The following is a 41,945-nucleotide window of genomic DNA, read 5'->3' as shown; positions in this document are numbered from 1 at the left end:
GGGTGTTTAATCCTGGTCCCTAGATAGAACACGCGCGTAACAGGTATAAGCATAGTTCTTACACAATCTGTAGAGAAAAAGCTTGAGTTCTGTTACCTCAAAAATTGCCATCTGTAATCTTTGATTTAAGTAAAGAGTAATTCGCTGGAAACACTTATAGTTCTAACATTAAAGCTGTTGATAATGGCGCTATAATACGCTTCTCAAGCTTAATGTATTGTAGTAAAGATATAATTACCGAAGGTATGTTCTTTTTCATTCATACGCCTATCTGTTTCCTGCAATGTCAGTCGTTAATATTCAATGTTTGATTTCATACCGCATTTAGAAGAATTTATAGGCATTTAAATAATTAAGATATACTAGATGCAATCTTTGAGTTTACTCTCATAGCTTTGGACTTTTAAGTGTGATTATTAACCTTGTGTACGCAGTTGATTGTTAGGTGAGCTATTAACAAGGCTTTATTTAATTTCTAAAATCAATGTTCATGTATAGAAAATGAGCATTAATTGGCTATGTACATTATTCAATTATCTTTCTGAATTATGTCTGGGCTTTAACTGACTATTGTCATAGGCGGGTTTTAAAATGATATATATATGTAATATAAAGTTACTATTAGTAAGAAAAATAGAATCTGTAACTACATAATTGCGTCAAATTTCTTACAGATTATAACTTAAAATTGTTAATCTTGATTCGTGATATAGGAGACTATATATAAATATGCAAGTATCTAACAAGGTTGATTTAATACTATGTAACGTTATTCTATGGGCCATATATGTTGTAAAACAATCTTTTTTTAGGCTCAAAAATGTTGCTAAATTTTGATTAGTTTCTACTTTTGTTGCATTATTTTTTATTAAACAATAAATTTTTAGATATGAAGCCGACGCATATTGAGCACATTGGGATCGCAGTTAAAGACTTAAATGAAGCAATTCCATTCTTTGAAAAAGTATATGGATTAGAGTGTTACGCTGTTGAGGAAGTGGCAGATCAGAAAGTAAAGACAGCTTTTTTCAAAGTTGGGGATACAAAAATCGAGTTGTTAGAGTCAACAGATCCTGAAGGGCCAATTGGTAAGTTTATTGAGAAAAAGGGCGAGGGTATTCATCACATGGCTTTTGCGGTTGAAAACTTAGCTGAAAAGTTAACTTTTGCTGAAGAACATGGCGTTAGATTGATTGATAAAGCACCTCGTAAAGGAGCTGAAGGTCTAAACATTGGTTTTCTTCACCCAAAATCAACATTTGGTGTGCTAACTGAGCTTTGCGAAGATCCTAACAAATAATTCTTTCAGACTAATACTTACAATTTCATATGTCAACTCAGGATAAAATCAAAAAATTAATCGATCTCCGCTCTGAAGCTAAGCTGGGTGGTGGAGAAAAACGAATTGAAAAGCATCATTCGCAGGGGAAAATGACCGCACGCGAAAGAATCGAAGTTCTATTGGATGATGGTTCTTTTGAGGAGCTGGATATGTTCGTAACACATCGTTGTACTAACTTCGGTATGGAAAAGAACAAATTCTTAGGCGACGGTGTAGTTACAGGTCATGGTACTATTGATGGTCGTGTGGTGTATGTGTATGCTCAGGATTTTACAGTGTTTGGTGGTTCATTGTCAGAAACAATGGCTCAGAAAATCTGTAAGATTATGGATATGGCCATGAAAGTTGGGGCTCCGGTTATCGGCATTAACGATTCAGGGGGTGCACGTATTCAGGAAGGTGTTACTTCTTTAGCTGGTTATGCCGAGATATTTGAACGTAACATCCTGGCTTCAGGTGTTATTCCTCAGATTTCAGCCATTTTTGGCCCTTGTGCCGGTGGTGCAGTTTACTCACCTGCACTAACAGATTTCATTATGATGACAGAAGAATCGTCATATATGTTTGTGACTGGTCCTAAGGTTGTTAAAACAGTTACAGGTGAAGAAATTTCGGTAGCTGATTTAGGAGGTGCTGATGTACATGCTTCAAAATCAGGTGTAGCACACTTTAAGGTAGAAGATGAGCAAGAAGGATTACTGTTAATTCGTAAGCTGGTTTCTTATTTGCCACAAAACAATATGGAAGAAGCACCTGTACTGGAGTGCAATGATCCTATTGATCGTTTGGATGATGCTTTGAACAATATTGTGCCTGACAACCCGAACTTACCTTACGATATGAATGATATTATCTTTTCTATCGCTGATGAAGGTGAGTTCTTAGAAGTACACCGTAACTATGCCAAGAATATTATCACTGGTTTCTGTCGTTTAGATGGTCAGTCGGTAGGTGTTGTGGCTAACCAGCCAAATTACCTGGCAGGAGTGCTTGACTGTGATGCATCGCGTAAGGCTGCCCGTTTTGTGCAAATGTGTGATGCTTTTAATATTCCAATTTTAACCTTGGTTGATGTTCCTGGATTTTTACCAGGCTCAGGACAGGAATATGCAGGTATCATTATACATGGTGCCAAACTGATGTTTGCTTATGGTGAGGCAACAGTGCCTAAAGTAACAGTTACTATCCGTAAGTCATACGGAGGAGCTCACGATGTGATGTCATGTAAGCAGTTGCGTGGTGACTTTAACTATGCCTGGCCAATGGCTGAAATTGCTGTGATGGGAGCTAAAGGTGCTATCGAAGTATTGGAGGGTCGTAGTATTGCTGCCTTAGAATCTGACGAGGAAAAAGCGGCTTATGCACAGAAGAAAACAGATGAATACGAAGAGGCATTTGCTAATCCGTATCAAGCTGCTTCATATGGCTATATAGATGATGTTATCGAACCAAGAAATACACGCTTTAGAGTGATTAGAGCTTTCCAGAACTTGCAAACAAAGAAAGTGACTAATCCGCCGAAGAAGCATTCTAATATTCCATTATAAAACCGAAGGACCATGAATTTATTAATCGTTGATTCAATGACGTGGACCATTACGGTATTAGGATGGTTTATCGTTTTTGTGGCTTTGGTATTCTTGATCGGTGTGTTCTTAACTGTCCCAAAAATACTGACCTGGGGCACACGACGAGCGCTTCGTAAGAAAAACAGAATGGCAAAGAAAGAAGTAGTAATCGATGATGAATTGGTTATTACTGGTGAAACCAATGCAGCTATTGCCATGGCTTTGCACCTGTATTTTAACGAACAGCACGATGAAGAAAGTAATGTGATTACCATTAAAGAGGTGAAAAAGCGTTACTCTCCATGGAGCTCTAAAGTGTATAGTTTTAACAATGTTAATTTCCCCAGATAGCATAACATGAAAAAGTTTAGTTTTACCATTAGAGGTAATAAATACGACGTTCACCTTAAGGATCTAGATGAGAATATAGCTCAGTTGGATGTGAACGGAACTCAGTATGAAGTAGAGATTCATCAGGAGGTAGCTAAGAAGTCAGCTAAAACACCAAAACTGGTGCGTAAAGAAATTCAGCGCAAACCAGGCGAAGGATTTATCACTAAAAATGCAGGTGGTGGCGCTATTAAAGTCAATGCTCCGCTTCCGGGTAATATCTTTAAGGTATTGGTGAAAGAAGGTGATGCCGTTAAAAAAGGTGATGTTTTGTTAGTGATGGAAGCCATGAAAATGGAAAACAATGTACTGGCTGAAAAAGACGGTACAGTTACTTCTGTCAAAGTATCTGTTGGAGATGCTGTATTACAAAACGATGTATTAATTGAAATGGCTCAGTAAGCATCCGTGCACTGTGTCGTTAAAGAATAATTAATTATGAAAAGATTTATCACTCTTTTTGGTGTGTTATCGCTTTTGTTCAGCCTGCAATTTGTTGGTGGAGGGTTTGAAGCTTTCGCTGCAGGAACCGGAGCGGGGGATACCTTTATTGATCACGCATCAAAAGGGCTGGAAACATTCTGGAATTTTACAGGATTTCATAACGTGCACTTCACACACTTGATTATGATTGGTGTGGGTTTGTTCTTTATTTTTCTGGCTATTAAATACGATTACGAACCACTTTTATTAGTACCTATTGGAACCGGTGTTATCTTAGGAAATGTGCCATTCCTTGAAGGCTATAAAATTGGCTTATACGAAGAAGGTTCTGTGTTAAATTACTTGTACTTTGGTGTACAACAAGGGGTTTATCCACCTCTCATCTTCCTGGGTATTGGCGCCATGACGGATTTCTCTTCCTTGATTTCAAATCCAAAGCTGATGATTTTAGGAGCGGCTGCTCAGGTGGGTATATTTGCAACATTCTTAGGTGCTTCGGCTATGGGCTTTACACCTCAGGAAGCTGGTGCAATTGGTATTATCGGCGGTGCTGATGGTCCTACAGCGATCTTCCTGTCGTCGAAACTGGCACCAACATTAATGGGAGCAATTGCTATTGCGGCCTATTCCTACATGGCATTGGTACCTGTGATACAGCCTCCTATTATGCGATTGATCATTCCTAAGCGGGAGCGATTAATTAAGATGAAACCTCCACGAGCTGTTTCTAAAACTGAGAAAATCATGTTCCCGATAATCGGTCTGCTTTTAACAACATTTATTTCTCCATCGGCCCTGCCTCTGTTAGGTATGTTGTTCTTTGGTAACTTGTTAAAAGAGTCTGGTGTAACTGAGCGTTTAGCTGATACAGCCAGAAACGCAATGATTAATATCGTGACTATCCTGCTAGGTATTACCGTTGGAGCATCCACTCAGGCAGATTATTTCCTGACAACTGATTCATTGAAGATTTTTGGATTGGGAGCAGTATCGTTTATGGTGGCTACTGCAGGAGGTCTGATTTTCGCTCGTTTGATGAATTTATTCCTGAAAGGCGATAACAAGATTAATCCATTAATTGGAGCTGCTGGTGTGTCGGCAGTACCGGATTCAGCTCGCGTTGTTCAGCACGAAGGTTTGAAAAATGACCCTAATAACCACTTGCTGATGCATGCGATGGCTCCTAACGTATCAGGCGTTATTGGCTCAGCTGTGGCAGCTGGTATCTTATTATCATTCCTGATGTAAGCATTGACTTATAATATAAATGAAAGGCTCGTATTCCTTGAATACGGGCCTTTTTTTTCTGAAAGTATCAACGACTTGCTAAGTATCTGTGAGATGCTAAGCAAGTTTTCTTTCATACCTGTTGGTGTCTCCCTGTATCATGAAAGTTTTTAATCATGTTATACCATTTAAATATTAAAATGCGCTGGTATTATGCCGATACATATTCAGAGTGTCTTTAGTAGAGAAGCGAACTAAAGGCGCATCTTGAATAGTAATCGGTATCGGCATTGCTCAATTGAAATAGTGACTTAACTATCAATGTGATAATTGATTGGTCGATTAAAATTGATATATATTAATATTGTATTGAGCATTGATAACGTCTTAGGATTGAATTTGATAGAAATCAGAATTAACTTATGAGGAAAATCTTTCCCATGAAATTACCTCATTCATATTACAATCCCTTGTCGTTGGTAGGAACCATCATCAGTGGCCTGGCGCTGCTGCTGATCATCCTGTCCATTCTTCTGTCCTTTATGTTTGACGAAGGAAGTTCGTATTTAGGGCTTTTCTCTTTCATTCTATTACCTGCCATCATGGTAGTGGGACTTATATTGATACCTATTGGCATGATGCGGGCCGTTAGAAAGGCCAAGAAAACAAATGAACCTGTCTCAACCAAATGGATGGTGATTGATTTTAATAACCCGCGCTATCGCAATGCGGCTTCGGTGTTTGTTATTGGTACGGTTATTTTCCTGCTGCTGACGGCAGTGGGCAGTTACGAGGCCTATCATTACACTGAGTCGGTGGAGTTCTGTGGTCTGGTTTGTCACCGGGTAATGAAACCCGAATACATTACTTACATGAATTCCTCTCATGCGCGCGTAGCGTGTGTTGAATGCCATGTAGGGCAGGGAGCCAATTGGTATGTTAAATCCAAATTATCGGGCTTATACCAGGTGTATGCTGTGCTGGCCGATAATTATCCCCGGCCTATTCCAACACCAGTGAGAAACCTGAGACCGGCCAAAGAGACCTGTGAGGAGTGTCACTGGCCCGAAAAGTTTTACACGCCGCGTATGCAGTTTGAGAGGCATTACCTATCGGACTCACTAAACACACAATGGGATATTCAGTTGCTGATAAAAACCAATAGTCAACATAGTGCTACTAATCTGGCAGAGGGAATTCACTGGCACATTAACCCTGATGTACGCATCGAATATATTGCTGAGGACGAAAGCAGGGAAGTGTTGCCATGGGTGCGCTCCATTAATTTAGCAACGGGCGATACCATTGTTTATGAAGACAGCTGGGTGCCACTTGATTCGGCTGTTATTGCCAACTCTACACCAAGAGTGATGGACTGCATGGATTGTCATAACAGGCCATCGCATAACTATATGCTGCCTCAGCAGTTTGTTGATGCCGGTATGGCATCGGGCACTATACCCTTGCTGCCTGAAATTAAGCGAATAAGCATGGAGATATTAAAAGATCCTTACCCAACAAGTGATTCGGCCTTTGTGGTTATCAAAAGCCAGCTGCAAAGCTTTTATGCCGCCAATTACCCCGAAGTGTCGCCGGAAGAGCTGGATAAAGCGGTTGAAGGCATATCTGATGGATATCTGCGTAACATTTTTCCGGAGATGCAAGCCAGCTGGGATGTTTATTCCGATCATATCGGTCACATTGAATACAATGGGTGTTTTCGCTGCCATAACGATACTCACTTGAGCATCAATAGCGAAAAGATAACACGCGATTGTGATGCATGCCATTCCATTCTGATGCAAGGAACACCTGATAATGTGCAATATTCAACTGGTAAAGAGTCCTTGCCATTTAAGCACCCTGTTGATATCGACGAAGTGTGGAAAGAGTCTTTATGCACCGATTGTCATCGCTACTTATACCTGTAAAGACTATCATTACAGACCGATTAAAAATGTAAAAAAAACAATGAAGCGTCTATATGATATGCAATCCCGCTGGGATTGTTTTTAATAGGGTGGGCTTATTATTTCTATAATTATTCAACTTCTCCGAAGTTGTTTTATTATCTCCAGCGGAGATAAATATTTGTAGATAAGTGAAATGTAAATGACCAGACAACCTCAGCGAGGTTGAATATATATTTAATCGGTTAATAGTGAAAGAATACAAAACAGCCCTCTCTTTTCAGCTCGAAAAGGGAGGGCTTTGATTTGCTTTTACAACGCTTTTATCTAAAGCGTTATTACCTTTTGGGCATCACACTGAAGTGTTACAATGTCGGGCATGGTCCCTTTTATTCCTGCCACTATTTCATCAATTTGGTAGTGATTAAGGCAGGTGCTGCAGGCTATTAGTTTAACGCCTCGTTGTTCCAGCTTATTAAGTTGTCCCTGAAATGGGCTATCCTTGCCAAGCACTTTAACGCCTTCATTGTAAAAAGCTATAAAGCCAGGTAGTCTGTTGTCGCTAATAAGTACGTTAAGATAGTTGCCCAGTAGCTTTATTTGGAGTTCTGCGTCGCCACTTCCCATACCATTCTGAGTGATTAGCAGCAGGTCTGTTAGTTTCTTCATCGGTAATTTATTTGATAGGCCAAATGTAGCTATTATTTAGGCATGTTGGAGGGAACAAAGCTGGGAACCACGGCAATCGCATTTAAACTTACTATTAAGACCACAGATTGCGCAGATTGACCCAGATTAATTGTTTTCCATTGAAAAACTATCTGTGAAGATTTTCTGTTCCTTTAACTTTTAGTTGTTATTGATATAGTTACAGCTTCTGTTTGTAAAAAATAGTTGCACAGTTTTTTTGTCCGTTAGCGGGAAAGTTATTTGATTGAAAAAAACGTGAAAATATCGGGGGTATCGCCTTTAAGCGAATAACTTTTTTTGTTCTGTATGGATAAGAGTGGGTAAAGTCAGGAATTCCCCAACGGCCTTGGCTGGTAAGCCATAAAACACGGTTGTATATGACGATTTCAAAATCGTTTTTGTTTGAGTGCAGCGAGTTTAACGATTTCGTCATACAACAGTAGTTTTATGAGCGTAAGCAGGCATAGCCGAAGATTTTTTTGCTTGCGTTTTTTCATCTTTGAAAAAATGAAGTCGGGGGTTGGGGTTGAAAACCCCAATACGTTACTTGAAACTTTACCCACTACAAATCATATAGAGCCCTTTTTTTAATGATTATTATCCACAGATTAGCACCGATTTTCACTGACTTTTATTTTCCTGCGGAAAATAATCCGCGATAATCTGTGAAATCTGCAGTTTCATATTTGACATTACTTTTAAAAGCAATTTCCCCGGTGAAAATCCGTGAAAATCTGTGGATTAAACTATTTTGTTTTCTTTGTTGAGTTAAATGCAATCGCCCTGGGTGGGAACTATAAAGGTTAATAATCTACCAATGTGGGTGTATAGCAGTCCGACTCACCTTGGCCCCTGGGCTTTGGACCCAAAATTAACGGATGACACAGTTTATTGAACAGACCCCATGCCGACAACCGTCTGGCTTTTAAATCCGTCACCCTATTATACACAATCCCTTCCCACTACAACTCTATCTTTCCTCCTCGCCGTTTTATCCTACGGAGGCACTAACCGGTGCGCTAATCGGCTTCCCAAAGCCTTACGACCGCTACGCAATGGCTCGGGGGCACCGCTCAGAGCCTCCAGCGGCTGCTTAATGGCTCCAGCCGCCTTCCCGGTGCTTCCAGCCGGGCGCACAATGGCTCAAAGCGACAACATGGCAGGCAAAAGCGCCTCCCAATGGCTCAAAAGCAGTGCGCAATGCTTCCAGCAGCATTATTGATAAATAACTCTGTCATTATGGCGCATTGAAGAAGTGAGGTAATTACGCACTGTTTGAATAGCTATCAGCTTTTTTTATCAAAACCACAAATCCAGCTTTTCCACCCGCCTGATAACGGCACTTTGGCTGCGGCCCAACAGCAAGGCAATTTCCTTTACGGTTTTACCCTGAATAAAGAGCTGCTTCAGTTCTGCCTCTTCCGTTTTAGTCCATAACTGGTTGCTTCGCTGTGCTTTTGCGGGTTTTACTTTGGACTTGATTGATAGGTTTAGGTTGTTGCTAACCGTATTAAAATCATGAATCTGATAGGAGGTAGGCAGCAACTGAATCGGGATGTGCAGCTTTGATTTGGTGCGCGTGGCGGCCACATAAAGCAGGTTGATCTCTTCGGCCAGTGCATCCGGACTAATTTCCTGTGCTTTTAGGGCAGCTTTCAGGTCCATAATCTGCTGTTCGCTGATAAAATCATCCATTATAAACACCTGGTCATACTCCATGCCTTTGGCTTTGTGAACCGTTGAAAACACCATGTCGGCTTTGTCCTTATGAGCTTCTTCAACGGTGCACTCCTTAATTCTACTGATAAAGTAAGGAATGTCTTTATGGTATTTCTCCACCAAATCTACCAGTGCTTTAAGTGAGGTGTCTGATGTTTCCTCCAGGTAGTCTTTAAGGTGGTCAAAGCTGGGCATTGTTTTAAGCAAGTCATCCTTAATCAGGTGACGTTGGTGGTTGTACAGGTTTAGCACATCGTAAATGGAGCCGCCTTCTTCAGAGAAGGTATAGGAGCTCAGCTGACCTTCGAAATAGATACTTTTAAGTTCTTTTTGCTGGATGAGCAGCTCAATGGCCCGCGATACCAGTTTGCTGTTGGAGCGGGCCAGGGTAACACGACTTCTGATAGGCTGGTGATTGCCGAGGCCTTGGATATTTACTTGACTGCTTTGCCCAATTTCTGTTTTCAGCTGAAGGATGGATTTGGAAAGACGAGCAATCTCCTGGTTGAACCGAAAGCTCTTGCTTAAGTCCATGGTTTGAAAATCGACCTGCTGAAGGGCATTAGTAGCAAAGCGCCAGCCGTATATCTGCTGATGCTGATCGCCAATAATGATTTTATGGGCCGACTGGTTGACAAAAGCGGCCAGCATGGCCCCCGAGGCATCCTGTCCCTCATCAAACAGTATGTAATCATAAGGCAGGATGGGGCGACTCAGTTGAAACTGTTTCAGGTAAAAGTCGTGGATGATGTCTATCTCACCTTTGTGCATTTTGGCCAGAAACAGGCGGGTGTAATGCACAATCAGCTCATGGTTCTCGGTGGCAAACGCCAGACTCTCAAGGTTGGTCAGGGTCTCCAGGTAATTAATCTCAACCACCTTTTGGGCCTTTGAATTGCAGAAGTAACGGACGAAGCGATAGACGTGACTCGCCAGCTTCAGGTGCGACAAGTCGCCCGCTTTGGGTCGGATGTTTAAAATAGCTGCAATCTCGTGTGGCTTATAATCAAAGCGAAGGGTATAATGCCTGTAGGGTGCCGTGTATTTGTAGGCCAGCGAGTGGGTTGTTTCAACCCGCACGTTGTTAAGTCCCATTTGGCTCAGCTTGTGTTCGGCCTCCAGCTTCACCGACTTGTTAAACGCCAGGTAAAGAATAGGCGAGTGTGGCCTTTTTTGTGCGTATTGCAAGATGGTGGTTGTTTTGCCCGAACCGGCCACGGCATTTACTTTCAGGTTGCCTTCGTGGTTGATAATCTTTTCCTGCTCGTCGGTTAATTGCATGGTTTTTACAATAGTATGTTCGCGTTGTCAGTGCTTTTTCAATTTGCGATAAACAAAAAGTACCAAACTCTGAGCTTAAATGCCAGAGCTGGTACTTAGTTGATGATTGTAAGCTATTTCTTTAACTAAAAACTAGCGGCCCGGATTAATTAAATACTTCCAAAAACTCGCTCTAAAATAGCATTCACCCTGGCCATTGGGTCTTTTCTTATTTGCGCCTCCTCTTGTGCTATTTTAATAAACAAGCCATTCAGAGCCTGTTCTGTCAGGTAGGCATCCAAATCAACGTTAACCGTGTTGAGGCCCGCCATCTTGCCAAATGGATTGTCGGCAATCTGGTTCCATTTACTGGTTAGTGTTTCCCATGACATGTTGGGGGATATGCCAGCGGCTATTTCTTTATCCAATGAAGCCTGAATCTTTGGATTGTAGAGGTTAAACAGCTTTTCGTAAGTGTTATTTTTCAGGTACTGGGTAGCAGCATCATTTTCTCCGTTTAATATATTGAATGCATCTGCAATAGTCATTTCCCTAATGGCTCCCCAGAAAACAGGGCCAGCTTCTTTAGCAGCATCCTCGGCCGCCCGGTTGATGTGTACCACCACATCTTCAATTACCTTTTCGCCTCCGGGTATCTTCGATGCATTCTTCACAATGATATCAGCTTCTTCCGGTAACATTATTTTTACCAGTTCATCACCATAATAGCCATTGGTAACACCCAGGCGGGCTGCAGCTGAATCGGTACCAACACGCAATGCTTCTTTCAGTCCACTGGCCACTTCTGTTTCGGTAAGCGGGGCATTGGCATTGTAGGTATCAATGACAGCAGTTAACTCGGCACAGGCACTTAAAATAATTAATGGTAAAATGTAAATGATTTTCTTCATAGTACTTTTATATAGTAAGTTATGTAGTTCTTCTGTGTTTGCTTTTGTAGCTTGGTTTCTTCTTTTTGAAATTACTCTTTCGTCCTTTATGATTCTGTTTTTCAGTTTTATTATCCTTTTCAGGAAAGAGCTTTTTGATCATGTCAAAGCGTTTAAAGCTCTTCAGGCGATCTTTAATCTTTTCCTGGTATTCTTTTTTATACCAAAACAGATACATGCGCTGCTGTAGCTTTTCATTTTTACTGCGTGGCGTATAGGTTTCCTCCAAAGTATAGGGGTGAATGCCCGAATAGTAAATGACAGTGGCTACAGTCATTGGCGTTGGTGTAAAATCCTGAACCTGCTCCAGTTTAAAATCCATATCATGTGTTTCGCAGGCCAGGTTGGCCATGTCCATTTCTTCACTTCCCGGATGACTTGAAATAAAGTAAGGTATGATTTGTTGGTTCAGCTTCTTAGAGTTGTTAATGCGGTCAAAATCAGCCTTAAATTTATGAAAGAGTTTAAAGGATGGTTTGCGCATGATTTTAAGCACCTGATCAGAAGTGTGTTCTGGGGCCACTTTCAAGCGGCCCGAAACATGGTTCTCAATCAGTTCCTGCATATAGGCCTTGTGGCTTTCTTTTTCTTCATTCGAAGCCATGTTATTATACAACATATCGTAGCGCACACCACTGCCTATAAATGCCTTTTTAATATTGGGATGCTCATTAACGGCTTGATACAAGCGTGTCATAGCGCTGTGGTTGGTGTCCAGGTTGGTGCAGATATTGGGGTGAATGCATGAGGGGCGGGTACATCGCTGGCAGATTTTCAGGTTTTTACCTTCCATCTTATACATGTTGGCACTTGGTCCGCCCAAATCCGACAGGTAACCTTTAAAATCAGGCATCTGTGAGATGGCATCCACTTCCTTCAGGATGCTTTCTTCAGAGCGGGAGGCAATAAATTTACCCTGATGAGCTGATATGGTACAAAAACTACAACCACCAAAACAGCCCCGATGCATATTCACAGAGAATTTGATCATTTCAAAGGCTGGTATGGGGCCTTTAGCAATATATCGGGGGTGCGGCAGGCGTGTATAGGGCAAATCAAATGAAGCGTCCAATTCTCCTGTCGTCATTGGTGGATAGGGCGGATTGATGACGATGGTATGTTCGCCAACGTCTTGCGTTAAACGGGCCGCTTGCCATCGGTTCGATTCCTCTTCTACATGCCTGAAATTTTTGGCGTATTTGGTTTTATCAGAAAGACACTCTTCATGCGAGAAAAGAGGTAAGTCTTTCCAGTTTTTATTCTTTGGAAGCGATTTCTCCTTTGGGATAACAAAAGCCGTTTGTGGTATAGTCTTCAGACTTTCAATGGGTACGCCTCGTTCTATTAAACGAATAATTTCCAAAAGCGGCTGTTCGCCCATGCCATAAACCAACAGATCGGCTTTTGAATCTGCCAGAATACTTGGCCTGAGTTTATCAGACCAGTAATCGTAATGTGTAACCCGTCTTAACGAAGCTTCTATGCCACCCAGCAATACAGGCACATCCGGATATAATTCTTTCAGGATGTTGCAATAGACAACGGATGCATAATCAGGGCGTTGCCCGGCTCTGCCATCAGGCGTATAGGCATCATCAGAGCGCAGTCGACGATTGGCTGTATAGTGGTTCACCATAGAGTCCATGGCGCCGGCGGTAACACCAAAGAAATAATTTGGTCGCCCAAGCTTTTTAAAATCTCTTAAGTCATCGCGCCAGTTGGGTTGCGGCACAATAGCAACTTTTAGACCATGCGCTTCAAGCATTCTGCCAACCACAGCAGCGCCAAATGCAGGGTGATCGATATAAGCATCACCAGTGAATAATATCACATCAATACTATCCCAACCTCTTCTCTCTACCTCTTTGGCTGATGTAGGCAGCCAATCTTCCATCTTATGCTTATGCTCAGTTTTTATCATATCGTTGGCAAATGTAGCTGAATTTTAATTATCTTGCTTTCATAATTAGGGCAACGCTTACAGAAAAACGCTTTTCTGTTTAAAGTAAACCAGCAAAAGAGTTAAAGGTTTTTTTTTATATTTTAAAACCAATGTTAACTTTGTAATGAAAAATTTGGCCATGACAAATCCAAATAGCGAATTAATTGTTGAGTTAAAAGATAAAATAAACAGGCTGATTCAGCAGTACCAAAGCTTAAAGTCGGAGGTGCAACTGTTGGAAGGTGAGAAGGGTAGGTTAACTGAGCAGCTTGAAGATGCCTCCAGAGAATATCATAATCTGGAGCAACGATTCAACAATTTGAAAATAACGAAAGATTTGGTGGTTGGCAGTTCAGAAGCCGGTGAAACTAAAAAACGGATTGGTCAGATTGTGCGGGAAATAGATAAGTGTATTGCGCTTTTAAACCGTTAAGCAAGTTAAATGGACGATAAACTCTCGATACGTGTAAATATTGCCGACAGGTATTACCCACTGCGAATAGAACGCAGTGATGAAGAGCGTATTCGTTTGGCTGCTAAACTCATTAATGAGAAGGTTTTACAATATAAACAACGTTATTCAGATAAGGATGTACAGGACTTTTTGGCAATGGCCACACTACAGTACGTCATTAAATTGTTAGAATTGGAAAACCGTCATGATGTGGATCCATTTATAGAAATGGTTCGCGATTTAAACGAGCAATTGGATAATGTTCTTACAGAAAAAACTGATAAGGTTTTCTGATAAGAATTTATAATTTAGAAATTTACCCGCATTATTTACTATATCTCTTAAAGTAAGGAATATGGTAAGATGATGCGGTTTTGTTTTATATATAACACGATAAATATGGATCTACCAATAGTAATAGGACTTGCAATTGGTGCTTTATTGGTCGGAAGCTTGGTAACATGGCTGATTATTACCAAAGCGCTTAAGACCAGGAGCGAACGAATTGTAAAAGAGGCAGAAGCAGAGGCGGAAGTCATAAAAAAAGATAAAATTCTACAAGCTAAGGAGAAGTTTCTTCAGCTTAGAGCGGAACATGAGAAGGAGATCAACTCACGTAATGCTAAAATGGTGAATGCCGAAAATAAGCTGAAACAAAAAGAAACAAATTTATCTCAGCGTATTGAAGAGCAGAGCCGCAAGAAGAAAGAGGTGGAGGCGATTCGTGAGAACCTGACTGCACAGCTTGAGATTGTTGAGAAGAAGACAGAAGAAGTTAACAAGGCGCATAAACAGCAGGTTGAGCAACTGGAAGCCATCTCAGGTATGTCAGGTGATGAGGCCAAAGATATGCTTATTGAGAGCATGAAAGCTGAGGCCAAAACAGAAGCGATGTCATTTATCAATGACATAATGGATGATGCCAGAATTAATGCAAATAAAGAGGCTAAACGAATTGTATTACAGACAGTTCAGCGTGTTGCAACCGAAACTGCCATTGAAAATTCCGTGACCATCTTCCACATTGATTCTGATGAGATGAAGGGTCGCATTATCGGGCGTGAGGGTAGAAATATCAGGGCGCTTGAAGCAGCTACCGGTGTTGAGATTATTGTTGACGATACACCAGAAGCGATTGTGTTATCAGCTTTCGACCCAATGCGTCGTGAGATTGCCCGATTGGCATTGCATCAATTGGTGACTGATGGACGTATTCACCCTGCACGTATCGAAGAGGTCGTAAACAAAGTTCGGAAACAGGTTGAGGAAGAAATTCTGGAAACAGGTAAGCGTACTGCCATCGATTTAGGCATTCATGGTTTACACTCTGAGCTCATCAAATTGGTGGGTAAAATGAAATACCGTTCTTCATACGGACAGAATTTATTGCAGCATTCACGTGAAACGGCCAACCTTTGTGCAATTATGGCCAGTGAATTGGGGCTTAATGCTAAACGTGCCAAGAGAGCCGGTTTATTGCATGATATAGGTAAGGTATCTGATGAAGATCCGGAATTACCACACGCTATTTTAGGTATGAAGCTGGCCGAGAAGTACAAGGAGAAGCCAGATATATGCAATGCAATTGGAGCTCACCACGATGAAGTAGAGATGACCACAATGATTGCACCGATTGTTCAGGTATGTGATGCTATTTCAGGTGCTCGTCCGGGTGCACGCCGTGAGATTATCGAGGCCTATATCAAGCGTCTTAAGGATCTGGAAAACCTGGCGTTGTCATATCCGGGCGTACTTAAAACGTATGCTATACAAGCAGGTCGTGAATTGCGTGTGATTGTTGGAGCAGAGAAAACGTCAGATAAAGAGGCGGAAGAATTGTCATATGATATCGCACGTAAGATTCAAACTGAAATGACTTATCCGGGACAGGTTAAGATTACAGTTATCAGAGAAACACGTGCAATTAGCTATGCCAAGTAATTAATCGATTACTAAATATTTTAAAAGCGGCCTTAGGTCGCTTTTTTTTATGCCATCAATTGACAAATGCCTCAAAAATGGTGTCTAAAGGTTCTGCTATTTCTATTGGCTTTGTTACTTTTACCATTCAAATACTATACATATGTTGACAAAACTTGAGAATAAAAAAGTTCTTGTAACAGGCGGTGCAGGATTTATTGGGAGTAACTTATGTGAAAAACTGTTGAATCAAAATAACCAGGTTATTTGCCTCGATAACTTTGCCACAGGAAAACGTTCTAACCTTAATCAAATGATTAATAACAATCAGTTTAAGCTGATTGAAGGCGATATCCGGAACATTGATGATTGCAGGCGGGCAGTTGAAGGCGTGGAGATTGTTTTTCATCAGGCTGCATTGGGTTCTGTTCCCCGGTCCATAGCTGATCCAATAACCTCCAACGAGGTGAATGTGTCGGGTTTTATGAATATGCTGATAGCTGCCCGTGATAGTGGGGTTAAGCGATTTATATATGCCGCCAGTTCATCAACATATGGAGATAGTAAGAACCTGCCAAAGGTGGAAGATATTATAGGTAAGCCACTATCTCCCTATGCCATTACAAAGTATGTGAATGAGCTTTATGCAGATGTATTTGCCCGCTTGTACAATATGCAGATCATTGGTTTGCGCTATTTCAATGTATTTGGAAGGCGTCAGGACCCGGATGGCGCATATGCGGCTGTCATTCCTAAATTCGTTAAAACGCTAATAAGTAAAGAGTCGCCTGTAATCAATGGTGATGGCACTTATTCGCGCGATTTTACCTATATAGATAATGTGCTTCAGGCTAATGAATTGGCTGCGATAGTGCAGAATGAACAAGCTATTAATACGGTTTACAATGTAGCCTATGGTCAACGAACAACACTTAATGAACTGGTTCAATACCTTCAGGAGTTTTTAAGCGACTATGATGCTTCAATTGCCGATGTGAAAATAACATACGGTCCTGCTCGTGAAGGTGATATACCGCATAGTCTGGCTTCCATTGATAAAGCAGCTAGGTTTTTAGGATACTCGCCTAACTACAGCATAAAAGAGGGTCTGAGAGAGGCTATTGGTTGGTACTGGGAAAATTTACGCCAGGCAGAGTAGTTTTAAGACCATTAGAAAAGGATATGTATTGGAAAGAATTATATTTGTGATAAAATTTAAACCTATGTATAAAAATCTAACAAAAATCTTAGCCCTTGGTATGGTAGTGTTTAGCCTGGTGGCTTGCGGCGGAGGAAGTGATGGGCCAGACACAGAGGCTCCAACAATTTCAATATCTAAGCCTAACAGTACTGATCTTAATAAAAGAGGTAGTGATTTGCCATTAATTGCTACATTTAAAGACAATAGAGGACTTGATAAGTGTGTTATTACTATAGAGTTCCAAGGGGTTACTCCAAAACAAGCTATACTTAAGGGTATAGATACACCTTGGGCGCCTGCAGAGAATAACGAAAAGCATGAGATAATCTTTAATTCAGAAAAGACAGCAGACGTTAATGAAACACAACTATTCAACATGCCTATCGAGAATAGCTGCTCTAGTGGAACTTACACCTTAACCTTCACTATTACTGATACTGCAGAAGAACCCAATATAACAGTTGAAACGCTTGATATCCAAATTGGAGGATAAGCGTAATTAAGAATATAATTAAAGGGCCTCAGAGCCCTTTTTTTTGATGCAAACATTAATAAAAGACCACTATGTACGATTTTGACAAGCTGATTGAGCGCTCAGGCACCAATGCATATAAATTGGATTTACGCCAACGCTATTTTGGAACAGATGATGTTATTCCTCTCTGGGTGGCTGATATGGATTTTGCTGCACCAGAAGCGGTACAGCAAGCTATACAGGAGCGAGCTAAACACGAGATTTATGGCTACACTATCCGAAAGGAAGAGTTTACAGGAGCCATTGTTGACTGGTGTCAATACAAACACAATTGGGTCATCAAAAATGACTGGATAGAATACTCGCCCGGTGTGGTACCTGCTTTAGTATTCTCGGTGCTGGCTTTTTCAGAAATAGGTGATGGTGTCATTATTAATACGCCAGTCTATCCTCCATTTTATTCAGTTGTTGCTGATAATAAAAGGAAGATACTTGCCAATGGTTTGGTTAATGTTGACGGTAAATATGAGATTGATTTTGAATTACTTGAGAAACAGGCTTCCTTGAGTGATACAAAAATTTTCATCCTTTGCTCACCTCACAACCCGGTTGGTCGGGTCTGGACAAAAGAAGAGCTGTTGAGAGTTCATGAAATTTGCAGTAAGCATAATGTATTGGTGTTGGCCGATGAAATTCATGCTGATTTGACACTTTTTGGTCATGAGCATACGCCCTTTGCATCGCTCAATGAAGAAGCAGCTATGAATTGCATCTCTTTTATGGCCCCATCTAAGACTTTTAATATTGCAGGCTTCAGTACATCCTATGTAATTACAGCCAATCCTAAACTGCTCAAAGCCTATCGTGATACTCAAAACAGGTTACAATTGCATATGGGGCATTTATTTAGTGGAGTAGCATTATGCTCTGCCTATAATCATGGGAGAGACTGGCTGGAGGCTCTGAAAGCTTATTTGGAGCGAAACATTTTATTTGTCGAAGACTTCTTAAAAGAAAAGTTGCCAGAAATATCATTTTACAGGCCTGAGGCCACGTATTTAATTTGGATGAGTTTTAAAGCCTGGAATAAGAGCCAAAAGGAAATCAAAGATTTTCTGGTAAAAGAGGCAAAAGTTGGTTTGAACGATGGTGTTTCATTCGGAAAGGATGGAGAAGGTTTTATGCGTATGAACATTGCCAGCCCAAGGAGCGTTCTTGAGCAAGCCTTGAATCAAATATACGAAGCCAGAAAATAGCTTGTAGATGCATAGGTTCGGGCTATCCATACTCTGTTTGATGATGACCTTTGGTTGTGGTGTCTATCTCGATTTCCCTTCTGAAGGTAATAATTCGCAGTGGAGGCTATTAACATATACTGATACTGCCGTCTTTCATTTGCCTAAATATGCCCCAATAGATTCCGTGGTTAACCTTAAGGGAAAAACGGTGTACTACCCCCGAACTGCTAAGTATTTTCGATTGCCAGCCAGTGAGTTGCAACCGGGTATTAATGAGGTATCATACATTTTTTATTCGAATGGTAAAAAACGGCGTTCCTTTGAGCGTTTATACATGGTGTCCGACATTGAGCCAAGGCAATTAACTGTAGATGATTACTTGTTGTTGAAACACGATGAAGATGCGTTTACGCAAGGCTTACTATGGAAGGACGGTTACCTATACGAAACTACCGGACTAATTGGGGAGTCGTCATTGCGAATACTGAATCCTAAAAATGGTGATATTATTAGAAATTTGCCCCTCGACAAACAAATATTTGCCGAGGGATTTAGTTGGAGGAGTGGTGAATTTATCATGTTGACCTGGAAGGATGGTTTGATATACAAATTTGATGCAGAATTGGAGCAAATAGGTGTATTCCCATACAAACATGAAGGTTGGGGATTAACAACCACTGATGACAATGTTTTACTCACCTCAGATGGTACATATAGCCTTCACTATCTAGATGAGAATTTTAAAGTGGATTCAACGTTTCAGGTGTATAATAACCGGGGACCGGTTCATTACCTAAATGAGCTGGAATATATCGAAGGCAAGGTGTGGGCTAATGTACTGGGCAGTGATATAGTGCAGGTTATTGAGCTAACAAATGGGAAAGTGCTGATGGAAATTGATTTAAGTGCATGCATTGACAGGCATCGTTATAAACAGGCAGGTGTACTGAATGGTATTGCCTATAACCCTCATGATAAACTGGTATACTTTACTGGCAAAAATTGGCCTTATATAGTTGTTTGGAGACCATTGTTCTTTGATAAATAAAATAAAAAAGCTATGTTTGTTAACAATTGTTAACATTCAGAATCAGGGAAAAATCTAGCAATTAATGCGCAAATTAGTGTTTAAGATATCTCTTTTGCTGGGACTCTTGTGTTCTCACATAAGCTACTCGCAATCAGGGGTTAATGAGTTTGAACGGTTATTAGACGTTTTTCCGGAGGTAGATCTTGATAACGATGGTATTCCCGATGAGCAATTTGTCTATTACGACCGATATGGCAAAATCAGTCGTGTTATTGCTAAAGGGATAATTAAAAGAGATACACTGGTGGCTGACTTATCGTTTTTGTCCCACCTGCAACAGCTTGATATATCTAATAATCAAATTAAGTATTGCCAATTAAGTTTTGCACCAGGTAACCGGGTTAAAGCCCTTAATATTAGCGAGAATCGCCTGAAGGATTTGCAAGTTGACTTTGGGAATTTGGCTTCACTGCAAGAGCTTGAATTGTCGGGCAATCAACTCAAAGAGTTTAAGTATCAGTTTGCGCCAAATAATGCTTTGAGGCGGATTAACTTAATCAAGAATGAACTTGACAGTTTTGTAGTTGATTTTGAGCAGCTGAAAAGCCTTGAAGTACTGCTGTTGAGTTATAATAAAATTGAAAGTTTCGCTTATCGCTCGGGGAGCAGTAATAAACTTCATACCTTATTTATTGATCATAACCGGCTGCAGGCATTCGATAATGACTTAAGCTCTTTCAGGCGCCTGAGTGAACTCAACCTATCCAATAATCAAATTCAGCGGTTTGAACCCAACCTGAAGGGCTGCTATTCGTTGCAACGTTTAGCATTAAGTAATAACCAGCTAAAAGCGTTTGATTTTGATCTTTCAGGATGCAAAAAACTGACTGGTTTGTATCTGGCATCCAATAAAATTAGCTCATTTACGTCTTCTTTGGTGGCTTGCTCAGAGTTGCAGATTCTGGATTTGTCATTTAACGAATTGAGCCGGTTTGAGGGCCGGTTCAGGCCTAATCCTAAATTGGTAAAGCTGCTTCTGAATTCTAACTATATATCTAAACTTGAACTTGATTTACGCTCTAATAAAAGCTTAAGAGAGTTGGATTTGTGGGGGAATAATCTCAAAAAGTTTGATGTCAACATCAACAACTGTACTCAACTGGAGGTATTAAACCTTGGTAATAATAAGCTTGAGTTTTTTGCCCCTAGTTTGAGATATAATAATCAGTTGAATAAGTTGTTTTTGGGTAATAATGAGCTAAGCGTATTTAATCAACAATTGAATAACCACAGGAAATTAGAAATTCTGGTCCTTCGCAACAATAAGATATACGAATTTGATGCTCAATTGGATAAGTGTACAGCATTGGTTAATGTTGATTTATCCAATAACAGACTGACGGAGTTCAATTATAATTTGATGACCTGTCCGAAGCTTAAGCACTTAGATATTAGTAATAATAGGATAGTTGATTTTAAAGTTGAGTTTAAGCGAAACTGGCAATTGGAAACCTTAAAACTTAATGGCAATCAAATCAGTGAGTTTAATGCCAAGCTATTTCACTGTCCTAATCTTAAGCAAATTAATCTGTCAGCTAATCAACTTAAGCTATTCGATATTGATCTGCTTAATCAGCATCTTTTAGAGGAATTATCTTTAAATGATAACCAAATCAAAGATGTTAATCTCAAGCTGTTTAATTGCCGGGAGCTGAAGGTGTTAAATTTATCACATAATCAAATTGATACATTTGATCTGGATCTGCGCGCCAACCATAAGCTGGAGGTGCTTAACCTCAGTCATAATCAACTGAAGAAATTCAGCGACCTGAAAGTTAATGGTTTCAGAACTAAAGTGCTGGATTTAAGTTACAATAAGTTGAGTCATCCAAATATTAACTTCTACCTGTTTCCACAGCTGAGGGAGCTCAATTTGCGCGGAAATTATATTTCGAGATTCAACTATAATCTGAGAAACAATGAACAGCTGGTGTACCTTGATTTGGGTGAAAACCATATCAGTTATATAGAAAGTAAGTTGAACTATTGTCCGCGTCTGAGGTATCTGATACTGGACAATAACGAATTCAGGCAGTTTGCTCACAACCTGGATAGTTGTAGGTTTTTGCACACCCTTGATTTGAGCCATAACCGCCTTGAATATATTGGTACATCCATTGGGAAGATGCGCAAGTTAAGATACCTGGATTTTTCAAATAACAATATTAGCAATATTCCCTTCTCATTTAAGGATTTAACCGAATTACGTTACCTTAATTTGAGTCATAACCAGATTAGTTTTCTGGCTAATAATCTGGATTTATGTTACAACCTCGAATCGTTATTATTACAATCAAATAAACTGGTTCAATTTGATATTGAGTTTGATGATTTGTTTTACCTGACAGAGATCGACTTATCGGACAATGAGCTGTTCTTTTTTGTAGCCAATTTATCCAATAGTTTCAATTTAAGGCGTTTAAATTTTGCGAGGAACAATATTGCACTGTTAAAGCTTGATTTGAATGAATGCTGGTTCTTTGAATCGTTAGATGCATCTCATAATATTATCGAACAGGTTTATGTTGATTTTAAGGGATGTTCGCTTCTTAAGGATGTTAATTTAAGTAAGAATAAAATTAAGGCGCTATCGCTAAATATGGAGTGGAGTCCATATTTAAAGCAGGTGTACCTTGACAATAATTTGTTAAGTGAGCTTGAACTTGATTTTGCGTTGGGTGTTGATTTAGATTCGTTAACCCTGCACAATAATCACCTTTCACCAGACTATCTGATTAAAGCGGAACAAACATTCGCACAAAATACACAGTATTTTAGCTATCATAATCAGTGCTCGCCAGGCTTGCTTAGGTGGCAGAAAGTAAATGCTCAACAAAGTGTTTACTCATTGATAGCCAGAATTGATGATTTACAAATTGACTGGTACTTTAACGACCGATTAGTTAAAAGTGGTTCCAATCAATTGGTCGTAAGTAATCAGGATAAGGGATTGATAGAGTGTGTAATAAGTCATCCTGAGTTGCCGGGGTTGACATATGCTTACAAGGCCTATATAAACATTGCCGTACCCAAAGAAGAGGTGATGGCACTTTACGAGTTTTATAATGAAATGCAGGGAGAGAAGTGGTATAGCAATGAGGGCTGGTCGCAGATTAAAAGAGGAAAGCGATTGCCCCGGACTTTTACTGCCCTTCATGGGATTACTTTTAATAAGGGCGGGCATGTAATTGGCATTGACTTACCCAATAATCACCTGAGAGGATACATACCCGCCAGCTTTAAAGCTTTTAAAGAGCTGCGACAACTGGAACTTCAAAACAATGAGGTGGCGGGCGTTTTAGCTGATAATGTGTGGAGTAGCAGTCTTGAGTCAATTAATTTATCGGGCAATTTGTTGCGTCAATTTAATGCGGATTTGAGCTCCTTAAAGTTTCTGACTGCTATTGATGTCAGTCATAATCACTTAACGGATTTTTCGCCGATTTATGGTGATTCAACAGCTTTTGTAAAACTCAATTTAAGTGAAAACAGGCTGGATACCATACAGTTTGAGGTGTATTCACCTGATCTTAAGTATCTGTCTTTAAAAAACAATAACCTAACGAAGATTAATCTGGACTTGTCGGCCTGTGCCCAACTGGATACCATTGACTTATCACTAAACAACCTCAAATTTGAATCATTAACACCTATTTTGTATCGTTTACCTAAAAAAGTAGGTAAACTGATTACCGGCCGCCAGAAGATAATGTACAAGCTGGCATACGACAATGGGATAGGTGCTGTTTATGTCAATGATGTGTTGGATAAAACCAATTCCATCAAGTGGTACCGGGCTGGGGAAGCGCTCGAAACTGATAAACATTACATTAACCTGAAAACGGATTACTACAGAGATTATTCAGCCAGAGTGGAAAATCCGTTTTTTCCGGGCACGGTTATAAAGGCCATCTGGTAATGTGATCTGTTTAACAACAAATCGTCTCAAAATTATGAACTCGCAGCTTTTGAGGTTTATTCTGCTCGTTTAAGGCCACCATCGTAAAAACAGACTCTGCCGCTGTATAGCTATTATCAGCGTACATTTCTTCAGCTATTAGCGTCACCTTAATGGTTAGCCGCAGGGCATCAGCTTTAACAACTTTTGCAATTACTTCAGCTATGGTATTGGGTACAACAGCTTTTATAAACTTCATTTCGGATACATGATGCGTAAACATGCGTTGCTTTGTGAATCGAGTGGCAGCAATATAAGCAGCTTCATCCATCCATTGCATAATCAGGCCTCCAAATAGACTGTTATTGGCATTAAGCGTATTAGGAAATATAGCTTTGCATATCCGTGTTTCTGAGTTTATGATTTGTTCGTGCATATTCGGATTAATAATTTATAAAAACTAACTGCAAAAATAGGAATAGTAATGAACAAATGTTCATTATATTTCATATTTTTGTCGGGTAAAACTTTTTATAATGCCAAGACCAAAACGCAAACGATTCATTGAATCACCGCCACAAGTAGATGGGTTTAAACCTTTGGGTGTACCATTGAGTGATTTAGAGCCAATAATATTGCTTTACGAGGAATATGAAGCTATGCGGTTGACTGATTACGAAGGATTGCATCAGGAAGAAGCTGCACGCAAAATGAATGTGTCGCGTCCCACCTTTACACGCATTTACGAACAGGCCAGGCAAAGTGTGGCCAAGGCATTTGTTGAGGGCAAGGTAATCATGATTGAAGGGGGCGACTTTCATTCCAATGATTACTGGTATAAATGCATCGAATGCCAAAAGTTGAATATTAGCAAACATGCTCTGGACAACTGTATTTATTGCCAGGCAGGAAATTTACGCACATTAAACTAGCTATGAAAAAAGAAGAATACAATGGTCATTGCATTTGCGTTGAATGCAATCTAACCTTTCCGCATAAAAAAAGCCATCCGTGCCGCAATGAGCAATGTCCCAAGTGCGGGCAAGCCATGATGCGGGAAGGAAGTTATCATCATCAGTTATACATTAAAAAAATAGGAGAATCAAATTATGAAACTGGCAATTCCAACCAAAGGAAATGTGATTGATGACCATTTTGGTCATTGTGAAGCATACACAATCGTTACAGTGGATGCTAATCAACAGGTGGCAAAAACAGAACTATTGCCTTCGCCCCAGGGATGTGGGTGTAAAAGCAATATTGCAGCAATCTTACAGCAAAAAGGAGTGAGTGTAATGCTGGCTGGCAACATGGGTAATGGCGCGCTTAATGTGCTTAATAATCACGGCATCAGGGTTTATAGAGGATGTTCAGGTAATGTTATGCAAGTGGTTAATAATTATCTGGTTAATGGCTTAGAAGACTCAGGGGTAGGCTGTGAGCATCACGCCGATGGCCATGTGTGCTCGCATTAAGCTTTTCAAGGTTATAGACTAATGTAAAAGGTTGCTTTGTGCAACCTTTTATTGTAATGCTGATTTGTAGGCATCAAGCGCTCTCAGGCGGGCAGATTTGTGTTCAACCATGGGGGACGCATAATCGAAAGAATCAAACTCATTAATCCACCTTCGGATATACTTAAATTCCGGGTCAAATTTTCGCTGTTGCTCTGTTGGGTTAAATACGCGGAAATAGGGTGCAGCATCGCAGCCCGTGCCTGCAGCCCACTGCCAGTTGCCATTGTTGGAAGCCAATTCGTAATCAAGGAGCTTTTGGGCAAAATAGCTCTCGCCCCAGCGCCAATCGATCAACAGGTGTTTACACAAGAAGCTGGCACACACCATGCGTACACGGTTATGCATAAATCCCGTTTGGTTGAGCTGTCGCATGCCTGCATCAACGAGCGGATAGCCGGTTTGTCCATTACACCAACGCTGAAAATCAGCTTGGTTGTTTTGCCATTGAATGCCATCATACTTTCGCTTAAAGTTATGGACTATCACCTGGGGGAAATGAACCATTATCTGCATAAAAAATTCGCGCCAGATGAGTTCGCTTAAAAATACATCGCTGCCTGAGCTTTGGGCAATCGCCTGACGAATGCTGATGGTTCCAAAACGCAAGTGCGGTCCAAGGTGGGAGGTATGATCCAAATAGGGTATATCTCTATTGGCTGCATAATCTGGTATATTATCGAAATTCCAGGCAGGTATACTAATTGAAGAGCTTTGAAAACCAAATGAGCTTAGGGCGGGCAAAGAAGTCTTAGCTTCCAATAAATTACCATTATTAACAGGTGTTACCCGACAATTTTCATTGTTGAAGTAGCTTAGCCACTGTTTTTTATAAGGGGTATATACAGTGTAAGGTGAACCATCTTTCTTAAGGACCTCTTGTGCCTCAAAAATCACATGGTCCTTATGAGAACTGACTTTAATTCCCTTTTTAGAGAGCAGGTCTGTAATGGCTTGATCGCGTTGCAGAGCATAAGGTTCATAATCGCGATTAAAATGAACTTCACCGATATTGTATTCTGTCAGTAGTTTTTGCCATTGCTCCAGCGGATCGCCATACTTTATTAGGATGCAGCTTTTAAAACGTTTCTGCAGGTACTGGTTAATATTGTTTAGTTGCTGGTAAATAAACGATATGCGGGCATCGTCTGAAGGTAATTCCTCAATAATTTTGGTGTCGAATATAAACACTGGTAAAACAGGGTAAGGGCTATTTAAAGCCGCATTAAGTGCTGTGTTGTCATCAAGACGCAAATCGCGTCTGAACCAGTGAATTGTAATTTTATCTGTCATTTAGATAATTGCTTTAGCATGCCGTTGAATATGATGAAATGGAAGGGTAATACCGAATACCAGTAGAGCCTGCCGCTTAAACCCTTGGGCCTGAAAGTAGCAGTTTGATGTAGTTGGTTATTCTGTAGTTTAAACTCCAGCCAGGCTTCACCCGGCAGTTTCATTTCTGCGTATAGCAATAGCCTGCCTTCATCTTTATTGGCATAAATAACCCGCCAAAAATCAATGACGTTACCACTATGTATTTCGCTGATATGTGTACGGCCGCGTCGCAAGCCAACGCCACCGTTTAAGCGGTCCATAAAACCTCGTAGTTGCCAAAGCCAATTGGCATAATACCAGCCTGTTTCACCACCAATGCTCCAAATGCGGTCTAGCGTGTTTTCTTGATTTGCTACCTGCCTGCTTCGCTTGTCAGTAAAACAGCCAAAGGTAGGTACCTCAATAAAATCAGATAGTTTGAAATCAGATTGGCTATCTACTAATGCATCCTTCCAGCTCGACAGGATGTGTTCATCTTTAATTTCACTGAAGGCGGCTTTTAAAGCTGATTCATAGCTGATTGGGTGGATATTTAAAATATCATTAATAGAAGTGTTTCTACAGATAACTTCTATTTTCATACTGTCAACCAGCGCAATAGCAAGCTTGTAACTTGTTGATGTAATAAAGTAAAGCCAATAGGATGATAGGCGTGGTGTCATGATAGGAATAACAAATATCCTTCGTTTAAGTGAACGAATATGAGCATATCCTAAAAGCATTTCCTTATAGGTCAATACATCTGGTCCTCCAATGTCAAAGTTTTGATTATAAGTATTCTCGTTCAGCAGGCAGCCCGTTAAAAATTTTAGAACATCCTGGATGGCAATGGGCTGGCAACGGGTATTCAACCACTTTGGCGCAACCATTATGGAAAGCTTTTCAACCAGATCCCGGATAATTTCAAACGAGGCACTGCCTGAACCTATAATAATGCCGGCACGTAGTGTGGTTAAAGCATAATTACCTTTTGCCAGTTCCTGCTCCACATTTTTTCTTGACTGTAGGTGTGATGACAGATTTTCTTCATTTACGATACCACTAAGGTAAATCACCTGTTTAGCATTGGTTGACGTTAGAGCGCGCCGAAAATTTTTGGCTGAAGCAATCTCTTTTTGCATATAGTTCTTATCACTTGACATGGAATGCACAAGGTAATAAGCTGCCTCAATGTCCTGTGGCAAATGGTTTAGTGTTTCTTTGTCATCCAGGTTGGCTTCAATAACACTAATTGAGGCCTTTAAGGATGCAGGAGGATGAAACCGCTTGGCATCCCTCACCAGGCAAATAACCTGATGGCCTTGCTTAACCAGCGATGGCAGCAAGCGCTTTCCGATATATCCCGTGGCACCTGTCAGTAATACTTTCATATATTTATAAGCAACAAACAAGTGTATTGTTCACTTAAATCATCAAAAAGATAAACAGGAGTCAGGGTTGTTTTTTTTGAAACCTAAGCAGAATAGGATGTAAAAAGACAGCTGCTAAAATAACCAAAGTACCCAGGTAAAAACCGGCAGACATAAATTCGCTCTGTCCAAAAATAAAGAAGGCCAGTAATATGCCATAAACGGGTTCCATGTTAATGGCCAAAACAACGGTATAAGCCGATAGTACTTTCATCACGTCAACTGCCACAACAAAAGCATAGGCTGTACAAACAATCCCCAAAATCAGAATATAGATAATGTCTGAATTGGTAGGAATAAGCAAATTGTTTGGTAAAACCTCAATAATCATCAGGAAGATGCCAATACTAATAAAGCCGCTTAGCATTTCATAGAAACTAATGGTTACAGGGTGGTACTTATCGATGTATATTTTATTCAGTACAGTAAATAATCCCGCTAAGAATGCTGAAATCAAGGCTGTTATTATGCCTTTCCAATAGGTAAGCTCAAACTGAAATATCAGGTATAATCCAAGAATGATGACCAGTCCAATCAGCACTTCCACCCACTTGATGCGTTTGCGAAAGATGATGGGTTCCAAAAAGCTGGCAAAGAGCGTGGTGGATGCCATGCATCCAAGTGTCACTGATACATTTGATATCTTCACCGCATGAAAGAAGGTTATCCAATGGAAGGCTACAACCAATCCGATGCCCATTAATTTCAGGATATTGACAGTGCCAATGGCTATAGGCATTTTCTTATACCATAAATATCCGCCAAGAACCAAAAATGCTATAATCATACGATACCAAACCATTTGTGGGGCTGGGAGTGTGATTAATTTGCCCAGGATAGCTGTAAATCCATAGAGGATGACAACAAAATGTAGTTTGGTGTAATTGGTTATTAATTTTTTATTTATATTAGTCATATAATCAAAAGCTTATGAAGGTTGTATTTTACACACGAGTCTCAACAGAAGACCAAAATTTAGAGTCTCAAATTCAGGAACTGTTTGATTACTGTGATGGCATCAAAGGTAAGAATATTGATGTGGTGAAAGTATTTGGTGATAAAATATCTGGGGCAATAAAATCGAAAAGTAGACCAGAGTTTGATAAGATGAATAGTTTTCTCATTCAGCGACAGGATATAAAAAATGTTTTTTGCCTTGAATATTCTAGACTTGGTCGTTCGTTGATAGATACATATGCTATAATTGAGGATTTTAGAAACAGAAATATAAACATTCATTTTAAAAAAGAACAGGTTGATACAATACAAATAAAAGGTGATTCCAAGCAGGAATTAGCTTTAAATTTAATGGCAAGTATTGCAGAGTACGAACGGTCACAAATAAAAGAAAGAACAACAAGAGGACGTAATTATAGTGTCAAATCAGGCAATGTTGCTGGTGCTGCTTTTCCTACATTCGGATATACAAAGAAAAATAAACGATTAATTGTTGATAAGGATGAAGCAAAGATTGTGGAGCGAATCTTTAAAATGTATGTGGAAGAAAATTTTACATCTACCCAGATAGCTAATGTTCTTAATGCAGCAGGGGAGATGCCGAAATATGCTAAACATGTAGAGTCAGGTAAAATTGAATTAAAATCACAGCGACTCAAAAAAACGAAAAAAAGATGGACTAGTATGACTGTATGCAATGTAATGAAGAAGAAAATTGTTACAGGAGTAAGGGTTTGGAATAAACAAGAGTTTCCATATGATGATTCATTGAGAATTGTAAGTGATGAATTGTATTTTGCTGCAAATGAGAAATTAAAAAATAATAAGTCCACAAGTACTAATGCACAAAAATATCCTAATGTATTGAAAGGATGTATCAAATGTGCTTATTGTGAAAGTGGTTATATGATGCATCGAGGAAATCCAGAGGTTAGCAAGGCGAATACATACAAATGCTACTTTAAGCAGGTTAAAGAAAATAGGTGTCCATCTCCAGAAATTAACATTGACCTTCTAAATAATGCTGTATATTTTTTCTTGCAAAATGCAGTAAGGGATGATGATAAACTAGAATCTCAGATTACTAATAAAGAGACTGTTATTGGTGCAAATGATAAGGTTATTCAAGAACTAAAGAATTTGAATGATATTGAGTCAGAAAAATTGACAGAACTATATCGAGATAAATATAATCCCAACATTCCATCAAGCTCTAAGGTGGCAATTGGTGACTTAGAATTAGAATTTAATACGAACATTGAGAATAATGAAAAAGAGATAAAACGGCTTAACAAAGAGAATGCAAGATTACACGAAGAAATCAATCATTTAAAAAATGATGAAAGTCTGAAACTATCTAATCCAGAAATTTTCAAACGTTTTGCTAAAAATGCAATTAATCAAATCAAAGTCGTAAAGCTTCTCAATAATGATTTGTTAAAAGAATTATTCCCAAAGCGGAAAAGAGGATACGTTTATTATGTAACTATTGATGCCGTTTTATATGGTTATTACCAATTGATTTGTGCCAATGGATTTGATTATTTCTATATACTTGTTGGCGATTGTTTTGATGAGGATGGAAATTTCATTGGTGGTACAAAATCGTATGATATGGTTCAGGATAAAGATTCTGGCATCGCAGAGGAGATTGTTTCTGTAACACCCATGTATATAAAAGCAGCTTTGCCGGATGTAATTAAAATTGATATTTAAGCAGAAGGTGTAAATTACTTAAAGATATATTATTTACAGCTAATTAGATTAGCTCGTAATACATTACAGATTTTTTTATAATCTTTATAGTATAATTAAGCTATCCTAATAAATACACACACAATGAATGAGTTAAATATTTCTGCAAAAGTTGGCAGTCTTTATTATCATCTATTGAAATTACGAATTAATAAAGACGAACTTTTCGTTCATTTTATATCACCATATAGAGGCAATGTAAAAGCAAGTGATAAAGAAAAAGTATATGAGATGAAATTGCCAGACCACGTATCCTTTCATAAAGATGGCAAAGTACACATAACATATAAAGGGAAAAATAGTAGGACTGATTTGGTTAAGTTTAAAGAATCAATATTAACTCAAAACGTTAACTATACAGATATGGCATTATTGCTTGTGTCATACTATTGTGATGGTTTTAAGGAGTTTGAAGACTTTTTTAAAACGACTGATATACCAAATGATTCACATTCAATCATTATTCCAGATAAGAAGTCCTTTAGTGTTTTAATTTCTATAAATGATGCTTTGGGTGGAACTGATGTTTTTCGTAATGTAGAGGTTCGTTATATAAATAAAGTTCAGCAATTGCCTAGACCTTATGCAAATTTAGACATTGAAGAGGATGTTGTTTCTCCTTTACAAGTCCAATTTTTACCAACAACTATTCTTATGAATAATTTAATAGACCAATAATAATTTTTCGTTATGCATGAAACGATTGATTACATTAATATCCCAACTTGGGGAGCACTAGTTATTGTTGCTGTTCAAGTTATCGTAGGTGCTTTTGTATACCGTTTTTCAAAGTATATGGGTAAGAAAGGTGAGTATCAGGCAATGAAGGAAGAAATAGGTAAAATAACAGCTACAATAGAGGGTATAAAGCAGAATAACGCAAAAGAACTTGAAGGTCTGAAAAGTCAGCTTACGATTCTTACAAGTCAGAAAACGATAATTTTTGAGGATGCCAAGAAAGCTCTATATGATTATTACGTTATACTCAATCGGTATATTACTGATATAGATGTTTATTATAACGATGGAGACACAGTTGATATTCTTAAAGAAAGGATGAATGTGTCTTATAACGAAGGTATTAAGATTACCTCATGCATAAGTATGATTCAATTAATAGTCTCTGATGAAATAATTGTTGATAGTGCTAGGACGGTCTTTGACAAGTTTAATAAAATTTGGAAAGCAAAATTAGGTCTGCTTCTTGATATAAAAGAGCAATTAAAAGAGCTAGAAGAATACAAAACTAGCAACAACAAACGTAAGTATTACGAGATTAAAGAGAAAACTATACCAAAACTTATTTATGACTATAGGGAAGCAACAGACAAGCAATTGGATGAATTAATTGATGTTATGAATGTTTATCAGTCAGATGTTAACGCTTTTCTAAATAATTTATGATTATGACCATTGAAACAATACTCTTACTTTTATTAAGTATTCCAATTGGATATTTGACTTACTATATCCATCAGAAGGGTAAGAATCAGGCTAATAAAGAAGATGTCGAGGCATTGACCAGCATGGTCGAAGATATAAAACACTCAAATGCAAAAGAACTAGAAGAATTAAAACAAAAATATTACGTGGCTTCTGAAAGGGAGAAACAATACTATGAAGAAGAGCGAAAAGTGATAATTGATTATTATATTTTCTTTAATAAATGTATAAGTAATATAATCGACAATCTTGATGGTGTAATAATTACTCACAAAGATGGTTTACAATTACTATGGAGTAATTATTTGGAGCTAAATGTTTTTTCGCAAAAAATTGATTTGCTTGTTAGGGATGATGATATTGTAAATTTGTCAGGTGATTTAAATTCGCTTTATAACGACATTTATTCCCTTTTGAAAAAAGGATATAAAGAAGCAAAAGAAAACGGGAAATATGATGCTGAGATGTACGAGGATAAACTAAATCCAATTTCAAAGAAACTAGGTGATAAAATGAGAGGATATAAAGATGTTAGCAAGAAATATCTTTCATCACCACAACTATAGCAGATTTATAAAAAATATAAAATCCACTTTCCCACATTAGTTTTTCTCTTTTAAAATTTGCATGTAGCACCCCACAGACAGGGAGGGGCTAATGTGGTAGGGGGATTAGACGGCGGGATACAAGTTTTCTTACATGTATTAATACCTGACCAAATAAACGTCCGTTTTTTTGATGCGTGTTTTACAGGGGAGGATTGCCATTATTTGGCACAAAAAATCCTCCAGTTATTATTTGGGGGAGTATTATTTAATTAATGTAAGATTCAATCGATTTATGAACTCCGGCATCTTCATCAACCTTTTGTCTTTTTTTCGCCTCTCGTAATATATAACCGGATTTTCGTCTTGGCTTGCTATCTTTAGACCCTTGGGGTCTGCCACCCTTTTTGCCTTGCTGTTTTGCCCTGCGGAGACCTTCAATTGTGCGCTCACGGATTAACTCACGTTCAAATTCCGCAAAAGCAGATAAGATTTGAAATTGAAGTTTTCCGGCAGCAGTAGAAAAGTCAAGGTGGTCACTTAGACTAATAAAACCAACACTTTTATCAACTAGCTCTTTGGTGTCCAGTATTAATTCAGTTGATGAACGTGCCCATCTGTCCAATTTATAAACTATGACTGCATCATATTCGTTTTGACGCAATTTTTTTAGAAGTGCCTGTTTTACAGGTCTGGTTTTTCGTGTTGATTCAGTTTCTTCAAAAATATCATAGTCCAGTTGATTATTTGTTGCATATTCAACTAATCTTATTTTTTGATTTTCTGTTGTTTGACTTCCGTTGCTTAATGAGACTCTACAATATAATGCGACCTTTTTCATATTTTGTTTTTTCTTTAAAAATACACATTAAAGTATGTAATCGCAAGAAAAGTACATAGTTTAATATGTATTTTTTATCTTTGAAATATGGAGCAGACAGGAATTTCAGAATCAGACCAATTAATACTTAAGCGAATTGGAGCTTTAATCCGCCAAAAGCGAAAAGCGGTCTCAAATAATTATGAGAATTTTGCTGAAATGCATAAAATCAATAAGGTAACATTATCGAAAATAGAACGAGGTGAGAATTTTAAATTCAGTACCTTTTTACAAATTTTAAGTGCTCTTGATATAGGATTGGATGACTTTTTTACGGAGCTTGCTGCGCTGGAATTATAAAATAGTGAGAAATTCTTCATGTAGGGGCATTTTGTTGAATAATCCCAAGTGATTAGTGTTATATCAATGAGTTACGTTTTGTAATATTTGTTTTTATAGGTATTGTGCCGAATTAATTTTAATTAAAGTATAGTTATAGTACCAATAAAAAAAGGTGTCAAAAATGACACCCTTACAGTATTAATCTTTTATACAACGCACAGAACAACCACGATTTATTTCGTCACCGCCAGTTAGAACATCTATTTCTTCGTAGTAGATGTCTTTCGAAAGTAACCCTGACTCATATGCATTTTCAAATTTTGTTGATGTCCAAAACAAGGCAGTATATCCAGTTCCAGATTCATCCCAAGAACCTCCTGCTTCTCTGGAAGTTCCCGGAAGTGCAGTAAATCCACTAGAGTTGTCAGCACCTGTATTTGGAGATTGCCAATGTTCAGTTCCTGCTTGTTTGAGTTTTCCTCCTGCTATATCACTACCTCCAAGAAATTCTTCCATCTCTAGCCACTCTTCATTTGTTGGCACATGCCAGCCATTTGGGCATACATTTCTTTCATCAATTATTACATATCCATTATATAAACCACCAAAAATGTCAAACATTGATTCACTATTTGCATATTGGCACATACCAGCATCGGACAATAATGACCAATCATTTCCACTCTCGACAATTGGTATTATATCCCCATTATTATACTTTGTGGTTTTTAAGTTTTCAGCCATCCAAACCTGTTTTCCTATTTTTACAGTGTTGTATTTATTACCATCAATATCAATTAAAGTTCCGGTCTCATTATCCGGAGTTACATCACCTTTATTGCATGATAAAAACGATACACTTAATAAAATTATAAATGCAATAGATTGCATACTATTTTTGTAGTTCATTATTAATATTTTAAATGAATTTGAACTAATGTTTAATAATTTCTAATGATGTTACTGTGTAAAGTAGATACTTATTGCCAATTGAAGTAACATAGCCAATTCCATTACTTTTTTTCCAAATACCTCCAAAGGCAATATCTGACTCATATTTTTTCCCGCCTAATGTTTGCATGTTTTCAATTAATCCTTCTCCAGCCGAATTAATAATTCGAAAGTCACAGGTAATTGGTTCATGTGTTGTAGGGTCATAGGTCACATAGCCTTTTGTTTCATGTAACTTTGTGCTATTTTTATTTATTAAATCGTACTCATATATTTCCATTGCTGTTCCATAATAAAGCTTTTCGCTAGAGGCATTAAAATGAAATGAACATGCCTGACCACCTTTGAGTTTGAAGTTCGTTATATCAATTTCGCCTATGACATGTCTTTCTGATAAATCATAGATAATTATTTTATCTTGAATCAAGTTGTGGTAATCCGAAAAGGATGAAAAAGCATAATAGTTTCCATTATTTGAAACTGCACTAGGAATGTTCAGAAATCCTTGCTGCTTTTTAAGGTACACGTCAATTATCGAATAATAATTTATTGGTCTTAAGGTTGTTGGATCTCTTTCAATGAGTAGATAGTTATCTTCAAATTCTTGTATAACAAGTAGTTTTGATTTATTGTAGTTTACTGAAATTCCTGCTAAGTTTTTAATTTTGCTTTGTGCTAAAGAGGTTGTAATGAACAAACCACAAATCGATATGATGGTTAGATATTTCATTATAATAATATGGCTAGATTATATCTGTTGATTGGTGATTCTCAATATATTTTGTAATGAGTTTAGTGTTTTGTCATTGCGGTCTATTATTAAAGTGAAACCATTGCTAAATACAATTGAGTATGTTTTTCTCCACCTAATTACGAAAATTAAACCGAGTATAAGAGCAGATACAACAGTCAATTTCGGCATTATTTCAGGATTATTAATAAACAGAAAGTTAATTGAAAAGAACATAAGTATGAGAATTAGATAGGACTTTAAATTCATGTATACTCTGGTTTTAAGTATCGTAAATGATGAAAAGTCAGTGAAGCTAAACTCTGATGCTTGGTTATTTGCCTTTAAGACAAATCCTTTGTCTGTTTTGAAGGCTTTTAAACTCTCATCTATGCTCCATGCAACTGCATGTGTGAAAAATTTTTCCTCAATACTTTTAAATACTAAAGTTTCGTTTTGTATCATAATAGCAAATTGAATAATTTGAGTTGACTAATGCGAATATAGAATAAATTCGGACTATAGTACTCATTATTCAATAATAATCTTAATCTTATTTATCATTTTCTTAAAAAGGTCTAATTATTTTGGTGTCTTTTTTCAACTTTACTTATAAAGTTGCTAGGGGAAATGCTTAAACTAGATGATAAACTAAATATTGTTTGAAGTGTGGGTTGTTTAATGCCTCTCTCGAGCAAAGAAATATATGACCTATCAAGATTAGCCAAATCAGCTAATTCTTCCTGAGAAATTTGTGCATTTTTTCTCAGCTCCCTTAACACATCACCAAAGATCTTATTGAGACTCATGTAAATTATATTGTAAGAACAAAGGAAAAGAACATGAGTAACTCTAGCCACGGACTATAGTACGAATATCTAATTTGTTTATTTCAATTGTTTTTGTGTAATGTTTATAAATAGTAAATCATATAATAGAACCACTGGGGTACTTTAAGTAATTATTCAAAGAATCATTATTACTTATTAGGATGAATAATTATGAACATTCAAAATAAATTTTCGTACCACCAATAAAAACTATGCAATATTATATACCTAAATCTTTAAATGATTTGCCGGATAGGTTAATTAAAGAAATAGTTTCTGGTGAAAAGCTTGTAATGCATCACATGGAGAAAATATGGCATGTGATTGATAAGTTATATCTCGAGACATTATATAGAAGAAATCATGAACATGGAGAGCTAATTAGGTTACATTCAAAAGTTTGTGAAAGTCTATACCAATCAAGAGCATGGGGCAAAATTCGTAAAGCATTAGTTAAATTAAATATCATAGAAGTTGGAGACTCATATCAACCTAATATTCATAGTAAAGGATATCAACTCAAGGAAATATATTTAAATGATTCATTTGCTATTATTGATTTACCGGAATCATATTTTAATAAGAAACTAATAAAGAAAGATGATTGGAACAATACATATAAGAGATGCTATTCAAATCTATCTAAACGTATTACAATAGATTATAAGTCAGCAATAAAACATATCATTCAGAAACTGTCATTCAGCAATAATGAAATTGAAAAGAAAGTTTGGATGCTATATAAAAGGCTTGTCTTATGTTCTTCACCTAAGTTGAATGAAGCTGCTTACTGTATTGATAATGAATTGATAAATGATGGAATGGTATCTTTGGATAATCTGTTTTTAAATTATCGAGTTGAGCATTCAAATAAATATAGCTGTCCGATAAAGAAACCTCAACGGTACACTTACCACAAGTTTAAATTTGACCTCTTATCCATATTAAAAATTACCAATAAACAGTTTTTCTTTTCTGTTGATAGTAATAGCGGTAGGATATATCACAATATTTCGAATATTAGACGTGAATTAAAACAGTTTATCCAAATTGATGGTGTTAACATGGTTGGGTTAGATATAAGAAACTCACAACCACTATTATTCGGTTTATTGTTGGTAAAGAAATGGCGCAAACGAAAAGCAACTAGTTATGAAATAATGCCTGATTTGAAAGAATATTTACAACGTTGTTGTGATGGGAATTTTTATAACCACCTCATGGAGTTAAATGATATTCCTCTAGAGCAAAGAGCTGAATATAAGGTTCAGTTCTTCACAGACGTTTTTTTTAGTAAAAATCCAAAGATGGTAAAAGGGGCATTGAAGCAATTTGAGGAAATATATCCGAATGTATATCAGGAAATCAGAAAATACAAAGAGCAGGATTATAAGTTGCTAGCACATGATTTGCAAAAATTCGAAGCAGATGTTATTATTAACGGTATTATTAAATCCTTATTTAAACAAAATAAAGAGATTCCAATCGTAAATGTTCATGATGCAATTTATACGGCGCCAGATTTTGCACCAATTGTGGAGAATGAAATCTATAATTATTTTATGAATGAATTTGGAGTTACACCCACATTGAATAGGGAGTAGCTAATTATTTGTCTTGTTTAATATTAATTTGAGCAATAATTATTTCTTTGGGAATCGTTATGCATATTGAATCCTTAATAGATAAATAAAGGAAGTTCTGATTTTGATGAACTATCTGAACAGAATCAATCTGATATTCATTTATTATGTCCTCCGAAATTTTAGTTATTTGAGTATTGTATTGTTCTTTGATTACCAATGTTGAATATGGTGCTTGAGCACCACCATAATAGCTAGGTATTTTCTCTAAGACTTTAACTCCAAATAAATATGAAATCCCAACAAGGAAGAATGATGTAAGTAATATTGCCATTATAGAGATTGATTCTTTATCATTGAACTTTTCAAGGCTTCTACCAATTAATAGCCATAATAGCATGAATGACCCTAATATTAAGCCTAATTGCTCCGTTTTATATATGACAAACAGTGCATACGATAATAGAAGTATATAAGTCAATATTTTACCAGCCTTTTTTGAAGTGTTTTCAAAATATATTTCAATAAGAACCAATAAAATAAATAGTGCTAAATATATTGCATTGTCATTAAATGCAAAATCGAATAAGATGTAACCTAGTGTACTGGTATGGATTAGTATGATGAATAATGAGAAAAACATAGATTTTAATTTGCTATAATTCATTTTTATAGTCAAATATCTTTCGGAAACAATTGCGAGAATAACTGGAATATATATAAAACAAAAAAGTATACCAGTAGATAAATATTGAAAGTTTAGTAATGATTTGTCACTAAAACCATGTTTGTTCAGGAAGGACTGATAAACAATAAAGCCCAATAGATATACACATCCTCCTATTATTGGAATTAGTTTTGATAGGGTACTAAAAATTTTTTCCATACTTAGTTTAATATTTCAGACAAATATAAGAATCTTATGTTCCAATATTTGTGATGCTAATTAAAAGATAGGACGATTCTTTTTCTCTCTATATATAATGGTAAGAATTGTGAATTTTTATTTCTTATTGATTGATGTTATTTTCAAATCTTATTAATTAATTATTAGATTAAAATACATATGGCAAGATTAAATATTTATGGTAATATAATATTGACTTTTGAATATGAACCTTATAAAGATATCTATTGGACAAAGTTGTCAGAAAATATTATTGAAAAGTATGGTGAAGGTGTATTTGAGGAAAATAGTATTGTAGAAAGTATATTGCTAGATTCATTTCAATTTTTGGTAAATGAGTTTCGTAGTCTTATCCAAGAAGAAAATACATATTCATTTTTCTCTTATGTTTTTTTCTTACATGAGCAATCATTAAAGTTTTTAGTAAAAACAAGGGATGGATATCCTTTTGGTGCAGTAAATGAAGATGATTTCTCTCTATATAGGCGTATTTTGAAATTGACATTAGAACAGGGGTGTGATATTGATCTTTCATGGGGGTATTTCCCAACAGGCAAGCAAATTCTTGACTTTGACGAAAAGATTCAGCGTTTATATTATTTAGGGCAATGGATTTATACATATGCTGACATTATTGCTTACCAAAAAATGATTGATAATGCTAATTTGGTCGATTTTGATGCTGAACATCAAATTGGTGCAGCTTGGCAAAAACATTATGGAAAAGTATATGATGAATTATTTCCACAATTAAAGAGTGATTATTCAAACAGTGTCTATGACGAAAGTGCAGTCGTAGACCTAAAAAATGCGATAAATACATGTTTTTCGATTGATTACGATTTGGCTGTTGGATTAATTTTTCAAATTAAAGAACAGTTTAGCAAACTTGAATGGCAAACTATTGAACCCAATGTTTTACCAATTAATTTGGCGTATAATTGCAATATTGATAATCCAATTGCTGAAACATTTTATAATGGATTATCCTTATCACGCTTAAATAAACTATCTCTTGAGGAAGCAATATTGAAACCATATTCAACCAAAAGATATATGTACCGTCCCATTTTGATTTATAAAATTGATAACGTTGATAGAGCACTTGTTGGGGAGGGAAAAGTAGCAGAATCACTATATGTATTAGCAAATAATGCAATTAGTTGGAACACCATACCCGAAGACTGGACTGCTAATAAATGTATGGTTAAGTTTATGAGTAAAAAAGGGAATGAACATGATAAAATACTAGAGGATGATGTGGAGCAGGTTCTATTAAAACATGGATTTAAGTATTGTAGAAATATTAAATCATTTAAAAGACCAAATACCCACAACCTAAATATTGATAATCAATTGGCTGGAGAGATTGATTTTATCATTATAAATGAGGAGTCAAGGAAAATATTTGTTGTAGACTCAAAATATAACAAAGCACGATACGAGGCGGTTGGTTACAGAACTGATTATACCAACTTTATTAAATCATATGAACGACAATTAAAAAGAAAAATTGATTGGGTATCGGGAAATAAAGAGATTCTGCAAGAGCATATAAAAATAATGTATAATGTTGCTGATTACGAGATTACTGAATATGATGTAGAAGGATTGTTTTTTATTAACACTCCTACGTTTTACATGTTTAACGGAGAGTATAAAGCCATTCCAAAAAACAAAATAGAAGTTTACTTAATTGGTGATTATACTTTGCCTGTTATTGAATATCAAAATCACAAAGGAGAAAAGGTTCAGGTTCAACACCCATATTTTAAGTAACTATAGAAGTAGAAATGTTTATTTATTTAATATGTATTTAGTAATTTAGGTTCTGATTTATACGAAAAAAAGGGGTATAGTATTAAAACCTAGATTGAAATTACTACAACAAAGTGGAGTTTTAAATGGTTTTTCAATAGAACATTCATAGCACAGATTTAATCAAGCAACAATATTTGTGCTGGCAAAAATAGAAATAGTTTCGATGTAACGCATTAAATTTGTCCTTTGTAAAATAACCTATGCGAGCTTAACCTCGTGTTTAAAACATTTAATCTGATTATGAAGAAAGTAACTAGTAGATGGCCTGTGGGTGTTTTTCTCCTGACAGCAATGATGATAGCTTATAGCTGCTCTACTGTGCCTATTACGGGCCGAAAGCAACTGAACCTGGTTTCAGATGCTGAGATGATGTCCATGAGCTTTAGTCAATACGACCAATTCTTAAAAGAGCACAAACTTTCAACCAACAAAGAGCAAACCGAAATGGTGAAACGCGTTGGTAAACGTATAGCAGCAGCGGTTGAAAAGTATATGACTGATAATGGGTATGCTGCCCATATTAAAGATTTTGCCTGGGAGTTTAACCTGGTTGATGAGGATGTACCTAACGCCTGGTGTATGCCGGGAGGAAAAGTGGTTTTTTACACAGGAATACTGCCACTTACAAAAGATGAAGAAGGACTGGCTGTGGTAATGGGGCACGAGATTGCCCATGCGGTGGCCAAACATGGTAATGAACGAATGAGCCATGAGATGGGCGTGCAAATGGGAGGAGCAGCCTTGTCGGTGGCGCTGAATGAAAAGCCAGAAGAAACAAAAGCCATCTACATGGCGGCTTTTGGTTTAGGCTCTCAGGTTGGGTTTATGTTGCCATATTCAAGAACACATGAAACGGAAGCCGATAAAATGGGCTTGATCTTTATGGCTATGGCAGGTTATAACCCTGAAGCTGCTGTTCCTTTTTGGGAAAGAATGGCGGCCAGTGGCGGACAAAAACCACCTGAATTCTTAAGTACACACCCGGCCGACGAAACACGCGTTAAAAACCTGCAGGCCTATATGCCGGAAGCTCTGAAATACTATAAAAAATAAGTCGGATGTAAAGCGCTCTTAACCAAAGAGCGCTTTTCTTTTAAAAATTATAGCCCAGACTTACTGAAGGTGCTATAAAATGATCAAGGCCGAATACGCCGTTTATACCTGCCCGCACTACAATGCCATCAGCCTTCTGATATCGATACATGACCGGTATAAATATGCCGTACGCAACAATGTTATTGTTTTCATAGGTATAATCATTGAAACTAATGATTGCGCCCGCACC

At 37.6% G+C, this 41,945-nt stretch carries 39 protein-coding genes (1 of these 39 only partly in view); 24 read left to right on the top strand and 15 right to left on the bottom strand.

The window, feature by feature from the left end; all coding sequences use genetic code 11:
- The first annotated feature begins 853 nt into the window (after positions 1-853).
- The 6 genes from mce (at position 854) to KEM09_RS12605 (ending at position 6,902) form a co-directional block, all read left to right on the top strand.
- Positions 854-1,300, top strand: a complete 447-nt coding sequence (gene mce / locus KEM09_RS12630; protein WP_244824987.1) for a methylmalonyl-CoA epimerase — start codon at positions 854-856, stop codon at positions 1,298-1,300.
- Positions 1,301-1,329: 29 nt separating this feature from the next.
- Positions 1,330-2,889 carry an acyl-CoA carboxylase subunit beta gene (locus KEM09_RS12625; RefSeq protein ID WP_212193354.1) on the top strand — a complete coding sequence of 520 codons (1,560 nt, stop codon included), beginning with the start codon at positions 1,330-1,332 and terminating at the stop codon, positions 2,887-2,889.
- Between the two features lie 12 nt (positions 2,890-2,901).
- Positions 2,902-3,261 (top strand): OadG family protein, encoded by a 360-nt coding sequence (locus KEM09_RS12620; protein ID WP_212193353.1) that lies wholly within the window; start codon positions 2,902-2,904, stop codon positions 3,259-3,261.
- A gap of 6 nt (positions 3,262-3,267) precedes the next feature.
- Positions 3,268-3,702 (top strand): acyl-CoA carboxylase biotin carboxyl carrier protein subunit, encoded by a 435-nt coding sequence (locus tag KEM09_RS12615; protein WP_212228784.1) that lies wholly within the window; start codon positions 3,268-3,270, stop codon positions 3,700-3,702.
- 36 nt (positions 3,703-3,738) lie between these two features.
- Positions 3,739-4,992 (top strand): sodium ion-translocating decarboxylase subunit beta, encoded by a 1,254-nt coding sequence (locus KEM09_RS12610; protein ID WP_212228783.1) that lies wholly within the window; start codon positions 3,739-3,741, stop codon positions 4,990-4,992.
- Positions 4,993-5,411: 419 nt separating this feature from the next.
- Positions 5,412-6,902, top strand: a complete 1,491-nt coding sequence (locus KEM09_RS12605; RefSeq protein ID WP_212228782.1) for a cytochrome c3 family protein — start codon at positions 5,412-5,414, stop codon at positions 6,900-6,902.
- Positions 6,903-7,208: 306 nt separating this feature from the next.
- Here the strand turns inward: KEM09_RS12605 and KEM09_RS12600 are convergent, their stop codons facing one another.
- The 4 genes from KEM09_RS12600 to KEM09_RS12585 all read right to left on the bottom strand — a co-directional run bounded on the left by KEM09_RS12600 (position 7,209) and on the right by KEM09_RS12585 (position 13,421).
- Positions 7,209-7,550: a DsrE family protein gene (locus KEM09_RS12600; protein ID WP_212228781.1), complete on the bottom strand. Its 342-nt coding sequence runs from the start codon at positions 7,548-7,550 to the stop codon at positions 7,209-7,211.
- Between the two features lie 1,320 nt (positions 7,551-8,870).
- Positions 8,871-10,571, bottom strand: coding sequence for a UvrD-helicase domain-containing protein (locus KEM09_RS12595; protein ID WP_212228780.1), 1,701 nt, complete (start codon positions 10,569-10,571; stop codon positions 8,871-8,873).
- A 149-nt stretch (positions 10,572-10,720) separates the two neighbouring features.
- Positions 10,721-11,461 carry a DUF4197 domain-containing protein gene (locus tag KEM09_RS12590; protein ID WP_212228779.1) on the bottom strand — a complete coding sequence of 247 codons (741 nt, stop codon included), beginning with the start codon at positions 11,459-11,461 and terminating at the stop codon, positions 10,721-10,723.
- A 19-nt stretch (positions 11,462-11,480) separates the two neighbouring features.
- The gene (locus tag KEM09_RS12585) at positions 11,481-13,421 is read right to left on the bottom strand and encodes a YgiQ family radical SAM protein (protein ID WP_212228778.1); all 1,941 of its coding nucleotides are present in this window, start codon (positions 13,419-13,421) and stop codon (positions 11,481-11,483) included.
- A 160-nt stretch (positions 13,422-13,581) separates the two neighbouring features.
- Between KEM09_RS12585 and KEM09_RS12580 the strand changes: the two genes are divergently transcribed.
- From KEM09_RS12580 to KEM09_RS12545, 8 genes are all read left to right on the top strand, one after another.
- Positions 13,582-13,875: a hypothetical protein gene (locus KEM09_RS12580; protein WP_212228776.1), complete on the top strand. Its 294-nt coding sequence runs from the start codon at positions 13,582-13,584 to the stop codon at positions 13,873-13,875.
- 9 nt (positions 13,876-13,884) lie between these two features.
- On the top strand, positions 13,885-14,190 hold the full coding sequence (locus KEM09_RS12575) for a cell division protein ZapA (protein WP_212190218.1): 306 nt from the start codon (positions 13,885-13,887) through the stop codon (positions 14,188-14,190).
- Positions 14,191-14,295: 105 nt separating this feature from the next.
- Complete coding sequence (gene rny / locus KEM09_RS12570; protein WP_212228774.1) at positions 14,296-15,837, top strand: ribonuclease Y; 1,542 nt, start codon at positions 14,296-14,298, stop codon at positions 15,835-15,837.
- Between the two features lie 142 nt (positions 15,838-15,979).
- Positions 15,980-16,975, top strand: coding sequence for an SDR family oxidoreductase (locus KEM09_RS12565; RefSeq protein WP_212228772.1), 996 nt, complete (start codon positions 15,980-15,982; stop codon positions 16,973-16,975).
- Between the two features lie 64 nt (positions 16,976-17,039).
- Entirely contained in the window at positions 17,040-17,510 is a 471-nt protein-coding gene (locus KEM09_RS12560) for a DUF4625 domain-containing protein (protein ID WP_212228770.1), read from the top strand.
- 71 nt (positions 17,511-17,581) lie between these two features.
- Positions 17,582-18,748, top strand: coding sequence for a MalY/PatB family protein (locus tag KEM09_RS12555; protein ID WP_212228767.1), 1,167 nt, complete (start codon positions 17,582-17,584; stop codon positions 18,746-18,748).
- A 7-nt stretch (positions 18,749-18,755) separates the two neighbouring features.
- Positions 18,756-19,778, top strand: a complete 1,023-nt coding sequence (locus tag KEM09_RS12550) for a glutaminyl-peptide cyclotransferase (RefSeq protein ID WP_212228765.1) — start codon at positions 18,756-18,758, stop codon at positions 19,776-19,778.
- Between the two features lie 64 nt (positions 19,779-19,842).
- Positions 19,843-23,739, top strand: coding sequence for a leucine-rich repeat domain-containing protein (locus KEM09_RS12545; RefSeq protein ID WP_212228763.1), 3,897 nt, complete (start codon positions 19,843-19,845; stop codon positions 23,737-23,739).
- 10 nt (positions 23,740-23,749) lie between these two features.
- On the opposite strand, the gene KEM09_RS12540 is transcribed toward KEM09_RS12545, so the two are convergent.
- On the bottom strand, positions 23,750-24,154 hold the full coding sequence (locus KEM09_RS12540; RefSeq protein ID WP_212228761.1) for an acyl-CoA thioesterase: 405 nt from the start codon (positions 24,152-24,154) through the stop codon (positions 23,750-23,752).
- 100 nt (positions 24,155-24,254) lie between these two features.
- Here KEM09_RS12540 and KEM09_RS12535 point away from each other — a divergent pair, with 100 nt between their 5' ends.
- Together KEM09_RS12535 and KEM09_RS12530 are read left to right on the top strand one after the other, a co-directional pair.
- Positions 24,255-24,650, top strand: a complete 396-nt coding sequence (locus KEM09_RS12535) for a DUF134 domain-containing protein (RefSeq protein ID WP_212228759.1) — start codon at positions 24,255-24,257, stop codon at positions 24,648-24,650.
- A 177-nt stretch (positions 24,651-24,827) separates the two neighbouring features.
- Positions 24,828-25,193, top strand: a complete 366-nt coding sequence (locus tag KEM09_RS12530) for a NifB/NifX family molybdenum-iron cluster-binding protein (RefSeq protein ID WP_212228757.1) — start codon at positions 24,828-24,830, stop codon at positions 25,191-25,193.
- Between the two features lie 48 nt (positions 25,194-25,241).
- Here the strand turns inward: KEM09_RS12530 and KEM09_RS12525 are convergent, their stop codons facing one another.
- The 3 genes from KEM09_RS12525 to KEM09_RS12515 all read right to left on the bottom strand — a co-directional run bounded on the left by KEM09_RS12525 (position 25,242) and on the right by KEM09_RS12515 (position 28,892).
- Positions 25,242-26,525 (bottom strand): cryptochrome/photolyase family protein, encoded by a 1,284-nt coding sequence (locus KEM09_RS12525; protein WP_212228755.1) that lies wholly within the window; start codon positions 26,523-26,525, stop codon positions 25,242-25,244.
- Positions 26,522-27,937, bottom strand: coding sequence for an SDR family oxidoreductase (locus KEM09_RS12520; RefSeq protein WP_212228753.1), 1,416 nt, complete (start codon positions 27,935-27,937; stop codon positions 26,522-26,524). The genes KEM09_RS12525 and KEM09_RS12520 overlap by 4 nt, the downstream gene beginning before the upstream one ends.
- A gap of 61 nt (positions 27,938-27,998) precedes the next feature.
- Positions 27,999-28,892, bottom strand: a complete 894-nt coding sequence (locus tag KEM09_RS12515; RefSeq protein WP_212228751.1) for a DMT family transporter — start codon at positions 28,890-28,892, stop codon at positions 27,999-28,001.
- Between the two features lie 14 nt (positions 28,893-28,906).
- Here KEM09_RS12515 and KEM09_RS12510 point away from each other — a divergent pair, with 14 nt between their 5' ends.
- From KEM09_RS12510 to KEM09_RS12495, 4 genes are all read left to right on the top strand, one after another.
- Complete coding sequence (locus KEM09_RS12510) at positions 28,907-30,649, top strand: recombinase family protein (RefSeq protein ID WP_212228749.1); 1,743 nt, start codon at positions 28,907-28,909, stop codon at positions 30,647-30,649.
- 123 nt (positions 30,650-30,772) lie between these two features.
- Positions 30,773-31,366 carry a hypothetical protein gene (locus KEM09_RS12505; protein WP_212228748.1) on the top strand — a complete coding sequence of 198 codons (594 nt, stop codon included), beginning with the start codon at positions 30,773-30,775 and terminating at the stop codon, positions 31,364-31,366.
- A gap of 12 nt (positions 31,367-31,378) precedes the next feature.
- Positions 31,379-32,092 (top strand): hypothetical protein, encoded by a 714-nt coding sequence (locus KEM09_RS12500; RefSeq protein WP_212228747.1) that lies wholly within the window; start codon positions 31,379-31,381, stop codon positions 32,090-32,092.
- Positions 32,093-32,094: 2 nt separating this feature from the next.
- Positions 32,095-32,697: a hypothetical protein gene (locus KEM09_RS12495; protein WP_212228746.1), complete on the top strand. Its 603-nt coding sequence runs from the start codon at positions 32,095-32,097 to the stop codon at positions 32,695-32,697.
- 247 nt (positions 32,698-32,944) lie between these two features.
- Here KEM09_RS12495 and KEM09_RS12490 read toward each other — a convergent pair whose 3' ends face one another.
- Positions 32,945-33,517, bottom strand: coding sequence for a recombinase family protein (locus KEM09_RS12490; protein ID WP_212228745.1), 573 nt, complete (start codon positions 33,515-33,517; stop codon positions 32,945-32,947).
- Positions 33,518-33,604: 87 nt separating this feature from the next.
- Between KEM09_RS12490 and KEM09_RS12485 the strand changes: the two genes are divergently transcribed.
- Positions 33,605-33,856 carry a helix-turn-helix domain-containing protein gene (locus tag KEM09_RS12485; RefSeq protein WP_212228744.1) on the top strand — a complete coding sequence of 84 codons (252 nt, stop codon included), beginning with the start codon at positions 33,605-33,607 and terminating at the stop codon, positions 33,854-33,856.
- 180 nt (positions 33,857-34,036) lie between these two features.
- On the opposite strand, the gene KEM09_RS12480 is transcribed toward KEM09_RS12485, so the two are convergent.
- The 4 genes from KEM09_RS12480 to KEM09_RS22140 all read right to left on the bottom strand — a co-directional run bounded on the left by KEM09_RS12480 (position 34,037) and on the right by KEM09_RS22140 (position 36,328).
- Positions 34,037-34,747: a fibrobacter succinogenes major paralogous domain-containing protein gene (locus tag KEM09_RS12480; RefSeq protein ID WP_212228743.1), complete on the bottom strand. Its 711-nt coding sequence runs from the start codon at positions 34,745-34,747 to the stop codon at positions 34,037-34,039.
- A gap of 25 nt (positions 34,748-34,772) precedes the next feature.
- Positions 34,773-35,519 (bottom strand): hypothetical protein, encoded by a 747-nt coding sequence (locus KEM09_RS12475; RefSeq protein WP_212228742.1) that lies wholly within the window; start codon positions 35,517-35,519, stop codon positions 34,773-34,775.
- A gap of 18 nt (positions 35,520-35,537) precedes the next feature.
- The gene (locus tag KEM09_RS12470; protein ID WP_212228740.1) at positions 35,538-35,984 is read right to left on the bottom strand and encodes a hypothetical protein; all 447 of its coding nucleotides are present in this window, start codon (positions 35,982-35,984) and stop codon (positions 35,538-35,540) included.
- 113 nt (positions 35,985-36,097) lie between these two features.
- Entirely contained in the window at positions 36,098-36,328 is a 231-nt protein-coding gene (locus KEM09_RS22140) for a helix-turn-helix domain-containing protein (RefSeq protein WP_212228738.1), read from the bottom strand.
- Positions 36,329-36,561: 233 nt separating this feature from the next.
- On the opposite strand from KEM09_RS22140, the gene KEM09_RS12460 reads away from it, so the two are divergent.
- Entirely contained in the window at positions 36,562-37,953 is a 1,392-nt protein-coding gene (locus tag KEM09_RS12460) for a hypothetical protein (protein ID WP_212228730.1), read from the top strand.
- 4 nt (positions 37,954-37,957) lie between these two features.
- Here the strand turns inward: KEM09_RS12460 and KEM09_RS12455 are convergent, their stop codons facing one another.
- Positions 37,958-38,818: a hypothetical protein gene (locus tag KEM09_RS12455; protein ID WP_212228729.1), complete on the bottom strand. Its 861-nt coding sequence runs from the start codon at positions 38,816-38,818 to the stop codon at positions 37,958-37,960.
- Positions 38,819-38,998: 180 nt separating this feature from the next.
- Between KEM09_RS12455 and KEM09_RS12450 the strand changes: the two genes are divergently transcribed.
- Together KEM09_RS12450 and KEM09_RS12445 are read left to right on the top strand one after the other, a co-directional pair.
- Positions 38,999-40,618, top strand: a complete 1,620-nt coding sequence (locus tag KEM09_RS12450) for a hypothetical protein (RefSeq protein ID WP_212228727.1) — start codon at positions 38,999-39,001, stop codon at positions 40,616-40,618.
- 282 nt (positions 40,619-40,900) lie between these two features.
- The gene (locus tag KEM09_RS12445; protein ID WP_212228726.1) at positions 40,901-41,713 is read left to right on the top strand and encodes a M48 family metallopeptidase; all 813 of its coding nucleotides are present in this window, start codon (positions 40,901-40,903) and stop codon (positions 41,711-41,713) included.
- A gap of 40 nt (positions 41,714-41,753) precedes the next feature.
- Here the strand turns inward: KEM09_RS12445 and KEM09_RS12440 are convergent, their stop codons facing one another.
- Positions 41,754-41,945 carry the end of a hypothetical protein gene (locus KEM09_RS12440; RefSeq protein ID WP_212228725.1) on the bottom strand. It continues 309 nt past the right edge of the window, so the window shows 192 of its 501 coding nt (coding positions 310-501); its start codon lies beyond the right edge, outside the window — the gene reads right to left on this strand; its stop codon occupies positions 41,754-41,756.

The sequence above is a fragment of the Carboxylicivirga mesophila genome (assembly GCF_018271975.1).
In the GTDB taxonomy this organism is placed as follows: Bacteria; Bacteroidota; Bacteroidia; order Bacteroidales; family Marinilabiliaceae; genus Carboxylicivirga; species Carboxylicivirga mesophila.
Note: the sequence above shows the minus strand (reverse complement) of the source record. Positions and strands in the feature narration are given on the sequence as shown.

Excerpts from the sequence above, each read along its gene's own strand:
- KEM09_RS12625 (WP_212193354.1), top strand. The coding sequence starts at position 1,330 with ATGTCAACTCAGGATAAAATCAAAAAATTAATCGATCTCCGCTCTGAA.
- KEM09_RS12620 (WP_212193353.1), top strand. The coding sequence starts at position 2,902 with ATGAATTTATTAATCGTTGATTCAATGACGTGGACCATTACGGTATTA.
- KEM09_RS12615 (WP_212228784.1), top strand. The coding sequence starts at position 3,268 with ATGAAAAAGTTTAGTTTTACCATTAGAGGTAATAAATACGACGTTCAC.
- KEM09_RS12610 (WP_212228783.1), top strand. The coding sequence starts at position 3,739 with ATGAAAAGATTTATCACTCTTTTTGGTGTGTTATCGCTTTTGTTCAGC.
- KEM09_RS12605 (WP_212228782.1), top strand. The coding sequence starts at position 5,412 with ATGAAATTACCTCATTCATATTACAATCCCTTGTCGTTGGTAGGAACC.
- KEM09_RS12600 (WP_212228781.1), bottom strand. The coding sequence starts at position 7,550 with ATGAAGAAACTAACAGACCTGCTGCTAATCACTCAGAATGGTATGGGA.
- KEM09_RS12595 (WP_212228780.1), bottom strand. The coding sequence starts at position 10,571 with ATGCAATTAACCGACGAGCAGGAAAAGATTATCAACCACGAAGGCAAC.
- KEM09_RS12590 (WP_212228779.1), bottom strand. The coding sequence starts at position 11,461 with ATGAAGAAAATCATTTACATTTTACCATTAATTATTTTAAGTGCCTGT.
- KEM09_RS12585 (WP_212228778.1), bottom strand. The coding sequence starts at position 13,421 with ATGATAAAAACTGAGCATAAGCATAAGATGGAAGATTGGCTGCCTACA.
- KEM09_RS12580 (WP_212228776.1), top strand. The coding sequence starts at position 13,582 with ATGACAAATCCAAATAGCGAATTAATTGTTGAGTTAAAAGATAAAATA.
- KEM09_RS12575 (WP_212190218.1), top strand. The coding sequence starts at position 13,885 with ATGGACGATAAACTCTCGATACGTGTAAATATTGCCGACAGGTATTAC.
- rny (WP_212228774.1), top strand. The coding sequence starts at position 14,296 with ATGGATCTACCAATAGTAATAGGACTTGCAATTGGTGCTTTATTGGTC.
- KEM09_RS12565 (WP_212228772.1), top strand. The coding sequence starts at position 15,980 with ATGTTGACAAAACTTGAGAATAAAAAAGTTCTTGTAACAGGCGGTGCA.
- KEM09_RS12560 (WP_212228770.1), top strand. The coding sequence starts at position 17,040 with ATGTATAAAAATCTAACAAAAATCTTAGCCCTTGGTATGGTAGTGTTT.
- KEM09_RS12555 (WP_212228767.1), top strand. The coding sequence starts at position 17,582 with ATGTACGATTTTGACAAGCTGATTGAGCGCTCAGGCACCAATGCATAT.
- KEM09_RS12550 (WP_212228765.1), top strand. The coding sequence starts at position 18,756 with ATGCATAGGTTCGGGCTATCCATACTCTGTTTGATGATGACCTTTGGT.
- KEM09_RS12545 (WP_212228763.1), top strand. The coding sequence starts at position 19,843 with ATGCGCAAATTAGTGTTTAAGATATCTCTTTTGCTGGGACTCTTGTGT.
- KEM09_RS12540 (WP_212228761.1), bottom strand. The coding sequence starts at position 24,154 with ATGCACGAACAAATCATAAACTCAGAAACACGGATATGCAAAGCTATA.
- KEM09_RS12535 (WP_212228759.1), top strand. The coding sequence starts at position 24,255 with ATGCCAAGACCAAAACGCAAACGATTCATTGAATCACCGCCACAAGTA.
- KEM09_RS12530 (WP_212228757.1), top strand. The coding sequence starts at position 24,828 with ATGAAACTGGCAATTCCAACCAAAGGAAATGTGATTGATGACCATTTT.
- KEM09_RS12525 (WP_212228755.1), bottom strand. The coding sequence starts at position 26,525 with ATGACAGATAAAATTACAATTCACTGGTTCAGACGCGATTTGCGTCTT.
- KEM09_RS12520 (WP_212228753.1), bottom strand. The coding sequence starts at position 27,937 with ATGAAAGTATTACTGACAGGTGCCACGGGATATATCGGAAAGCGCTTG.
- KEM09_RS12515 (WP_212228751.1), bottom strand. The coding sequence starts at position 28,892 with ATGACTAATATAAATAAAAAATTAATAACCAATTACACCAAACTACAT.
- KEM09_RS12510 (WP_212228749.1), top strand. The coding sequence starts at position 28,907 with ATGAAGGTTGTATTTTACACACGAGTCTCAACAGAAGACCAAAATTTA.
- KEM09_RS12505 (WP_212228748.1), top strand. The coding sequence starts at position 30,773 with ATGAATGAGTTAAATATTTCTGCAAAAGTTGGCAGTCTTTATTATCAT.
- KEM09_RS12500 (WP_212228747.1), top strand. The coding sequence starts at position 31,379 with ATGCATGAAACGATTGATTACATTAATATCCCAACTTGGGGAGCACTA.
- KEM09_RS12495 (WP_212228746.1), top strand. The coding sequence starts at position 32,095 with ATGACCATTGAAACAATACTCTTACTTTTATTAAGTATTCCAATTGGA.
- KEM09_RS12490 (WP_212228745.1), bottom strand. The coding sequence starts at position 33,517 with ATGAAAAAGGTCGCATTATATTGTAGAGTCTCATTAAGCAACGGAAGT.
- KEM09_RS12485 (WP_212228744.1), top strand. The coding sequence starts at position 33,605 with ATGGAGCAGACAGGAATTTCAGAATCAGACCAATTAATACTTAAGCGA.
- KEM09_RS12480 (WP_212228743.1), bottom strand. The coding sequence starts at position 34,747 with ATGAACTACAAAAATAGTATGCAATCTATTGCATTTATAATTTTATTA.
- KEM09_RS12475 (WP_212228742.1), bottom strand. The coding sequence starts at position 35,519 with ATGAAATATCTAACCATCATATCGATTTGTGGTTTGTTCATTACAACC.
- KEM09_RS12470 (WP_212228740.1), bottom strand. The coding sequence starts at position 35,984 with ATGATACAAAACGAAACTTTAGTATTTAAAAGTATTGAGGAAAAATTT.
- KEM09_RS22140 (WP_212228738.1), bottom strand. The coding sequence starts at position 36,328 with ATGAGTCTCAATAAGATCTTTGGTGATGTGTTAAGGGAGCTGAGAAAA.
- KEM09_RS12460 (WP_212228730.1), top strand. The coding sequence starts at position 36,562 with ATGCAATATTATATACCTAAATCTTTAAATGATTTGCCGGATAGGTTA.
- KEM09_RS12455 (WP_212228729.1), bottom strand. The coding sequence starts at position 38,818 with ATGGAAAAAATTTTTAGTACCCTATCAAAACTAATTCCAATAATAGGA.
- KEM09_RS12450 (WP_212228727.1), top strand. The coding sequence starts at position 38,999 with ATGGCAAGATTAAATATTTATGGTAATATAATATTGACTTTTGAATAT.
- KEM09_RS12445 (WP_212228726.1), top strand. The coding sequence starts at position 40,901 with ATGAAGAAAGTAACTAGTAGATGGCCTGTGGGTGTTTTTCTCCTGACA.